54 protein-coding genes, 1 tRNA gene and 2 riboswitches are annotated in these 56,089 nt (G+C 65.9%); of the genes, 18 read left to right on the top strand and 37 right to left on the bottom strand.

All coding sequences use genetic code 11. The annotated features are described in order from the left end of the window. The 21 genes from R1L06_RS09285 to dtd form a co-directional block, all read right to left on the bottom strand. Positions 1-302: hypothetical protein (locus tag R1L06_RS09285; protein ID WP_317217533.1), on the bottom strand; the 302-nt coding region annotated here is incomplete at its 3' end. Positions 303-411: 109 nt separating this feature from the next. Continuing rightward, the gene (locus tag R1L06_RS09290; RefSeq protein WP_317217534.1) at positions 412-1,119 is read right to left on the bottom strand and encodes a hypothetical protein; all 708 of its coding nucleotides are present in this window, start codon (positions 1,117-1,119) and stop codon (positions 412-414) included. 1,001 nt (positions 1,120-2,120) lie between these two features. Further along, complete coding sequence (locus tag R1L06_RS09295) at positions 2,121-4,382, bottom strand: hypothetical protein (RefSeq protein ID WP_317217535.1); 2,262 nt, start codon at positions 4,380-4,382, stop codon at positions 2,121-2,123. Between the two features lie 3 nt (positions 4,383-4,385). Next, on the bottom strand, positions 4,386-6,056 hold the full coding sequence (locus R1L06_RS09300; RefSeq protein WP_317217536.1) for a D-Ala-D-Ala carboxypeptidase family metallohydrolase: 1,671 nt from the start codon (positions 6,054-6,056) through the stop codon (positions 4,386-4,388). A 3-nt stretch (positions 6,057-6,059) separates the two neighbouring features. After that, complete coding sequence (locus R1L06_RS09305) at positions 6,060-6,818, bottom strand: hypothetical protein (RefSeq protein WP_317217537.1); 759 nt, start codon at positions 6,816-6,818, stop codon at positions 6,060-6,062. Positions 6,819-6,820: 2 nt separating this feature from the next. Next, entirely contained in the window at positions 6,821-7,270 is a 450-nt protein-coding gene (locus R1L06_RS09310) for a GNAT family N-acetyltransferase (RefSeq protein ID WP_317217538.1), read from the bottom strand. Next, complete coding sequence (locus R1L06_RS09315; RefSeq protein ID WP_317217539.1) at positions 7,270-7,821, bottom strand: DUF6445 family protein; 552 nt, start codon at positions 7,819-7,821, stop codon at positions 7,270-7,272. The genes R1L06_RS09310 and R1L06_RS09315 overlap by 1 nt, the downstream gene beginning before the upstream one ends. 1,238 nt (positions 7,822-9,059) lie before the next feature. Further along, entirely contained in the window at positions 9,060-9,344 is a 285-nt protein-coding gene (locus tag R1L06_RS09320; RefSeq protein WP_317217540.1) for a hypothetical protein, read from the bottom strand. 220 nt (positions 9,345-9,564) lie between these two features. Continuing rightward, positions 9,565-10,098 carry an HNH endonuclease signature motif containing protein gene (locus R1L06_RS20485; RefSeq protein WP_373695419.1) on the bottom strand — a complete coding sequence of 178 codons (534 nt, stop codon included), beginning with the start codon at positions 10,096-10,098 and terminating at the stop codon, positions 9,565-9,567. Next, positions 10,088-10,783, bottom strand: a complete 696-nt coding sequence (locus tag R1L06_RS09325; RefSeq protein WP_317217541.1) for a phage antirepressor N-terminal domain-containing protein — start codon at positions 10,781-10,783, stop codon at positions 10,088-10,090. The genes R1L06_RS20485 and R1L06_RS09325 overlap by 11 nt, the downstream gene beginning before the upstream one ends. Next, positions 10,783-11,040: a helix-turn-helix transcriptional regulator gene (locus R1L06_RS20490; protein WP_373695420.1), complete on the bottom strand. Its 258-nt coding sequence runs from the start codon at positions 11,038-11,040 to the stop codon at positions 10,783-10,785. Before R1L06_RS20490 ends, R1L06_RS09325 begins: the two co-directional genes overlap by 1 nt. Continuing rightward, entirely contained in the window at positions 11,010-11,264 is a 255-nt protein-coding gene (locus tag R1L06_RS09330) for a hypothetical protein (RefSeq protein WP_317217542.1), read from the bottom strand. The genes R1L06_RS20490 and R1L06_RS09330 overlap by 31 nt, the downstream gene beginning before the upstream one ends. Then, positions 11,261-11,461, bottom strand: a complete 201-nt coding sequence (locus R1L06_RS20495; RefSeq protein WP_081352271.1) for a helix-turn-helix transcriptional regulator — start codon at positions 11,459-11,461, stop codon at positions 11,261-11,263. The genes R1L06_RS09330 and R1L06_RS20495 overlap by 4 nt, the downstream gene beginning before the upstream one ends. 159 nt (positions 11,462-11,620) lie before the next feature. Beyond that, a complete protein-coding gene (locus R1L06_RS09335; protein ID WP_317217543.1) occupies positions 11,621-12,532 on the bottom strand; it encodes a DUF6387 family protein in 912 nt (303 codons plus the stop codon). A gap of 567 nt (positions 12,533-13,099) precedes the next feature. After that, positions 13,100-13,789, bottom strand: a complete 690-nt coding sequence (locus tag R1L06_RS09340; protein ID WP_317217544.1) for a hypothetical protein — start codon at positions 13,787-13,789, stop codon at positions 13,100-13,102. Then, positions 13,789-14,019, bottom strand: coding sequence for a hypothetical protein (locus tag R1L06_RS09345; protein WP_317217545.1), 231 nt, complete (start codon positions 14,017-14,019; stop codon positions 13,789-13,791). The genes R1L06_RS09340 and R1L06_RS09345 overlap by 1 nt, the downstream gene beginning before the upstream one ends. 326 nt (positions 14,020-14,345) lie before the next feature. Further along, positions 14,346-15,560: a tyrosine-type recombinase/integrase gene (locus tag R1L06_RS09350; RefSeq protein WP_317217546.1), complete on the bottom strand. Its 1,215-nt coding sequence runs from the start codon at positions 15,558-15,560 to the stop codon at positions 14,346-14,348. A 176-nt stretch (positions 15,561-15,736) separates the two neighbouring features. Next, a tRNA-Ile gene (locus R1L06_RS09355) sits at positions 15,737-15,812 on the bottom strand. 124 nt (positions 15,813-15,936) lie between these two features. Continuing rightward, complete coding sequence (gene yjjJ, locus R1L06_RS09360; RefSeq protein WP_065428852.1) at positions 15,937-17,337, bottom strand: type II toxin-antitoxin system HipA family toxin YjjJ; 1,401 nt, start codon at positions 17,335-17,337, stop codon at positions 15,937-15,939. Between the two features lie 258 nt (positions 17,338-17,595). Beyond that, positions 17,596-19,449 (bottom strand): RNA polymerase sigma factor RpoD, encoded by a 1,854-nt coding sequence (gene rpoD, locus R1L06_RS09365; RefSeq protein WP_121504308.1) that lies wholly within the window; start codon positions 19,447-19,449, stop codon positions 17,596-17,598. A 90-nt stretch (positions 19,450-19,539) separates the two neighbouring features. Continuing rightward, positions 19,540-19,980, bottom strand: coding sequence for a D-aminoacyl-tRNA deacylase (gene dtd / locus R1L06_RS09370; protein ID WP_049401012.1), 441 nt, complete (start codon positions 19,978-19,980; stop codon positions 19,540-19,542). Positions 19,981-20,040: 60 nt separating this feature from the next. On the opposite strand from dtd, the gene R1L06_RS09375 reads away from it, so the two are divergent. The 4 genes from R1L06_RS09375 (at position 20,041) to R1L06_RS09390 (ending at position 24,302) form a co-directional block, all read left to right on the top strand. After that, complete coding sequence (locus R1L06_RS09375; RefSeq protein WP_317217547.1) at positions 20,041-20,961, top strand: lauroyl acyltransferase; 921 nt, start codon at positions 20,041-20,043, stop codon at positions 20,959-20,961. A gap of 87 nt (positions 20,962-21,048) precedes the next feature. Continuing rightward, positions 21,049-22,185, top strand: a complete 1,137-nt coding sequence (gene ribA / locus R1L06_RS09380; RefSeq protein WP_049401010.1) for a GTP cyclohydrolase II RibA — start codon at positions 21,049-21,051, stop codon at positions 22,183-22,185. Between the two features lie 75 nt (positions 22,186-22,260). Then, on the top strand, positions 22,261-22,761 hold the full coding sequence (locus R1L06_RS09385) for a PH domain-containing protein (protein WP_317217548.1): 501 nt from the start codon (positions 22,261-22,263) through the stop codon (positions 22,759-22,761). After that, on the top strand, positions 22,758-24,302 hold the full coding sequence (locus R1L06_RS09390) for a PH domain-containing protein (RefSeq protein ID WP_317217549.1): 1,545 nt from the start codon (positions 22,758-22,760) through the stop codon (positions 24,300-24,302). The genes R1L06_RS09385 and R1L06_RS09390 overlap by 4 nt, the downstream gene beginning before the upstream one ends. 97 nt (positions 24,303-24,399) lie before the next feature. On the opposite strand, the gene R1L06_RS09395 is transcribed toward R1L06_RS09390, so the two are convergent. Next, complete coding sequence (locus R1L06_RS09395) at positions 24,400-25,458, bottom strand: CDP-glycerol glycerophosphotransferase family protein (protein WP_154264552.1); 1,059 nt, start codon at positions 25,456-25,458, stop codon at positions 24,400-24,402. Between R1L06_RS09395 and R1L06_RS09400 the strand changes: the two genes are divergently transcribed. Both R1L06_RS09400 and R1L06_RS09405 read left to right on the top strand, forming a co-directional pair. Further along, positions 25,457-26,275: a glycosyltransferase family 2 protein gene (locus R1L06_RS09400; RefSeq protein ID WP_317217550.1), complete on the top strand. Its 819-nt coding sequence runs from the start codon at positions 25,457-25,459 to the stop codon at positions 26,273-26,275. The genes R1L06_RS09395 and R1L06_RS09400 overlap by 2 nt on opposite strands. 43 nt (positions 26,276-26,318) lie before the next feature. Continuing rightward, the gene (locus R1L06_RS09405) at positions 26,319-27,440 is read left to right on the top strand and encodes a glycosyltransferase family 4 protein (RefSeq protein WP_317217551.1); all 1,122 of its coding nucleotides are present in this window, start codon (positions 26,319-26,321) and stop codon (positions 27,438-27,440) included. A gap of 18 nt (positions 27,441-27,458) precedes the next feature. Here the strand turns inward: R1L06_RS09405 and R1L06_RS09410 are convergent, their stop codons facing one another. From R1L06_RS09410 to def, 4 genes are all read right to left on the bottom strand, one after another. Beyond that, the gene (locus R1L06_RS09410; protein ID WP_317217552.1) at positions 27,459-29,180 is read right to left on the bottom strand and encodes an ArnT family glycosyltransferase; all 1,722 of its coding nucleotides are present in this window, start codon (positions 29,178-29,180) and stop codon (positions 27,459-27,461) included. Between the two features lie 23 nt (positions 29,181-29,203). Then, positions 29,204-30,535 carry a 16S rRNA (cytosine(967)-C(5))-methyltransferase RsmB gene (gene rsmB, locus R1L06_RS09415; protein ID WP_010481181.1) on the bottom strand — a complete coding sequence of 444 codons (1,332 nt, stop codon included), beginning with the start codon at positions 30,533-30,535 and terminating at the stop codon, positions 29,204-29,206. A gap of 3 nt (positions 30,536-30,538) precedes the next feature. Continuing rightward, entirely contained in the window at positions 30,539-31,462 is a 924-nt protein-coding gene (gene fmt, locus R1L06_RS09420) for a methionyl-tRNA formyltransferase (RefSeq protein WP_317217553.1), read from the bottom strand. A 120-nt stretch (positions 31,463-31,582) separates the two neighbouring features. Continuing rightward, entirely contained in the window at positions 31,583-32,095 is a 513-nt protein-coding gene (gene def / locus R1L06_RS09425) for a peptide deformylase (protein WP_008267110.1), read from the bottom strand. Between the two features lie 126 nt (positions 32,096-32,221). Between def and R1L06_RS09430 the strand changes: the two genes are divergently transcribed. From R1L06_RS09430 to R1L06_RS09470, 9 genes are all read left to right on the top strand, one after another. After that, complete coding sequence (locus R1L06_RS09430; RefSeq protein WP_154264558.1) at positions 32,222-33,355, top strand: LysM peptidoglycan-binding domain-containing protein; 1,134 nt, start codon at positions 32,222-32,224, stop codon at positions 33,353-33,355. Positions 33,356-33,485: 130 nt separating this feature from the next. Further along, positions 33,486-34,613 carry a DNA-processing protein DprA gene (dprA, locus tag R1L06_RS09435; RefSeq protein WP_317217554.1) on the top strand — a complete coding sequence of 376 codons (1,128 nt, stop codon included), beginning with the start codon at positions 33,486-33,488 and terminating at the stop codon, positions 34,611-34,613. A 43-nt stretch (positions 34,614-34,656) separates the two neighbouring features. Further along, positions 34,657-35,130, top strand: coding sequence for a DUF494 family protein (locus R1L06_RS09440; protein ID WP_005411195.1), 474 nt, complete (start codon positions 34,657-34,659; stop codon positions 35,128-35,130). Between the two features lie 39 nt (positions 35,131-35,169). After that, positions 35,170-35,928, top strand: coding sequence for a pilin (locus R1L06_RS09445; RefSeq protein ID WP_049423390.1), 759 nt, complete (start codon positions 35,170-35,172; stop codon positions 35,926-35,928). 49 nt (positions 35,929-35,977) lie between these two features. Further along, positions 35,978-36,910, top strand: coding sequence for an RDD family protein (locus tag R1L06_RS09450; RefSeq protein ID WP_132810846.1), 933 nt, complete (start codon positions 35,978-35,980; stop codon positions 36,908-36,910). 193 nt (positions 36,911-37,103) lie between these two features. Further along, the gene (locus tag R1L06_RS09455) at positions 37,104-39,560 is read left to right on the top strand and encodes a DNA topoisomerase I (RefSeq protein WP_317217555.1); all 2,457 of its coding nucleotides are present in this window, start codon (positions 37,104-37,106) and stop codon (positions 39,558-39,560) included. A gap of 149 nt (positions 39,561-39,709) precedes the next feature. Continuing rightward, a complete protein-coding gene (tsaC, locus tag R1L06_RS09460; RefSeq protein ID WP_019338925.1) occupies positions 39,710-40,300 on the top strand; it encodes an L-threonylcarbamoyladenylate synthase type 1 TsaC in 591 nt (196 codons plus the stop codon). Between the two features lie 43 nt (positions 40,301-40,343). Then, positions 40,344-41,021 carry a DUF4124 domain-containing protein gene (locus tag R1L06_RS09465; protein ID WP_049401000.1) on the top strand — a complete coding sequence of 226 codons (678 nt, stop codon included), beginning with the start codon at positions 40,344-40,346 and terminating at the stop codon, positions 41,019-41,021. A 35-nt stretch (positions 41,022-41,056) separates the two neighbouring features. Next, the gene (locus R1L06_RS09470; RefSeq protein WP_125892186.1) at positions 41,057-41,803 is read left to right on the top strand and encodes a hypothetical protein; all 747 of its coding nucleotides are present in this window, start codon (positions 41,057-41,059) and stop codon (positions 41,801-41,803) included. Between the two features lie 93 nt (positions 41,804-41,896). On the opposite strand, the gene R1L06_RS09475 is transcribed toward R1L06_RS09470, so the two are convergent. Beyond that, entirely contained in the window at positions 41,897-42,673 is a 777-nt protein-coding gene (locus R1L06_RS09475) for an SDR family oxidoreductase (protein WP_010481164.1), read from the bottom strand. Positions 42,674-42,784: 111 nt separating this feature from the next. On the opposite strand from R1L06_RS09475, the gene R1L06_RS09480 reads away from it, so the two are divergent. Next, positions 42,785-42,997 (top strand): hypothetical protein, encoded by a 213-nt coding sequence (locus R1L06_RS09480; protein WP_189720103.1) that lies wholly within the window; start codon positions 42,785-42,787, stop codon positions 42,995-42,997. 73 nt (positions 42,998-43,070) lie between these two features. Here the strand turns inward: R1L06_RS09480 and sppA are convergent, their stop codons facing one another. The 4 genes from sppA to R1L06_RS09500 all read right to left on the bottom strand — a co-directional run bounded on the left by sppA (position 43,071) and on the right by R1L06_RS09500 (position 48,289). Continuing rightward, positions 43,071-44,993: a signal peptide peptidase SppA gene (gene sppA / locus R1L06_RS09485; protein ID WP_317217556.1), complete on the bottom strand. Its 1,923-nt coding sequence runs from the start codon at positions 44,991-44,993 to the stop codon at positions 43,071-43,073. A 116-nt stretch (positions 44,994-45,109) separates the two neighbouring features. Then, positions 45,110-46,474, bottom strand: coding sequence for an MATE family efflux transporter (locus R1L06_RS09490; protein WP_110713888.1), 1,365 nt, complete (start codon positions 46,472-46,474; stop codon positions 45,110-45,112). Positions 46,475-46,713: 239 nt separating this feature from the next. After that, positions 46,714-47,292 (bottom strand): DUF3106 domain-containing protein, encoded by a 579-nt coding sequence (locus R1L06_RS09495; RefSeq protein ID WP_049423404.1) that lies wholly within the window; start codon positions 47,290-47,292, stop codon positions 46,714-46,716. Further along, on the bottom strand, positions 47,285-48,289 hold the full coding sequence (locus R1L06_RS09500) for a hypothetical protein (protein WP_032129681.1): 1,005 nt from the start codon (positions 48,287-48,289) through the stop codon (positions 47,285-47,287). The genes R1L06_RS09495 and R1L06_RS09500 overlap by 8 nt, the downstream gene beginning before the upstream one ends. A 412-nt stretch (positions 48,290-48,701) precedes the next feature. Here R1L06_RS09500 and R1L06_RS09505 point away from each other — a divergent pair, with 412 nt between their 5' ends. Next, the gene (locus R1L06_RS09505) at positions 48,702-50,879 is read left to right on the top strand and encodes a primosomal protein N' (RefSeq protein ID WP_317217557.1); all 2,178 of its coding nucleotides are present in this window, start codon (positions 48,702-48,704) and stop codon (positions 50,877-50,879) included. 194 nt (positions 50,880-51,073) lie between these two features. Here R1L06_RS09505 and R1L06_RS09510 read toward each other — a convergent pair whose 3' ends face one another. Continuing rightward, complete coding sequence (locus R1L06_RS09510) at positions 51,074-51,694, bottom strand: glutathione S-transferase family protein (RefSeq protein ID WP_032129683.1); 621 nt, start codon at positions 51,692-51,694, stop codon at positions 51,074-51,076. A gap of 113 nt (positions 51,695-51,807) precedes the next feature. After that, the gene (locus R1L06_RS09515) at positions 51,808-52,587 is read right to left on the bottom strand and encodes an NYN domain-containing protein (RefSeq protein WP_010481148.1); all 780 of its coding nucleotides are present in this window, start codon (positions 52,585-52,587) and stop codon (positions 51,808-51,810) included. 123 nt (positions 52,588-52,710) lie between these two features. On the opposite strand from R1L06_RS09515, the gene R1L06_RS09520 reads away from it, so the two are divergent. Next, positions 52,711-53,991, top strand: a complete 1,281-nt coding sequence (locus R1L06_RS09520) for an NAD(P)/FAD-dependent oxidoreductase (protein WP_317217558.1) — start codon at positions 52,711-52,713, stop codon at positions 53,989-53,991. Between the two features lie 99 nt (positions 53,992-54,090). Here R1L06_RS09520 and R1L06_RS09525 read toward each other — a convergent pair whose 3' ends face one another. The 4 genes from R1L06_RS09525 to R1L06_RS09540 all read right to left on the bottom strand — a co-directional run bounded on the left by R1L06_RS09525 (position 54,091) and on the right by R1L06_RS09540 (position 55,786). After that, entirely contained in the window at positions 54,091-54,528 is a 438-nt protein-coding gene (locus R1L06_RS09525; RefSeq protein ID WP_317217559.1) for a hypothetical protein, read from the bottom strand. A 4-nt stretch (positions 54,529-54,532) separates the two neighbouring features. Then, positions 54,533-54,964: a nuclear transport factor 2 family protein gene (locus R1L06_RS09530; RefSeq protein WP_317217560.1), complete on the bottom strand. Its 432-nt coding sequence runs from the start codon at positions 54,962-54,964 to the stop codon at positions 54,533-54,535. 68 nt (positions 54,965-55,032) lie between these two features. Next, entirely contained in the window at positions 55,033-55,425 is a 393-nt protein-coding gene (locus R1L06_RS09535; RefSeq protein WP_317217561.1) for a hypothetical protein, read from the bottom strand. Positions 55,426-55,519: 94 nt separating this feature from the next. Beyond that, a complete protein-coding gene (locus R1L06_RS09540; protein ID WP_005419660.1) occupies positions 55,520-55,786 on the bottom strand; it encodes a GIY-YIG nuclease family protein in 267 nt (88 codons plus the stop codon). 40 nt (positions 55,787-55,826) lie between these two features. Beyond that, positions 55,827-55,916: riboswitch (glycine riboswitch) on the top strand. Between the two features lie 13 nt (positions 55,917-55,929). After that, a riboswitch (glycine riboswitch) is annotated at positions 55,930-56,035 on the top strand. Positions 56,036-56,089: the final 54 nt, after the last annotated feature.

Consider the following 56,089-nt stretch of genomic DNA (forward strand, 5'->3'; position numbering starts at 1 on the left):
TCATGGCCTGAATCGGCCTTCTTGTAAGTGTCCGTGAAAACGGGGTAGAACCCGTTGATGGGGTCAGTTCGGTAGGCGTAGTGACTGTCCACCATGGCCATCGCCGTGGGGCCTACAAAGGCGACTACCAGGCCGCAGGAACACGCCTCGCCAACCTCCCCGGGACACCCATCCTCATGGAGGAGATAGTGCCGATCAATCCTACGGATGAGGTCCTTGGCCAGCCCAGCGCGCGTAATCAGGTCAACGTAGTCCAGTTCGCCCTCTGCTGGAAGGACTTGGGCGACATCACATAGCAACATGGGACCGCTCCTTTAAGGGCTCCAGAAATGGACCGCTCACGATTCGATCCCTCTCAGGATCGCTGTCAGCAGGCGCAAAGCCGGACGCTCCCCTCCTTTCCAGGCGTTCCTACTCGTCACCGCCTTCCCTGCCTGGGTCCTTGGTCCTGTCGAGTGCTCCCACGGACGCCAAGTCCGGATTGCCTGCGCCTGGCGCTGTCGGCGTTCGGGGGTCCAACCATTCACCATTCGCTTTCTCCTCCAATAGTACGTTTTGCACGTTTTCTCTCCCGCGCGGCCGGGCCTCACCCGACCTTTCCGAGACTTGCCCCGGACTTTCCGGGCCGTTGTTTACCTGCTGGTGCCCATTGGCGATGTTGGCCTGCTTCACGAAGGCCACCGTTCTGGGGTTCCGGATCTCCGCCAGGGACTCGAGGGTCGAGCGACACTGGGACTGAGCCTTCAAGGCAAGCCGCATGTACGTCTCGGTGGCCCTAAGATGGCTGCCCATGTTGAGCGCTGCTCGCCGACTCATCTCCAGAAACACCGCGTTGAGAGCTATGGCCTGACTGGTGAGAAGTGAGTCGGCCTGCTCGGTTCCTCCCCGCTTAGCTCGCTCCACTGCCTGCTGAGTAGCCCCTACAAGCTCGCCAATCTCCGAACCCTTGGCAAAGCCAGAATGCTGAGCAAACAGAAGCGCCAGGAACGCGTTGCTGTTAACCCCATCTGCCAGTTGCTCGGCATGGAGCTCCTCGTCCGATTGGCCAGGGCGACGTGTGATCTTCAGCTCGGCGATGCTTGGGTCCATCGGGTACTTCCCCTCAGTTGTCTCGTTCAAACTGCTGGACCTATGTGGACGCCGCTGGACGGCCCAACGCGCGCGTACTGGTCTCAAAATCGGTGGTAGTCGGCCTAAGGTCCGCGCCAGCTCACTGGTGTACGATCCGCCCAAACAGGGGAGGACTCATGGACAGACTGTTCCCGCTTGCTTTCACCCTGATGGGCATCCTAGCGACAGCCCAAAGCGCATCGGCGGAAAGCTATCAAGGTAACGAAGGTGTTGTGTACGCCTGCGTCCGGGATGGGCGTCGGATGTACACCTCCAGACCGTTGCCAACTGACAGCGCCTGCCGGGCCATCAAATACAGCTGGGTAGATGATCACTCCGCACGATCCGACCCGCCTGGCACCTTCATGGGTTACAGGTGCTCCTCAGACTGCAGCGGGCACAAGGCAGGCTATGCATGGGCCGCAAAGCAAGGCACGTCCTCCGTACAGAACTGCCGAGGTCGCTCCAAGTCATTCGTGGAGGGCTGCATGGCGTATGTAGCTTCTAGGACTGGGCAGGGTGGAAGATGAAGCCGCAAGATGCGCGCCTATTTATGGCTTCCCTCCTAGCCGCTGCTTCCTTAGTGGCTCTGCCAGGGTGCCAAACGGACTCCTGTAAGGAATACTCCCAATTCACCTGCAAGCAACTTGAAACACAGGCCTTCAACGTCTACTACTACGAAGTCACGGATACCTCATCTGAGCCGAATGAGATCTTCCTTGGCACAGCCATTGGGCTTCAGCAGTGCGGGACCGTCGCCTGGAATGCCGCGCAGGCGAGGGAGAAGGACAGCGCAGACGACTGGTCTTATATCTGCTGCCTTCAGACTGACGAATCGTCATGCGCGGAGAAGCATCGATGAGCCAAAATTACCTATCCAATGGAGTGACCCGATGAGCAGTGACAAGGTAGACCTCTCCAACGTCGGCGGACAGCCGAAGGATTGGATGCAGCGGGAGCATGAGAAGGAAGTCGCATCAAACTCAATTGATGGATGGAAGGTATTCCTATCAGTTGGAGCGATCATTGCCTTGTTCGTCTTCGCTGCCTGGATGCTGATCTCTGTCATTTTTGGCCCGTTCCACTAGGTCTTTTGCGATCTCTTCCAGTTCTGGATCGTTCGCGGCAGCTGCCTGTTTCTGCAGGAGAATCGCCTGTGGCACTGCCGCCCCCCTCGGCATGTTGGTTTGTGAGGCAAGCCACCTCACGGCGATTGGGCTGGTAAGTGCGCGAGCAGTCGCATTTGCTCCAACCCCACCCGCTGCCACGCCGGCTGCAGTCCTGAAATGGCCACTGCCCAGAGCATTGAGAAGGCCAACCCAGTAAGCGATCGCGGTGACCTTGTCGCCGCTGCCGGATGGGTTCGCATAGACCTTTGCGCCCTCTTTGATGTTGTGCGCAACCCTAGCCACCTGGTTCATCGACTCCCTGAAGTTCTTGCCATAGCGACCGAACAGCACCGCCTTGGCCTCCTCGCTCAGGTCATTCCAGTTGCGCATGAAAGTGGACGAACTGAAAACGTCGCCTTCTACGTTCTGATTCCCCGGCGTGGCTAGCCCCAAGCGCTTGATCACAGCTGCGGAAACGGCCTTCTGCTCTTCCTGCGGCAGCGAGTACATCACGGCGCGGAGCGTGGTTGCACCATCCCTGGTGCCCGAAGTAGCTGCCTGGTAGACCTTCTCTGGGCCACCATGTTTGTTCAGAATGCGCTGAACCAGTTCATTCCTTTCAGCGACGTTCCGGGTGTAGTTGTTAGCACGTGCTGCGGCCCGCACTGCTGCCGGTCCACTGTTCTGCGCAGCTGCAAGCATGTCCTCCGACAGGGCCCCATAGACCTTCTGGAGCTCCTGCAGATCAGTGCTAGGGTTCAGGGGCGACGAGCGCCCGATCTGCTCACCGATGTCGGTGCGGATGCGCTTGAGCGCCTCATACGTCAGGTTTCCGCCATTCGCCTGGAGATCCGCTTCGAGGTTGTTCCGAAGCCTAGACATGCTGGGCTGGATCAAATCCCCGGTTGTTGCCCGTGCACCCGGGTTGGGAGTGGTGAGCCGCTGAAGAACGCGTTGCGTGTTGACCATGGGAGTCGGCGCGGTTCCAGGGATCTGCTGATCGACCGCCCAGTACAACGCGCGTTTCACCGCGTTTGTGTCGCCCTTAAAGGCATTCATGCCTCTCTCAATTGCGAGACCAGCGTTCTCCGAACCCGGATTTGGCGAAAGGTTGGAAGCCTTTGCTTTAAGCCCTGCGCCGATCCGATCAGCCTGGTCCTCGGCAAATCGGCCGAGTACTCCACCACTCGTAGGACCCTTGGATAGCAGGCCCTCCATCCCCTGAACCCATCCCGGCCCCGCAGCCTGTCCAACGGAAGGCGTCGCACCAAGTGCCTGGAAGTCAGCAAGCGTGTTCTGCATGCCTTGGCCGGAGCGGCCCCGAACCCCACCGCGCAATGTAGCCGCGCCGCCAGCCGTCGCAACACCTGGGGCGAGTCCACCCGCAAGCCCGGCAAGGAGCTGATTGCGTTCAGATGCTCCTGATTCGCGCGCTACAGAGGATGCTCCAGATCCGGTAATGGAAGACACAGTCTGCAGACCAGGCTGGGTGGTCAGGAGGTCGGCAAGGCGATTCCTGACGGGAGCCACATATCCCGGGGTTCGTATTGCAGCGCTCCTTCCAAGATTAGCAAGTGCGTTGATCCCGACGCCAGCACCCATGGTGAGGCTAGTGCCCGCCAGTGCTTCAGCAACATCGCCCAAAACACGATCAGCGCCAGTCTGTGCCTTGGGTAGGCCGAGCCGATCTGCCAGAGCTGCAGCCTCTTCTCGGTACGGGCGCGACTCCTGCAGGCCCACAGCACGCGCCACTGGATTGGCGACATAGTTGTTGAACGCGTCGCCGCCAACTGCCCCTAGCAGACCGCCAGCACTCTGCAACGCCGAGCGAACGCCGAATGCGAAGTCACGCCCCCTGCCCGGCATCCACCCATCGGCTTGGCGACCATCTGCAGTACTGGAAACACTGGAGGTCACATTCGAGAAATCAGCCCGCTCAGGTCTTCCGCCAACAACTTCGAGCTCCATTGGAGCCTGTCCAGGCCAATTCACAGTGCGCGAGGTGTCACTGTCGAACGCCTGACGAACCTGAGCATGCTCAGCAGCAGGCACATGCGGAGCAACAACTTCGTTCCAGTATTGATTGCGAGCCTCCTCCTGCTGCTCTGGCGCAAGGGCCTGGTAGGCAGGGGAAGCGGCCACGTCAACCCATTTCTTGGCCATTGGTCAGTTCCAGAGATTGCTGTAGTTGGAAGAAGATGGCGTTGATGAAGGAGCTGCGCCTCCGTAGTGCTGGCCCGCCCCTACAGCGGGCGCTGCGCTCTGAGCCCGCTCATCGTCCGCCAAGGACTGTTCCACCGCGGACCTCCACTTCTTGTAGTGTGTCTTTACACGCTCAATGTTGTCTCTGATCTGAGCCTCAGACTGATTGGGATCGAGGTTGGCAATCGTTGATTGCAGCGCAACCAGCTCCTGTACCGCGATGGCGCCGAGCGCACCGCCCGTAGGCGACGAATCGCGCATCTGCTGCAGCCTGTCGAAGCCGAGGTTGGCCTTGATGGTTTCCAATTCTGCAGCCAGGTTGTAGGAGGGGCTCCCCTCAACACCACGAGAGCGAGCGCCTACGAAGCCAGTCGAATATGGGCTTACTAGACCGAGCGCCTTGTCCAGCGACGTTTCCACGTTCCCGGCGGCAGTCAGAGCCTGCCTGTACTGCTGGATACGCTTCGGACGCTGTGCTGCGTCCTTAGCCTGTGCTTCCGCCGCTGCTGTTCCGGCTGCCTGAGTGATCGCCCCCTGAGTCTTCACATCCTGCAGCTGACGCTCCTGATTGAGCTTGTTCGGGAAGTTGGCGTTCTCCACATTCGTCGTAGCCTGCGCAGTGCGCGCAGCTTGATCTTCGGGGCTGCGGCCAACTGCAAGTGCAGGGTTGATGTTGTTGGAGGCTCCGCGAGGCAACTGCAGGTGGATGTGATCGCCTTCATCGATGGCCTGATAGCCTAGCTGGCGCGCACGGGAGATGAATGCAGGCTTCTGGTTGGCCGGAACCGCATAGTCTGCGGCGGTGCCGTTGAGATGCTGGCTGTTGGGCTGGCCTCCGACCTGGGCATTGCGTTCGGCAGAGCGCACACCGCTGGTCATCGTCACAGACGGGAACTCAGTCGCCAGCTGGCTGAATGCAGCGTAGTGGTTGCCGTTTGCCGGAGAAGCCACAGCCTGCGGTGCAGCCCCCATCCCAGCAGTGCCGCCCAAGGGCACAAACTCCCCGGTGGACTCGTCATATACCTCACGCGAGCCCGTACGCGGATTGTTTCGACCCATGCGCTTAAGACCATCCGCACCTTGGAATTCAAAGAATCCGTAACCGGCATTGGAGGCTCGCCCTTCAAGGCCCAGCTGGACACGGCGGGCGCGCTCCTTGTCTTCCGGTGACAGACCAGATGTCATCATCTGGAAGGACCGAACATCCGTCGGCATCTGGCCGCCGGTGCCAGCCATGTAGAGGTCATTGGCGCTTTTCATGATGACCGCCTCGGTTTCAGGAGACCACCGAGGGGCGCCAGACACCCCCATCTTCTGCAGCTCGGGGAGCATCCGGTTGTTGTACAGGCTCTCTCGGGCCTCTGGCGGCATGGCCGTAAGCAGCTTGGCCATGTTGACCATGGTGGTATTGCGGCGCTCGTCCGCGCTGGCAAACGCCTGCTCCTGCTGCTGCGCGGCACGGGGGCTGAGTGCAGCCATCTGGCCGAGAAGCGACTGTCGCTGCTCCTGTGGCGCTTCATAGGAAAGCTGGGCCAGACGGTTCAGCTGCTGCTGGTCACGCTGGGCCTTGATCTGCTGGCCGAACTGGTTGCCCGCAGAAAGCGAGGCCAAGAAATTCTGCTGGAAGTCTGCCATGTCTTAGTTCCCCCACCCGCCGAAGCTGGATTTGCGGCCATTACCCAAGGCCAGGAAATTCTGCATGTTGTTGCCAAAACCCTGATTGGATCCTGGCGACGCGGTGACTGACTGACCCCAAGCCGACGAAGGCTGCCAGCCGGACAGTGCGTTACCGCCGCCACCTGCCGCGCCAGCGTAAGTACTGGCTGCCGCTGCCAAGGCATTGCCATACCCCGCCTGCGTCATCGGCCCTGCAGACGCGATCTGGGCCAGTGCGTTGCCCTTGATGCCCATGGCATTCGCGAACTGGTTGCCGTAGTTCTGGCCGAGCTGGCCCAGGTACTGGCTCTGGTTCTGGCCCATGCTGGCCAGGCCCATCAGGGAGTTTCGGTAGTTGCCGAGATTCTGCGTGGCAAGCCCGGAGGCCAGCGCGATGCGGTCGGCATCCGCCCCGCCCGAATACAGCCCGCCGCGCGCCGCAGCGCTTCGGTCCAGCCCGGCCAGCCCGGACTGCTGGGCATAGAGGTAGTCTGGGCTGTTCTGGAAGGCGGAGTAATCGCCAGCCGCGAGCGCGTTCAGGCCAGTGAGGGCGTTGTTGCCTGCCTCCAAGTACGGCATGGCCTCCTGGCGCGACTGGTCGTAGATGCCCTGCTGGGTGTCCAGCGTCTGTTGAGCTGCGCTTGCTTGGGCGCGGCCCGCCTTCTTCTGTGCGGCGCCTTGGCGGTTGGCCGAGTAGGCCATGCCGGCGCCGACCACTGCTGCTGCGGTGATTGCGGCCATTGTCAGAGATCCTTCGTGTAGGAGATTTCGGAGCGCGCATAGCCCATCCGCTCATACAGAGCGGCGGCTTGGGGCGGGCTGTTGGGCATGTGCACCATCTGGATCCGGGCCGCGCCACGCTCGCGGCACGGAGCTTCGATCACTTCCAGAAGGCGGGCAGCGACCGAGGTGCCGCGCACCGCCGGGGCAACCCACCACACAATCTCGGTGGCGAACAGGTGGTCGCGGTTGAACAGGAACGGGACCAGCATCACGCCGACCATGCCGACCAGTGCCCCCTCCTGCTCGGCTACGAAGAACACGTCGTTCTCGATCAGGCCAGTGGCAAGGCCGGCGACGCTCGCCTCGTCCATCTCGCACCACTGCGCGTAGTGCGTGGTCGGGTAGAAAGCTGCAGACATGCGGACGATCTCCGGCACGTCGGCCAGAGTTGCTTTGCGAATGGTGGTCATCAGCCCCTCGGGGTAAAGAAGGCCACCGCAACCAGGCGGCCAGATTCGTAGTCAGTGCCGAAGGCGGCAAAGGGCCAGCGGCTGTGGAACATGGCCGATTCGTAGATCACCATCCGGCCGAGCTTCATTTCGGCTAGGCTGATCTGCTCCCAGCGATCGGCAGCATCCCAATCGCCCTTGATGGCCTCGAACAGCGCCACGTCACCTGGGTCGATACGCTTGGCGCGAGTGGCCTTGTGCTGCCAGAACGCAGTGCCGCCCTCGCCTTCGCTCAGATACAGTACAGCGGCGTGCGTGCCCCAGCCCATGTCGGAGTGGATCGCAGCGTTGGGCAGCTCGCCGTTGAAGTTGAGCCGGTATCCCATGCCCAGCATCTCCACCGGGCCCAGCCTCGCCTCGATGGCCTCTTGCAGGCCGGGAACCGGCGTCAGCGATACCCGCTTGTAGACCTCGCCGTCATGGCCGGGCCAGTCCACGTACTGAGCGCGCAGCCCCTGAGCGCGCACGCCCGGCGCATCGGAGATCGCATTGTCGACAATGATTGGTGGCATCAGATCTCCGTTGCCTAAGTGGCAGCCTGCATGCGTGCCGGATTCGGTTGCGCGCTTTGAGTCGAAAAAAAGAAGGCGGCAGCTCTCTGGGGGCTGCCGCCCGGACCCGCCCTTGGGGGGACGTGGGGCCCTACTAGGTAGGTCGGAATCCGGGTGGTTTTGACTCCCGCGTCCACTGCCGTCCATGTAGGTCTACTACTCGCAGGCAGAGCCCATTGCGACGGCAACTCTCCGGCTGGCGCGAGCCAGCCATTCAAGCAGGCGCCTCTCGGCCGACTGCACCTCGCGACGAAACCGCGCCTCTTGGCGGGCTTGCGCCTTCGCCGACTCCCGGTAGGACTGCTGCTGGCGTCCGGCTAGCAGTCTCCTAGCTGCTTCTAGTGAAGCCCAATCGGGGTGCCCGCAGGCGGTCATGTGGCGACAGACCACAGGCCACTCCCTTTGGTCGCCAAGCGCGTACAGCATCAGCCAGGCACCTAGAGGACCGTCCAGCTGCGCGTCCGCCAGTGCGTGCAACACCAACCGGCTCGGCCCCTTGGCAGGCGCAGCTGTTAGCGAGCCTTGCGCTTTCCAGCCCCTTAGCTGGCGAGTGCGATCAGCCGCGGCCGGGGAGCGCATCACCGCCATCTGGTCAAAGTCCAGCACCGCTTGGCGCTCCTTCGGGCTGAACGTCTCCAGCGCTTGTTTACGAGCCGCCGCCTGCGCCGGTAGGTACTTGGATGCGGCCTGCTCAATCGAGTGCACCCTATGGATGGGCAGGTACGCGCCGTCATCCGGGCAGCACTCCTCGCTGGGGCTCCGCCTCGTCGCATGCCGGATTGCGGGCCGTGTTGGCGCCCCGAAGCCAAACGCACGAGCGATGCTCCTCACAACCAAATCGACTGCCTCGTTCTCCAGCAGCACCATCTCCAAGTACCGCTCATGTTCTCGAGATGCCATGGTCGGCCTCCCAGCACGACCCGTCCTCCAGACGGACTACTCCGCCTCGCGAACCGGTTCGCGCTTCTCCTTGGAGGCGTCCAGAAACGACCGCCGTGGCTTGAAGCCCTAAAGCCAATGCTTTGAAGCAGGAAGAGCACGCTCCGCTTGGTATATATCTAGAAGGGTGTACACATAGCGACCTCGAATGGGTGTGGATAACCGCCTGACTGGCCTGCATTGCGACCTCGTAGGTCTCTATGCGGGCCAACTCATAGCGGGATTGGCCTGCATAGCGACCTAGTTGGCCTACATAGCGACTACCCATTTCGATTCCTCCACAGGTTCAGTGGAGTTACGGTCGGTGGCTCAAGGTGCTTTTCGGACTCATCGACGGCGTAATAGGTCAGCGCATACAGGCTGCACATGTTCTTGCCACCTTTGCGCGTCTCGATGATCCAGCCTGCGGCCAGGAGCTCCAGCTTGGAGCTGTGGACCGTCGCCTTGCTCTTCCATCCACGCGTGGACAGCATCGACCAAGGGATGCTCAGATCGCCGTTTTTCCCCGGGCGGTATTGCCGAGCCAGCTCCAGCAGCAGCTTCACCGCATTACCGGACAGTCTGCCGAACTCGGGCGAGTCGGAGATTCTGTGCTCGATCATGAGGAAGGGCGGCCCCTTAGAGCGCCCCTGAAGCCTCTGTCGCCGCCTGTCGATGTTCTTCTTGGGCTGTGCCGTGGCATAGCCGGCAGCGCCCTCTGCAGACCGCTGCACGCGGTCTTGGCCTGTACTGTGCATGTGCCCCCCAAGGGCGGTAGACGCAGCCTCAGCCACGCTTGGAACGTTTAGCCCTACGGTTCTTCCCTGCCTCGACGTGCTGCCAGGTCTTGCGTTGGCGGATGCGCCTGATGGTTGTAGCGTCGACACCGTATCGACGTGACCAAACCCTGGTGGGGACCGTCCCAACGGTACGTAGCACTGCTCGTACCTCTGCAATGCTCAGCTTGCAGGTGGAAGAAGGGCTGCCGTACTTAGCCATGCTCCGCGCACGCTGCAGGCGCCGATTCTCCGAACCAGTCACTAGCTGAAGGTTACCCAGCCGATTGTTCGACGGATTGCCATCGAGGTGATCGACCTGCATAGACTTTGGGACAGAGCCGTGCACGACCTCCCAGACGAGCCTGTGGGCGTACCAAGTCGCGCAGGAACCACCCGCCAGGCGGACAATGACCCGGATATATCCATCTCGGCTCTTGCGGCCCATCACACGACCGCAGGCGCTCCAGAGCTCTCCTGTCGCGGGTGAAACCAAGAGGCCGCTCGGCCCGTGCAGCAACCTTTGAGTCGCTCTAGTGGCCATTGGAAGCCTCCAAGCCAATGTGCTGAGTGCGGCACCAGGTTGCCGCGTGCTGTTCGAGAAGAGGCTTGCGATCTCGGTAGGCCATGCCCTGCCCGATCCAGACGGCGTTCTGCATCCGTAGCTCCTGCTGGAGCTTCAGTTGGTCAGTGGAGAGGGAGTCCTCGGACACGCCTTGGAACACACCAGTGATGCAGTGGTTTACCAGGCGATGCTCCGTCGCGTAGTCATAGCCCTTGGGGTCCTTGCCAAGGCCCACAAGCGTGTCGTGCAAGATCCGACACATGACAGTCCCTGCGACGCGCTTGGCCATTGCCGCATCCTGCCTCGCTCCATTCGAGAGGAATGCAGCTGCAAGGGCATCCGCCGCCTGCTCCTGGAACAGGATCACTCGTTCCCTGATCGCGGCCTTCACCTTGTTGGGATTGACCGTGGCCAGCCAAAACGGAAGCCTGGACAAGGGCAGCACCTGCATCTGGCGGCCCTTGCCATCGCCAGCAACCATCCCCCTTAAGGTAGACAGTTGGCGGGCCAGCACCGGGTGGGACTTCAGCTTGTCCAGCTGCTTGGACCAGTCCAAGCCCATGGCCTCCACAATGGGTCGCATCGCCACAAAGGGCTGTCCCTGATGGAGTCGGCCGATCAGTTCGGCCCCGTGGAACTCTACGTGGACGATTCCAGTAGCCATTAGGACGCCCTCCCTTCTTCGCAGCGGGAGTCGATCCAGCTCTGCACAGCTTCCGAATCCCAGGCAGACAGGCGGGCGGCTACTCGGATAGGCCCGGGGAACCGGCCTTCCTTGGCCATCTTGTAGATAAGGGAGCGGGAAATACCGCAGGCCGCGACTACCTCGGGTAGGCGCATCAAGGTCCGCCCCCTGGCTGCCACTCGGCCGGCTCGGATAGCATCGGAAGTCATGGGGTGACCTCCTTGTGCAGTGCCCATGCCCGGCGAGCGGTATCAGGCACCCGGTACTCGGTCAGGGAGTAGGAGCCGTACGTGTCACGCCTGCGGACGTTCACGGCAAGAAGAAGCCCGCGCTCAATCAGCCCCACAGCCTCCTTACGGGCCGGCTTGGTCTCGGTATGGGGGTGATCTGCGGTCCAGCCACCGAGATCCAGCAGACGTCGCTGATCTGCGCTCAGATCGGAGAAGTCGAATCCGCTCATCGCACGGCCCCCAGTCTAGAGGACAGCACACGCTGGAGATCGACCTCAGGGATCAGGGATCGAGCTCCAATTTTGACCGAGCGAATCTCGCCCGCCTTGATCAGTTCGTAGAGGGTCGTCCGGCTGACGCTGAGCCGGCGACACGCATCGGGAATGCGATGCAGCAGTGGATCGAGAGCGTTCGTTGAGTTGACCATTGTTCGTACCTGTTAGCTGGGTACGAACCGGCGTCCGCACCCGCCCGGCTGTGTCCGGACGGATGTAAAACTATGCACATAGACGTGCTACTTGAAGGGCCAAATGAGGCCCTCATTTTCAACCGGGGCAGGTTCAAATCCTTCTACTTCCGGAAATATCTAGCCGCCAGAATTTTCCGACTTTTCGTCCTCCCTAGCTGCCTGCGCGGCAAGAGCATCAATGGTCTCAAGCGATGCCCAGGCCTTAGCGTTTGGCAGGAAAGTCTTACGAACGTCATCTACTTCCACTCTTCTCATTGGTGGGAACGCCGCCTCACAGAGGTCACCGTAGGTGATCCTCGCACCGGTGAGTTCCTTCCACTTAGTCAGCACAAGCAGCGGGACGTACGCGTTGCGCACCCACCTTTTGAAATCAGTGTCCGTAAATGACTTCTTCGCAGCTTGATGCCCCTGAAGAGCGCGCATCGCCCGAAGCCACCGGTCGAAGTCCTTTCGGAGTATCTCGTCAGGAGCTCGCATGTTGACCGAGAGCGCTCTCCGCCTAGGAAGCCCAACCCCATAGCCTGAATTCTGCCTAGAGTCTCTCAGTGAAACAAAGAATGGCGTGCTGGAAAACTCCTCAAGATAGTCAATGGACTGGAATGCCTTCCTAGCTGCTTTGAACTCCTTCTTGGTTTCAAGTTCAACCGCCGTTCTCATGCCGACCAACAACTCAGGACCGTTCTCGATGTGATCAAGTGTTGCGCCCATATGCGCGACGGTCCAGTTGCTCAGTGACTGGACACTGCCGAAGTCAAAGACAGCCTCATCCACAACATATTCTTGCTTCTTCCAGTCGGCCCATCCTCTGCCTTCATCCTCCTGGAAGCCTACAAAGACCTCTTCAAGCTCTTCCAGGTCGAGGTCAGAATCATCATCTCCAGTCCGATAGAGATCGGGTATTTCGTCGAGCAGCATGCGAAGGCCGCTTACTACCCTCAACCAACCGTTGGCATCCAACTCGGATAAGTGGCTGTATGCATCCAGATTGAACCAGTCGGGAATTCGGCTGGCGGGTTTGGGACGAGCCATGTAGTTCTTCCTCAATTTCAAGCTGCCTCTTACTGAGGCTTTGCGTCCTGGGATGACAATTCGAAAGCAGGATGGTCGGACCTATCAGGGATTAGCGACTGGACCGGAACGTTGCGCCGCCCTGCGTACTCCTCAACGCTGGCAGAAGACAGGTCGGTGAGCGCTGCCTCCAGTTGGTCCATTGTGTAAACCTCTTCGACGCCCTTCTCAGCGCAGATACCGCGAAGCAAGGCCTCCACCAGCGGCGATCCGCACCCAAAAAAACCATCCAAGATTCCCTTCTGTACTTCCCCAACGCTACCGCCGTGAACCTCAGCCACGGAGCAGACAATATCGGCCAGATGGGCACTCCCGCTAGTGCGCGGGTCCGCTGCAGCCGCCCTGAGAGCTTGGAGGAAGGCGATGCAGCAGACCCTCCCCACCTCTCGGCCCATCAGATGCCCATGGGCTTCGGGCATTCGCCAGTAGTCCCCGACCTTGGCATGGCTCTGGCGGTAGAAGGGCAACCGCTGAATTGGGTTCGCGCGGGTCCGATTAAACCGAATCGGCCTCCGGAACCTGCTGCTGTTACCGGCCATCGTCACCACCCCTCTGGCCATCCGTGAACCGCTTCATGACTGTGGCAACATCCTTCTCCCATTGGTGCATCCATGCCTTTGCCCTTCGCCGAGCGGTCGAAACTGAAATAGGGCGTCCGGCCTGTGCAGCCTCCTGCAGCATCCGCTCTGAGATACGCGTCAAGTTGTCCAGATCAGCTTGGCGGTCTTTGGCAGCCAAGGCTCTGTCCCTCGCCTTCTGCTGGCGACGCAATCGGCTTTCAGCCCTCTTAGCCGCTGCTTCCGTGGCTAGTCTGTCTCTCTCCAGGACAGACTTAGGAAACCCGAGTGGGAGCATCCGGTCCGTATCCGAGATAGCGGTCGCGTACCAATGCACGCCTTGTCGGTAGTGATAAAGCGGTTCCTTGAAGAGGTCTGGCCATCCGAGCTCAAACGGTTCTTCATCCAGCGGATGCCAACCTAGCTCCCTGCCACGAGTGAGGAGCCTGGCTGCAGAAACGGACTCAACAATCACTTCACCGCGCTCGCCGGGATAGCAAAGCCGGAACTTGTGGTCGATTCGAGCGGCAAGCCAGTCTATGCTGCAGAGCTGATGTCCGATCAAAGTTCGGATCGGTACGCCAGCTTCAAGCAGCGCCTCAATACGGACTTCGAGTACATCCTTTTCCTGCGTAGCCCTCGCTACAGTCGAGCTGAGCATCACAGCACCTCCTGCATCGCGTTTCCTGCAGCAGAAGCCCGCTCGCGGATCATGCTGATGGCAGCAACTATCGGAGCCGGGAAATCTGCCTCGAACATCGATTGCTCGTTGAAGAGCAGTTGGCAGATCCCCTCAATGTCACCCATGGCAAGGCTTGCTGAGTTCAGCGCCTGGAAAAGGGCATCTTCCCTGCTCAGGGCCGCCGACTCGCCTTGATTGCGCTTAGCCATTGGCGCGCCCCCAGAATTCGAGGGCCAGTGCGGCGGTGAAAAGTGCGAGGCAGACTCGGTAGGTATTGAGGTCGTCGTTGGCGCTGAACCAGCTGTGGCAAGCGCGGAGTATCCTGATGGCCAGTACGGCCTGAGATGTGGGCCGGTTTTCGGCCGAGCGCGCCCGTTCAGGCGCAACAAGTACAATGCTGCAATCCATGATCGACTCTCCAATAGTCGGTTGTGGTAGGCCGAGCTAGGGGTTCCAGCCCCTTTCTCGGCCGCTTTGTTTATGCGGCTGTGCTACTTTGTCCGGCCCTCCTTAAAGGCCTGTCTATCTCCGGTGGTTAGGCGCGCTTGGCTTTGAAGACCAGCACGTTCGGTTCTGCAGCGCGCAGCTGGTCGAGATAGTCAGACCAGGCCTGCATCATCTTCCGGCGTTCCGGGAGGTGAGTTGCCCGGTTGTAGGCCCGCCCGAGCGGATCCTTTACGGCGTGCGCTAGCTGGTGTTCGATGTAGTCCGGACGGTAGCCAAGCACCTCATCCAGAACCGTTCTTGCCATCGCTCGGAAGCCATGGCCAACCATCGTGTCTGAGTCGAAGCCAAGGTTTCGGAGCGCCGCGTTCATCGTGTTCTCGCTCATTGGCTTCAGCGCGCTGCGGACGCCAGGGAAGACGAATTCGCTCCGCTTTGTATACGGGTACAGCTCCCGGAGAACCTCAACGGCCTGCTTGGACAGAGGGACAATGTGCGGCGTTTTGGTCTTGCTGGTGACATAGCGCCACTCTGCAGCATCGAGGTCGATGTCAGCCCACTTCGCCTGCCTAAGCTCCCCCGGGCGAACAAAAACCATTGGGGCCAGCTTTAGAGCGGCTTGCGTGACCAGTGCCCCTTGGTAGCCCCACAGCGCGCGCAGGAGGCCTCCTATAACGGCAGGATCAGTCACGCTGGCAAAGTGCTTGGTCTGAGGCTGTTCAAGCGCTCCTGTTAGGTCCTGAGCGGGATTTCGATCAGCACGACCCGTAGCAATGGCGTAGCGGAAGACCCGCCCAGCATGTGCCCGGGCGCGATGCGCGGTTTCTACAACACCGCGCTGTTCCAGCTTCCGCAGCGCCGCCAGCAGCACGGGGGCGGTGATGTCCGCAATAGGCAGATCAGCCAGCCCCGCCAGATCCTTCTCGATCAGCCGACGCTCGCGCACGACCGATCCAGGGGAAAGGCCCTCCTTCGTTCGCTTGGCGAGCAATTCCAAGCCGATGGCTCCGAAGGTGTTCGCGGCGCGTTCTCCTTGGACTGCCTTTTCGACCCTGGCCACTTGAGCGGGATTAGCCCCGCCACGCAGGAGCGAGCGCAGACGGTCGCGTTCGACGCGGGCAGCCTGCAGCGACATCGACGGGTACTCATCGAGCGTGACGATGCTGGCCTTTCCCAGATAGCGGTAGCGGTAGCGCCACACCTTGGCTCCCGAGGGGCGCACTTCAATGCACAAGCCGTTGGCATCAGCCACACGGAAGGGGTTGGCCTTCGGCTTGAGCGAGCGCAACTTGGTGTCGGTCAGCATGTGAGTCGAGCGCCTGTGAGTCGTCTAGGGGCGTCTAGCCCGCTGACACACAGCCTGACTCACTTTTTTTGTGGATGCAAGTGGATGCCGCTGGACGGCTATGGATGCGTTGCAGCGCTTAAATTAAGCAGATCAAGGGTTTCGTGGACGTCTCCGGACTTCTCTGGACGTCAATGTGGTGGGCCCACCAGGATTCGAACCTGGAACCAAGGGATTATGAGTCCCCTGCTCTAACCGTTGAGCTATAGGCCCTGCGCAGCGTCACAGTGTAGTGGAGCCTGCGCTCAACCGGCTACCCGCCGACGCCAAGACACACTGAAAAACCCTCAGCCATCGCTGCGTAACGCCACGCGCCCAGGCTTGCGCAACAGCTGGCTCACCCAAACCGCGCGCCCATCTCCCGCACCCGCTCGGCGTTCGCCCCCGCCAACGACCGCATTGCCGGCGACTGGATCCGCCCGTCAACAGCCACGCACTGCCAGAATGCTTCAGCCACCGGTGCCGCCCAGCGCAGATGCTGCAGATCACCACTGCCCAGCGGCGCGACCGGCGACAGCGGCTCGTCCGCGCGCAACACGCCCAGCTTTGACGGCGCCAGCGACATCGGCAGCATGTCGTAGACCGGCGCCAGCGGCAGCGGGCCGCGATCAATGAAGTGGAAGGCGATGTTGCCGTGGTGCATGTCGCTGTTGCCGATCAGCCGCCCGAACGCATGGCGTCGGCCCATCGCCTGCACGGTGTCGGCCGTCAGCCAGCCTTGATCACGCAGTTCGGCGCCTGCAACCGGCCACGCTGGGGTGACCTCGCCGGTGAACGCAGACGATAGCGACAGCAGCGAGACCAGGCCTCGCCGCCCCAGCAGATCGGGCGTGCGGTCGAAGCGCTCGATTTCCAGGAAGGTGTGCGTGGGCGACTGCAGCAGTTCGCTGGACGCCGCGGCTTGTCCGGACTCGCGCAGGGCCTCAAGCGCCAGATGTTCGCAGACCAGCAGATCGCTCCAGCGCTGGGCGGCGGCGCCTTCATCGGGCTGCGCGAACTTGACCAGGACCGAGCGGCGCCTGCCGTAGGCCTCTACGGTGGCGGTGAACTTGGGTTGCTCGCCACCCGGCGAGGAGCCCACGTCCTCTCCGTCCAGCGCAGCACGCGCACGCTCGCGATACTGTGCAAGACGATCGTCGGCCGCAACCCGATCGATCGGCACCTGCAACGTCTCCATCGCCGCCTCCACGGCGGCGGTACCGAGCAGCAGATCGCCCGCTTCAGTCCCGCCAGCGGTTACCAGGGCCATCAACACATCGTCCGGTTGCCAGCTCTTGAGGTCCTTCGGCAGGCCGAGCGCCTGCGCACGGCCATGGGCGAAGCTGCGACCAAGAAATCCCTGCGGTCGCAGGTCATCCAGGTACCACGGCAAGTCAGGAAAGAAGGCGGCAACGTCACCTTCGGGCGCGCGTCGCAGGTTCGGACAGTCAGGCCCGGCATCGACGTGGAAGCCGCCTCCTACCAGCGCAATTACCCGCCCCAGCTCCTCCAGCGTCGCATCTTCGCGCAGCCGGTACAGCGGCCATTCGCTGCCGGCCCGGGTGGGCCGCCGCAGTGCATAGGCGGTTGCCCGGGTGCTGCCCATGCGCACCACCTGCGGGCCACTGGCGGCCACCAGCCGGCTGAGCGCCATCCGGTCCACCCCCAGACGCTCGGCCAGCGCCGCGGCAGGTAACGGCTGGCCGGGGGCCAGCTGAGCGATCAGATCCAGTACCTGTGGGCGTTGAGCGCGTGGCATGTGCATTACGTAATACGAAATTTGTTACGTAATTAGCATCAAAAAAGCGGGACTGCAAGCGCGGCTGTGCACCTATGAGCTTGAAAATAATGGACATATTCACGAAGAGCCAGCTTCGACGCGGGCCTTCCGTTACATTACTTGTTACGTAATCATAAGCCTCAGTCGAGCAAAGGCTCGGCTTTACAGGGATATGGTGGGCAAAGAAAAACCCCGCCGAAGCGGGGTTTCTCTCAAGGCTTCAACAGCCGCTGGAAATCAATCGATATCCAGGAAGCTGCGCAGCTGCTCCGAGCGGCTCGGGTGACGCAGCTTGCGCAGGGCCTTCGCTTCGATCTGGCGGATGCGCTCGCGGGTCACGTCGAACTGCTTGCCGACTTCCTCAAGGGTGTGGTCGGTGTTCATGTCGATACCGAAGCGCATGCGCAGCACCTTGGCTTCCCTCGGGGTGAGGCCGGCCAGCACGTCGCGCACGGTTTCAGACAGATTGATGTTGGTGGTGTTCTCGATCGGGGACTCCACGTTGGTGTCCTCGATGAAGTCGCCCAGATGGGAATCCTCGTCGTCGCCGATCGGGGTTTCCATCGAGATCGGCTCCTTGGCGATCTTCATCACCTTGCGGATCTTGTCTTCCGGCATGTCCATTTCCTTGGCCAGCTCCTCCGGCGTAGCCTCGCGGCCGTACTGCTGGAGCATCTGGCGGGAAATGCGGTTCAACTTGTTGATCGTCTCGATCATGTGCACCGGAATACGGATGGTGCGCGCCTGGTCGGCGATCGAGCGCGTGATCGCCTGGCGGATCCACCAGGTGGCGTAGGTCGAGAACTTGTAACCGCGGCGGTACTCGAACTTGTCCACGGCCTTCATCAGGCCGATGTTGCCTTCCTGGATCAGGTCGAGGAACTGCAGGCCGCGGTTGGTGTACTTCTTGGCGATCGAGATCACCAGGCGCAGGTTGGCCTCGACCATTTCCTTCTTGGCCTTGCGCGCCTTGGCTTCACCGTAGGCCATGGCACGGCTGATTTCCTTCAGCTCTTCCAGGTCCAGCTGGGTCAGCTTCTCGATGTCGATCGTCGCCTGCTGTTCGGCGATGATCTGGTCCTTCACTTCGCGCAGGGCCGAAGACCACTTCTGCTTGCGCTTCAGTGCGTCTTCCACCCACTCCAGATTGGTCTGGTTGCCTTCCCAGGAACGGATGAAGTCCTTGCGCGGCATGCGGGCGGTGACGGTCGCCAGATTCAGCACGCGGCGCTCATGGGCCTTGATCGACGCCATGGTGTCGCGCAGCTGCTTGGTCAGCACGTCGGTCAGCGGCAGCGGCAGCTTCAGGGTGACGAACACCGCCGACATCTCTTCGCGCAGGCGCGGCAGGTTCTTCTTGTCGCCCTTGGTGGCGGCCTTCTTGAAGGCATTGAAGGCATCGTTCAGCGCCTGCATGCGCGCAGCGACTTCCTCCGGGTCCGGACCGGTCGGTGCGGCTTCTTCCTCGCCACCCTCGACATCATCGTCCTCGTCCTCGTCGCCTTCGGCGTCGGCATCATCGCTGTCGTCAGACGCGGCAGCGGCCGGCGCAGGCACTTCATCGGCCAGATCGTTGAAGCCGACGATCACTTCGGCCAGGCGCTTCTTGCCTTCCTTGTGGGCTTCGTAGTCGGTCAGCAGCGACTCGACCGAGACCGGGAACTGGCCCAGGGCGGCCTGGACCTGCGAAAGGCCTTCCTCGATGCGCTTGGCGATGGCGATTTCGCCTTCGCGGGTCAGCAGCTCGACGGTGCCCATTTCGCGCATGTACATGCGCACCGGGTCGGTGGTACGGCCACCTTCGGTGTCGAGCGCGCTCAGCGCGGCGGCAGCTTCTTCGGCCGCGGTGTCATCGACTTCGCGGTTACCGGTGTTGCCATCGTTGAGAAGCAGGGTTTCCACATCCGGCGCAACTTCATGGACATCGATGCCCATGCCGTTGATCATGCCGATGATGTCTTCGATCTGTTCCGGGTCGACCATGTCGTCCGGCAGATGGTCATTGACTTCGGCGTAGGTCAGGTAGCCCTGTTCCAGGCCCTTGCTGATCAGTTGCTTGATTTCGGATTGGGCAGGACGTTCGTTGGCCATGTAGTGCTCGCGCCACCGGCTAGGGAGAAATAGGGAACGTAGCATTATACCAGCCCGGGGCCCCGCCTGCCGGGCGGTGGTCCCGCAGGCTCAGGGCCTGAGAAGGAAGGTCACGGGACCGTCATTGACCAGGCTGACGACCATATGGGCACCAAATCGGCCCGTTTCCACCCCTGGTGCGTGATTTTCACGACAGATCTCGACAAATCGATTGAACCCGCGTTCAGCCTCGTCCGGCGGTGCGGCGCTGGTGAAGCTGGGCCGCATGCCCGAACGGGTATCGGCCGCCAGGGTGAACTGGCTGACCAGCAGCAGGCCGCCGCCGGTGTCGCGCAGCGAGCGGTTCATCTTCCCGGCCTCGTCGGCGAACACCCGGTAGCCCAGCAGGCGCTCGGCCATGCGCCGCAGCTGGGCCTCGGTATCGCCCGGTTCCATGCCCACCAGCGCCAGCAGGCCCGGACCAATCTGGCCGACCGCTTCGTCATCGACGTGGACGGCAGCCTGGCTGACACGCTGGATAAGGACGAGCATCGTGGGCTCCAATGAACGGGGCCGGCCACGATAGCAGCGCCCTTGGCTAAACTGGCGCAGATGAATCCGCAACGCAAAGCCCGGCTGGTCTACCGCGCCACCACCCTGTTCGCCCGCCTGCCCTGGCCGCTGCTGCGGGGAATCGCCCGTGCCCTGTCCTGGACCTGGATCAGTCTCAACGCCCGTGAGAGCCGCGTCACCCGACGCAACCTGGAGCTGGCCTACCCGGACCTGGACCGCGCCACGCGCGACCGCCTGCACCGGGAGCTGCTGCGCTCCACCGCCCTGCAGGCCATCGAGACCCTGTGCCTGTGGAGCCAGGCGCCGGCCGACAACCTGCGCCTGCATCTGAAGCAGCGTCACGGCGAGGCCCTGTACGACGCGGCCCTGGCCAGCGGCAAGGGCGTGATCGTGGCCGCACCGCACTTCGGCAACTGGGAGCTGCTGAACCAGTGGCTGGCCTCGCGCGGGCAGATCGCCATCGTCTACAAGCCACCGGAGGACGAGGCCAGCGATGCCTTCCTGCAGCTGGTGCGGGGCGGCCAGAACGTACAGCAGGTGCGCGCTGAAGGCCCGGCCGTGCGCCAGCTGTTCAAGGTGCTCAAGGACGGCGGTGCCACCGGCATCCTGCCCGACCAGCAGCCCAAGGCCGGCGATGGCGTGTTCGTGCCGTTCTTCGGCGTGCAGGCGCTGACCATGACCCTGGTCAACCGGCTGGCCGAGCGCACCGGCGCCACCGTGCTGTATGGCTGGTGCGAGCGCATCGGCCCGGACATGGAATTCGCCCTGCACATCGAACCGACCGACGCCGCCGTGGCCGACCCGGACCCGCAGGTGGCCGCCACCGCGCTCAATGCCGGCATCGAGCGCATTGCCCGCCGCGATCCGGCGCAGTACCAGTGGACCTACAAGCGCTATACGCTGCGGCCACCGGGCAGCGGCGAGGAAGACCCGTACGCGACCGAAGAGCATCCGCACTGACGGCCGCCGCACCCAGGCCCATCCGGCCCCTGCGACCGGCGGCCGCACCACGTTGAATACGACGCCGGCGCCCCCATAGAGACTGCGATGTCCGACTCCCCCGGTCCTGCCATGTCTGCTGCTTCTTCCCTGTTCGGCGATCCGGCCGCGATCCGCTGCGAGCGCGCTGTGGCCGAACTGCGTGCCGGTCGCCCGGTGCTGCTCCACGATGGCCAGGGCCAGCGCCTGGCGGTGATCGCGCTGGACAGCGCCACGGCCAGCAGCTTCGCTGCCTTCGCCAATGCCGCCCGCGAGCGCCATTACCTGTTCCTGACCGCCACCCGCGCCCGCGTGCTTGGCGTGGAGGCCCCGCAGGGTGCGCGCCTGCCGCTGGCCGGTGTTGCCTTCGATGCCCTGCCCTCGTTGGGCTACCTGCGTGAACCGGGCCCGATGCCGGACGGCTGGAGCGCCGGTGACGCCTTCGATGCAGGCGCGGTGGAACTGGCCCGCCTCGGCCTGTTGCTGCCGGCGATGGTGGCGGTGCGCCTGGACGCCGAAGACCGCACCTTCGATGGCGCGGCCGAGGTTGCGCTGTGCGACCTGGCCGAGGGCGCAGCACATGCCGCGCATGACTACGAACTGGTGGCGCGTTCGCCGGTACCGCTGCGCGATGTCGGCATGACCACGTTCGCGGTGTTCCGTGGTGGCGTCGCCCAGCGTGACCAGGTCGCGATCATCGTCGGCGAACCGGATCTGTCGGCGGTGGTACCGGTACGCGTGCACTCCTCGTGCCTGACCGGCGACCTGTTCGGTTCGCTCAAGTGCGACTGCGGCGACCAGCTGCGGCGCGGCCTGCGCAAGCTGAAGGAACTGGGCGGCGGCGTGCTGCTGTACCTGGACCAGGAAGGCCGCGGTACCGGCATCGCGGCCAAGATGCGTGCCTATGGCTACCAGCATGACGGCCTGGACACCATCGATGCCGATGCACAGCTCGGCTTCGGCGCCGACGAACGGCGCTACGGCAGCGCGGTGGCGATGCTGCGCGGCCTGGGCATTTCGCGCGTGGCCCTGCTCAGCAACAACCCGACCAAGGCGCAGCGCCTGCGCAACGCTGGCATCGAGGTGCTGGACTGCATTCCGGTCACCGGCGAGATCACCGCCGAGAACGAGCACTACCTGCGCACCAAGGCTGATCGTGCCGGCCACATGCTGGATGTGGACGCGCTGATCCAGGCTGCCCAGTAACGCAGCCGACCTGCTACCGTCTGCGCGGTGCGGCCACGGCCGCCACCGCCCGCCCTGCCACCTGACGGAGCCCGCGTGACCGACGTTCCCCTTACTGCTCCGACCACCGATGCCTGGCAGTCGCTGCCGCGCCGCGCCGCGCGGCTGGCCGCACTGGAAGGTGCCTTCGGCGGCCTGTTTGTGCCGGGCCTGCCGCTGGCCGCTGCATGGTGGTTCTTCGACCTGCCCGGCGGCCTGTGGACGGCCGCCCTTGGGCTGCTGATCGGCATCGTCTTCGGCGCCTGGCTCGGCCGCCGGCGCCTGGTCCGCACCCGCTGGCGGCTGGATGCCCAAGGGCTGGGCCTGCGCCGCGATCTGATGTGGCAGCTGGAAACGCGCATCCCCATTTCGCGCGTGCAGCACCTGGACCTGCGCCGCGGCCCACTGGAACGCCGTGCCGGCCTGGCCACGCTGATCGTGCACACCGCCGGAACCCGCATGAGCGCAGTGACCGTCAGCGGCCTGGACGAGGCGGATGCCGAGCGCCTGCGCGATACCCTGTCCCACCAGCTCGACCAGGACGCCGACGCCCTGTGAGCCTGCCACCGCCCCTGCCCGCATCGCTGCCTGCCGGTGGCGAGGACCATCGCCTGCACCCGTGGTCGTGGTTGTTCGTGCTGCTGATGCAGCTGCGCCATTACTTCCTGCCGCTGGTCGCACTGCTGGTGTTCGGCCAGCGCGGCGACCGCGACCCGATGTGGGCGCAGCTGATTCCGCTGACGGCAATTGCCGCACTGGTACTGGTGTCGGTGCTGCAGTACCTCAGCTACCGCTACCGTATCGGCAGCGATGCGATCACCGTGCGCAGCGGCCTGCTCGCGCGCAACCGGCGCGAGATTCCGTTCGCGCGCATCCACAACGTGGAGGTGCGGCAGAACCCGCTGCACCGTCTGTTTGGTGTGGCCGAGCTGCGCCTGGAATCGGCCGGTGGCGTGCGCCCGGAAGCGGAGATGCGGGTGCTGAAGCTGGACCAGGCGCTGGCGCTGGAACGGCTGGTCCGCCAGCGCGGGCAGGCGCCGCAGGCCGCCGGCATCACCGAGCCCGACCCGGTTGCCAGCACCGCGACTGAGAACGAGCAGGTACTGCTGCGCCTGTCGAGTTGGGACGTGGTACGCATGGGCCTGCTCTCCAACCGCGGCTGGGCGCTGGCGATCGCCGCGTTCGGCGTGCTGTTCCAGACCGTGCCACGGCCGGTGATGGACGATGCCCTCCAGCGCGGTGGACGCGAAGCCTTTGGCTACGCCAGCCATCTGCACCCCGGCGTGACCGGCGCGTTTCTGCTGCTGGCTGCCGCGCTGCTGCTGGGCTGGCTGGCGCTGCGCGTGCTGTCGGTGGTGCTGACGCTGCTGCGCTACCACGGCTTCACCCTCAGCGAGCAGGACCGACGCCTGACCGTATCGGCCGGTCTGCTCAGCCGCACCCGCAGCAGCGTGGCGCGCCGGCGCATCCAGGCCTGGACGCTGCGCGAAGGTACTTTGCAGCGCTGGTTCGGGCTGCGTCAGCTGCGCATCGACAGTGCCGCCGGTGGCCCCGCGCGCGATGAGGACCGCGCCCTGCGCGAACTCGCGCCGCTGGCGTCCAGTACACGTTGTGAGCAGCTGGTGCAGCACCTGCTGCCGCAGCTGCAGTGGCCTCCGCTGCAATGGCAGTCCATTCCGCAGCGCGGCTGGTGGCGGCTGTGCCTCGGCGCACTGGTGCTGGTGCCGCTGCTGGCTGCGGCCGCGTACTGGCGCTGGGGCCCATGGGGCCTGCTGGTGCTGGCGTGGCTACCGGTGGCGCTGCTGGTCGCGCACCGGCAGATGGCACGCATGGGCTGGTACCTGGACGAACACTATGTGGCGGTGCGCGGCGGCTGGTGGAAGCGCTGGTGGCGCTGGGCCGAGCTGGACAAGGTGCAGGGCCTGCGCCTGCAACGCTCGCCGCTGGACAAACTGCTGGGCACCAGCAGCCTGCAGCTGGATACCGCCGGCGCGCATGGTGATGTGGCGCTGACGCTGCATCATCTGCCGCAGGCACAGGCCCAACAGGTGTTGCATCAACTGGCCGCGGCGCTGGCGCGGCGCAAGCTGCGCTGGTAAGCACTACAGGTCGTGCCGATCGCCGGCCGGCAACTGCCGCCATTCCCGAGGTTGCCGGCCAGCGGCCGGCACTACCGCGAGCGGGGTCAGCGAGGCATCAGCGCTGCGACGGGCCCCAATAACCCAGGTCCTTGCGGATCTGCAGATCGCGCACCCAGCTGCCGAATGGCTTGCGCCGCAACGCACCCATTTCACCGGACAGGAAATCCTCGGTGGCGGTGATCACGCGCTCGCTGGACAGGCCATCGCGGTAAGGGTGGATGGCATCGGCGTAGCGCACGATTTCCGCCTGCAGCGCGGCGTCCGGGTGCAGCGCGCGCTGCAGCATCGCCTGCAGCTGCGCAGGATCATCGAAGTCGATCATGTGCGGCTTCGGCACGCGGTTGCGGAAGGTCACCACCGGCTTGTGCTGCACGATGAACTCCGAAACGATCGATGAGGTGTCCGACACCAGCACATCGGCGGCACGCTGCGCGGCCATCACCTGCTCCGGCTCGATGAAGCGGGCATTGGCACCGGCCAGCGCGCGGTAGCGTTCGAACAGTTCCGGTGGGCACTTCGGGTGCAGAGTCAGCAGCCAGTAGTGGTCACCGGCGGCGATATCAGCGGCGATCTGCGCATGCAGGTGCGGAGCCGCGCTGAGCCGCTCGGTGAAGGTGGAACCGAACAGGATCACCGGGCGGTCACCGGCCGGTGCGCGCAGCGCGGAACTCTCGCCTCCGTCATCGCGGAACAGCGGGTCCAGCTTCGGCCAGCCAGTCTCGGCCACGGCGAAGTGGCCCTGCAGGCTGGCGATCTCGCGGAACGGTGCGGTCGTGGCCGGCCCCTGCGTGCAGTACAGGTCGAACATGCCGCGCACCCGGAAGTGGCCGCGCGCACTGTCCCGCTTCTCCACGTTGAAGCCATGGAACAGCTGCACCTTGGCCCCCGAAAGGAAGGTCGGCACCCAGTTGGCCGCGCTGAACACCGCCCGCGGACGCATTGCCAGGGCCTGCTTCAGGCCCACGTTGGGCACCCCCGGCAGGCTGCTGCCGGCCGCGCCGTCCTCGAACCAGGCCGCCACCTCCTGCCCGGACGCGTGCAAGGCCTGCGCCAACGGGGCGAGAATAGGCAGCGCATAGCGCTCCGTCGCAAACAACAGGTACCCGGCCATCATGTCCTCCACGACCGCTCCCATCGAACGGCCTCGCATCTCGGCGTGCATTATCGCGTTCAACGAGGCCGGGCGCATCGGCGACTGCCTGGCCTCGCTGGCCTTCTGCGATGAGATCGTGGTGGTGGACTCGCAGTCCACCGATGCCACCGTAGCCATCGCCGAGTCCGCCGGTGCCCGCGTGCTGCAGCGCCGGTTCGAGGGCTTCCGCAGCCAGAAGGCGTTCTGCGTCGAGCAGGCCAGCCACGACTGGGTGCTGTGCCTGGACGCCGACGAGCGCATCAGCCCCGAGCTGCGCACGGCCATCGAGCAGGCCCGCGACGGTGGCTTCGCCGGCCAGGCCGGCTACCGCTTCGCCCGCCTCTCGGAGTACTTCGGGAAGTTCCTGCGCCATGGCAATGCCTACCCGGACCGGGTGATGCGCCTGTTCGACCGCCGCCGCGGCGGCTGGCGCGGCAAGCGCGAGATCCACGAGGCGGCCAGTGTCGACGGCAGTGTGGGCACCCTACGCGGCGACCTGATCCACTATCCGTACCGGTCATTGCAGCAGCAGCTGGCCAAGACCGAGAAGTACGCGCGGATGATGGCCGAGCACGAGTTCGCGCGCGGCAAGCGGGCCACGCTGGGCAAGCTGGTGCTGGCGCCGGCCTGGCGGTTCTGGCGCGGCTTCCTGTTCCGTGGCGGCTTCCGCGACGGCTGGCACGGCCTGGTCTACGCCTACGTCCGCGCCAACTACGTGCGGCAGAAGACCATCATGCTGTGGATGCTGGGCAATAGACAGGCGGTGGCCGACCCGGCGCCTTCCGCGGACCGGCCTTGACCACGCTGTGTCACACTGCGTGGGCGTTGCCTGAAGACCCCCCATGAAAATCCTGTACACCAACTTCCACTACGGCGACGGTGGCGGCCACACCACGTACATCGTCTCGCTGGCGCGTGCGCTGCACGGCCAGCACACGCTCCACGTCGCCGCGCCGGCCGACAGCCGCCTGCTGCGGACCATGGCCGCTGAAGGCATTGCCCGCACACTGCCGATTGCGTTCGGCAGCGGCCTGCCAACGCTGCCCCGGCAGCTGGCCGAACAGCGCGCGCTGCGCAGGCTGGTCCACGATGAAGGCATCGACCTGATCCATGTCAACGGTGCACGCGACCACCGCTTCGTGATGCAGGGGCTGCTGGGCATGCGCCGCCCGCCGATCGTGCTGACCAAGCACAACAGCAAACCCACCAATACCTTTGGCAATGCGCTGCGCGCACGCTGGGCCACCGATCGGCTGATCGCGGTCTCGGCCGACACCAAGCGCCTGCTGGAACAGGGCCCGTACCGTCGCTGCCCGATCGACGTGGTCCGCAATGGCGTTGACTTGGAGCGCTACTCACCGCAGCCGGCCGGCACCGGCAGCGCGCTGCGCCAGCAGTGGACGCAGGATCCACAGGCGCTGGTGCTGGTCAGCAATGCCGGCACCGATGATTACAAGGGCTGGATCGACCTGGCCCGGGCCATCGCACGGCTGCCCGATGCGGTGCGTCCGCATGTGCACATGGCCGTGGCCGGCCACCTGCCCAGCGCGCAGCAGCGCGAACAGGTGCAGGCGCTGGGCGAGGTGGCCGCGCAGGTGCACTTCACCGGCCTGCTGGCCGATACCCGTGTCCTGATCGCGGCCGGCGATGCTGGCTTCGTACTGTCCCATGACGTCGAGACGATCTCCTTCGCCTGCCGCGAGATGATGGCCAGCGCCAAGCCGATGCTGGTCAGCGACTACGCGGGCCTGCCGGAGAACATCGAACAAGGCGTCGATGGCTGGGTGGTTGCCACACGCGACATCGACGCCATCGCCGCCCAGGTAAAGGCGCTGTACGCACAGCGCGATGCGCTGCCGGAACAGGGCCGCGCAGCACGCCGCCATGCACAGCGGGAGTTCGGCCTGCAGACATTTGCCGACGCCACGCTGGCCAGCTATCACGCCGCCCTGGCCAGCACCTGAGCCACGCTCCCCGAACGCTCAATCGGTGATGCCGGGGCCCTGCAGGCGGCGCTCGTGCTCGAGTTCCGCCACTGACGGCCGGCAGTCGCCGGCGACCGCATCGGCAGGCACCAGCCACCAGCGGCGACGATTGGAAATGCCCGCCATCTCGGCCCGCGCACGATCAATGCAGGCCTGCATCGCATCCTCGTTCACCAGCAGCCAGCGTTGCTGCGGAACCAGCCGCTGCCAGCGCACGGCCGCCTGCAGCTGTTGATGCCAACGTGCTTCGAATCCAAAGGTGGCCGCCGGGCGATCGGCCATCAGCAGGTTCTGCTCTTTCCATGCCACCAGTCCCAGCTCGGCCTGCGGACCGATGCGTGCACTCACTTCACGCATCAGGCCACGGGCCGAGCTGGAGTCGTTCAACACCGGATAGCCGACCAGGCTGTACAGCACCCAGACTCCTGCCAGGCTAGAGGCCAGGGCAACGTGCCGACGCTGGCGCCCGCACACCCACAGGCTCAAGGCCGACCAGACCGCCATCGCCAGCGCCGCCCAGGCCAGCGCATCGGTGGCACCGGGAAGCAACCCGCGGCCATGAGTAAGGCGCACTTCGAAACCCGGATCACCCAGCAGCGCCAGCGCACCGACCAGCCCCAGCGCCAGTGCCAGCAACGCGGTGAATGCGCCCAGCACACGCTGCACATCACGTCGCCTCAGCAGCCCGGGCAGCAACGGCGCCAACGCCAGGCAGAACATCGGCAATGCCGGCAGGATGTAGACGTCGCGCTTGCCGTGCGGAAGGGAGAAGAACAGCACGACCAGCAGCCACCAGGCCAACGGCAGCAGGTAGCGCGCATCGCGCCGGCGCAGCCGCCGGAACCAGGCCGGAAGCGCCCAGGGCAGGAGCAGGAACGCGGGAACCCACATCGACGGCATGATCGCCAGGAAGTACCACCACGGCTGGTGATGGTCCCAGGACTGCGTATAGCGCCGCGCGGTCTGCCGGAACAGGATGTCGTCCATGTAGGCGCGGTACGGCTCCGAACCGGTCGCGAAGCCTGCCAGCAGCATCGGCGCCAGCCACAACGACACCGCCAGCAGGAAGGCCAACGGTGCCAGCCAGAAACGCAGGTCGCGCACGTGCAGGCGTACCCGCGGCCAGTGCAGCACGGATGCGACTGCCGCCGGCGCGATCATCATCAGCGCCAGCACGCCTACGCCCTTGGTGATCACACCGATGCCGGCAAAGAACCAGCCCAGCCACCACCAGCGCCAGGCCGGACCCAACAGCAGATGGCGCAGCAGGCCGTAGTTGGCCAGGGTGATGAACAGCACCACCAGCGGATCGATCTGCGCCTTCTTCGCCTGGAAGGTGAAGTGCAGCGCGAACAGCAGTGCCCAGCCCGCGTACAGCCCCACCTGCCGCGTCCACAGGCGGCGGCCGAGATCGACCACGCACCACAGCGTGCCCAGCGCGGCCAGCAGCGAGGGCAGCAGGAACGCCACCCGCCAGTGGCCGACCAGGCTGTACATCGCCGCCTGCAACCACATCAGCATCGGCGGCTTGTCCGAATACAGCTCGGGGCCGCGATGCGGGAACAACCAGTAGCCACTGTCGACCATCTGCTTGGCCACCAGCGCGAAACGTGGCTCATCCGAGGGCCACGGATCACGGAGGCCCAGGCCGGCCCCCAGCACCAGCAGGGCCATCACCACCAACAACCACGTCTGGCGCGACGCGTGGGCTTTCAGCATGGGACTCGAAACGGCAGCGGGGGTCAGGCTGCTTTTAACAGACGCGCGTAGAAGAAACCGTCAGCATCGTTTTCACCCGGCAGCCGCTGGCGCGCCACCCCTTCGCAATCCACGCCGAATGCATCGCCCAGCGGCTGCGCCACGGCATCCGGATGCCACTTCAGGAACGCGCGCACCTGATCGATGTTCTCGGCGCGCAGGATCGAACAGGTGGCATACAACAGCACGCCGCCCGGGCGCAGCATCGACCAGCAGGCTTCCAGCAGGCGCGCCTGCACGCCGACCAGTGCATCGATGTCTTCGGCGCGACGGTGGAACATCACATCCGGCTGGCGGCGGATCACGCCGGTCGCCGAGCACGGCGCATCAAGCAGGATCGCGTCGAACGGCACGCCATCCCACCAGGCGCCCGGATCACTGGCATCTGCCGCCAGGGTCTGCGCATGCTCGCCCACGCCGGTACGGGTGTAGGTATCGCGTGCACGGGCCAGGCGGCGCGCGTCGATATCCAGCGCCAGCAGGCGCAGGCTGGGGTCGCGCTCGAGCAGGTGCGCCGACTTGCCGCCGGGTGCCGCACAAGCGTCCAGCACGCGGGCACCGGCCACCGGGGCCAGCGCATCGGCGGCACACTGCGCCGACAGGTCCTGCACCGAGATCGCGCCCTCGGCGAAGCCGGGCAGCTGATTCACGGCAACCGGAGAGGCCAGGCGCAACGCGTCGGCACTGAGCGGACTGGCTTCTGCGGCAATGCCGGCTTCGGCCAGCGCGGCCAGTGCCTTGTCACGACCGCCCTGCTGGCGGTTGGCGCGCAGCCACAGGGGCGCCGGTTGCAGGCTGGCGCTGAAGATCGCGTCGGCCTGTGCCGGCCAATCGCGTTCCACCGCATCGGCCAGCCATTCCGGGAAGGCATCGCGCGCTGGCTGCTCCGGGAAACCTTCGCGCTGCGCGCGGCGCAGGATCGCATTGACCAGGCCCGCCTGGCGCTCACGGCCCAGTGCACGCGCGGCATCGACGGTGGCCGACAGCGCCGCGTGCGCCGGCAGCTCCAGCACGTCCAGCTGGGCGAACCCGACCATCAGCAGCGTGCGCAGATCGGCATCACGCGCCGACAGCGGCTTCTGCATCCACGACTGCAGCGCCGCGTCATAGGTGCTGCGGCGGCGCAGGACGGCGAAACACAGGGCTTCCAGCAGCGCGCGGTCGCGGCTGTCGGCCAGCTTCGGCAGCGCCCAGGCCAGTTCGGCCTTCAGCGAACGGCCACGGGTGAACACCTGTGCCAGCACACGTGCAGCCAGCATGCGCGTGGCCGCGCCCGGCGCCGCCTTGGCGACGGAGAAATCGTTCTGCTTCGACACCGCTTATGCCCCCACGCGCAGATCGCGGCGGGCGTTGAGGTAGTCGGCCGCAGTAATCGCCTTGCCACCTTCCCGCTGCAGCACACGCAGGCGCAGTGCGCCCTGGCCACAGGCGATGTCGATGCCATCGCGGCTGGCCGCCAGCACCGTGCCCGGCGCCTGGCCGTGGGCGAGGTCAAGGGCGACCGCGCCGTGGATGCGCACGCGCTCGCCGGCCAGCGTGGCCTCGGCGATCGGCCACGGATTGAAGGCGCGCACGGTGCGCGCCAGTGCATCGGCGTTCTGCGCCCAGTCCAGGCGGGCCTCGGCCTTGTCCAGCTTGTGCGCGTAGGTCACGCCCTGCTCCGGCTGCGGCCGCGCGATCGGCTTGATGCCGGCCCGCAGCAGGCCCAGGCCGTCGGACAGCACCTGCGCGCCCAGATCCGCCAGCTTGTCATGCAGCTGGCCACCGGTATCGGTGGCGGCGATCGGCAGCTCCTGGTGCAGCAGCACCGGGCCGGTATCCAGGCCGGCCTCCATCTGCATCAGGCAGACGCCGGTCTTCGCATCGCCGGCCTGGATCGCGCGCTGGATCGGCGCGGCGCCGCGCCAGCGCGGCAGCAGCGAGGCATGCACGTTCCAGCAGCCATGGGTCGGAATGGCCAGCACCGCCTTCGGCAGGATCAGGCCGTACGCTACCACCACCATCAGGTCCGGCTGCAGGTCGCGCAGCTGCTGCTGGGCGGCTTCATCCTTCAGCGATTCGGGCTGGTAGACCGGAATGCCACGGGCCACGGCTTCAAGCTTGACCGGCGACGGCGCCAGGCCACGGCCACGGCCGGCCGGACGATCAGGCTGGGTGTAGACGGCCACGACCTCATGGTGGCGCGCAGCCGCGCGCAGCGACGACACCGCGAATTCCGGCGTACCGGCAAAGACAATCCTCATGGCTACCCCACTTGCAGGATGGATTCGTGCAGGAAAGAAAACGGCGCCGTCGGCCGGCGCCGTACAGCCCGCGCGCGTCGCGCAGGCACGGGCCACCCGATGGGCGGCCCGGATTGGCGATCACGCCACGTGCTTGCGCTGCTTGGCCAGCTTCTTGCGCACCATCTCGCGCTTGAGCGGCGACAGATAGTCGATGAACAGCTTGCCGTCCAGGTGATCCATCTCGTGCTGGATGCAGGTGGCCAGCACTTCGCCGGCTTCCAGCTGCTGTTCCTGGCCGTTGCGGTCCAGGTACTTCACGGTGATGGTATCGGCGCGGGTCACGTCGGCGAAGATGCCCGGAACCGACAGGCAGCCCTCCTGATACACCCGGCCTCCGTCCTTGGCGACGATTTCCGGGTTGATGAACACATGCGGTTCATTCTTTTCTTCGCTGACGTCGATGACCATGAAGCGCTTGTGCACGTCCACCTGGGTGGCGGCCAGGCCAATGCCCGGGGCGTCGTACATGGTCAGGAACATGTTGTCGATCAGTTCCTGGAAGGCCGGCGTGGTGACTTCGGCGGCTTCGATCAACGCAGCCTTGGTACGCAGGCGCGGATCGGGGAACTCGAGAATGGGGAGAAGGGCCATGGCTGTTTCCGGATAGGGGGCCGGCACGCCGGCATACGTCGCAGATTCTAGCTCCAACGCTTGCCTTGCGCCCCGGTTTCTGGACTATAGTGCGCGGACCTGTTGGGGAATCAGGGCTTCACACCTATGTTGCTTCGTTTTCGTACGGTCGTCGCCGCGGCGATGCTGACCGTGGCTGCCTATGCTACCGCCGTGGAAGTGAATGGCGGGCACCCGGACACCTATGTGGTCCGAAAAGGGGATACGTTGTGGGATATCGCCGCACGTTTCCTGCAGAAGCCGTGGCTGTGGCCGGAGATCTGGCAGGCCAATCCGCAGATCGCCAATCCGCACCTGATCTATCCCGGTGACGTGCTCAGCCTGGCCTATCTGGACCGGGTGACCGTCGCTGCCAAGCCCGGCCCGCGCCAGGAAGCCCCGATCGATGCCATTCCGCTGGCCCAGGTCGAGCCGTTCCTGAAGCAGCTGAGCGTGGTCGACAGCATCGAGCAGCTACCCTACGTGGCCGGCCTGGAAGAAGAACGCCTGCGCGTCACCAGCGGCAGTGCGGTCTACGTGCGCCTGGCCGACGCCCAGCTGGGCCAGCGCTGGGCCGTGGTCCGCCCGACCGTGCGCTACGCCCAGCCCAAGCCGACCGAGGACCTGACCGCCAACGGCGACGTCACCCCCGGCAGCGGCAACCTGTGGCGGGCCTACAACGCCCCCAACCACCGCCGCGGCGTACTCGGCTATGAGCTGGCCCAGGTCGCCACCGGCACCATCACCCATGTCGCCGGCGGCAAGGTCGAGGCGTCCACCCTGGTGCTGGACAAGAACGAAGGCGGCCGCGAGGTGCGTGCCGGCGACCGCCTGGTCCCGGTCGAGGCCAAGCCGTACGACCTGCAGTTCGTCCCCCATGTCCCGGCCGCCGGTGTCGAGGGCGTCGATGTGCGCGTGCTGGCCGTCACCGACATGTTCACCGCCGCTGGCCCGCGCGATGTGATCGCGATTTCCGCAGGTCGCGCACAGGGCGTGGACAACGGCACCGTGTTCTCGCTGTGGCGCCCGGGCCGCCACGTGGCGCACCGCATGAAGTACCCCACCTCGTCGCGCATGGACGATTCGCTCAGCACCGGCGCCGGCCGGGTTTCGCTGCCGGACGAATACGCCGCGCACGCCATGGTGTTCCGTACCTTCGACAACGTCAGCTACGCGCTGGTGATGCAGGGCGTGAAGCCGGTACGCGTGGGGTTCAACGCACTGCACCCGGACGCGAAGTAACCAGTCCCGTGTTGCCCGGCCACTGCAGGTAGTGCCGGCCGCTGGCCGGCAGGCACCTCCGGCAAAACCTGACAGCCACATGCGAAGGCGCCCTAGGGCGCCTTTGTTGTATGCGCTCGATAGTGGGGGGATGACCAACCAAGCTGACGAGGCGCTGCTGCGCCTGTTGATGGCAGGCGGCGCGCTGGCGCCACGGCGGGCCCTGCTGCAGGCCGCAGGCAGCGCGGAGATTGCGATCGCGCAGGGCGCCGCGAACTGGCGCGCGCACGGCTGCACGCCCGAGCAGTGCGCCGCGCTGGAATGCCCGGACACCCGGGCCTGGGCCGTGGCACGGCGCTGGCTGGAAGACGACAACCAGCACCTGCTGGCCTTCACCGATCCGGCATTCCCCCCGCCCCTGCTGGATGTCCCGAACCCACCCCTGGCGCTGTTCATCGCCGGCGACCCCAGCCTGGCCTGGCGCCCGTCGGTGGCGCTGGTCGGCAGCCGCTCGCCGACGCCGGGCGGACGCGCCCTGGCCGCCCGGTTTGCTGGCTGCTTCGTCGAAGCGGGCCTGGCGGTGACCAGCGGACTGGCGGCAGGCATCGACGCGGCCGCTCACCAGGCCACGTTGGACGCCGGGGGCTGCACCGTGGCGGTGATCGGCACCGGCCCGGACCGGACCTACCCGGACAACCATGCCCGGCTGCAGGCCCGGATCGCCGCCGAAGGCGCGGTGCTCAGCGAGTACCTGCCGGGCACACCGGCACGCCCCGGTCACTTTCCAGCCCGCAACCGCCTGGTGGCCGGGCTGGCGCTGGCGACGGTGGTGGTCGAGGCCGCCCAGCGCTCCGGCGCATTGATCACCGCACGCCTGGCCGCCGAGGCCGGCCGCGAGGTCTGTGCCCTGCCCGGTTCGGTACTCAACCCACGCGCCGCGGGCTGCCACCGGTTGATCCGCGAGGGTGCCGCACTGGTCGAGCGCCCGGAGGAGGTCCTTGAACTGCTGGCGCCCGCCCTTCGCCAGCAGCTGCCGGGCTTGCAATCACGGCTCGCCACCCCCACTGAACAGGCACCGCCGGCACTCCTGCCGGCGCGCTGGGCCGACGACCCTGACTACCAGAGCTTGTGGCGGGCCCTGGACCACAACCCAAGCGGTATGGATTCACTGATCACGCGCTGTGGATTGACGGCGCCCCAGGTGTCCTCCATGCTGCTGGCCATGGAACTGGCGGGAATCGTGGTGTGCGTACACGGCCGCTACTGTCGAACTCCCTAGTTTCTTCACCTCCACAGCGTCGCGCGACGCAGGCCGAGGGGCAATGAAAGAGAGCATCCTGGACGTACTGCTGTACCTGTTTGAACACTATTTCAGCGAAGATGCGGACCTGATCCGTGACCGCGATTCGCTCCAGAACGGCCTGATCCAGGCCGGTTTCAGCCCAACCGAGATCAACAAGGCATTCGACTGGCTCGATGCCCTGGCCGCGCAGCGGCCGAGCGTGGCCCAGGCACGGGTCGATGGCCCCGTGCGCGTCTACCACGGCCCCGAACTGGACAAGCTGGACGTGGAATGCCGTGGTTTCCTGCTGTACCTGGAACAGCACGGCATCCTCGACGCCGACCAGCGCGAGCTGGTGCTGGACCGGGCCATGGCCCTGGACCAGGACGAACTGGACCTGGACGACCTGAAGTGGGTCGTGCTGATGGTGCTGTTCAACCAGCCCGGCTCCGAGGCGGCGTACGCCTGGATGGAGACGCAGATGTTCATGGACGAGCCAGAACCCCTGCACTGACCGTACACTTGGGGGCATAGCGCATTCAGGAGCGTCCCCGTGAGCGAGTGGTTCCATGCAGAAGGCAACCGGCAGCAGGGTCCGCTGCCGGCGGAACAGTTGGTCGAGTTGTTCCGCAACAACCAGATCTCCCTGGACACCCTGGTCTGGCGCGACGGCCTGCCGCAATGGCAGCCGTTGCGCACCGTGGTCGACGAACTCGGCCTGATCGTGCCGGCGCTGGACGCTGCCGCACCGCCGGTGGAACCCGAGCCCGATCCGGAACCGGTGGCACCGCCTCCGCCGCAGCCGCCGGTACTGCCGCCGTCCACGCCCTACACCACCAGTGCATCGGCCACCGCCCTGCCGGCGCCGAAGAAGAAGCTGTCCGGCTGCGCCCTGACCGCCATCATCGGCGGCGGCCTGCTGCTGGTGCTGGTCCCGATCGTGGCCATCCTGGCTGCCATCGCGCTGCCCGCCTACAACGACTACACCGTGCGCGCCAAGGTCGCCGGCGCAGTGACCGCGCTGCAGCCGTTGAAGGACCAGGTGCAGCATTTCGCCGATGACGAAGGCCGTTGCCCCGGTGCCAACGACGCCGGCTTCCCGGCCCCGGGTGACTTCGCCCATGCAGGGCTGTCAGCGGTGAACATCGGTCGCTTCAACAATGGCCACTGCGGCATCGAAGCCACCCTGGCGTTGCCCGGCAAGAGCCTTGATGGCGACCTGCTGTGGCTGGAATACGATCGCGACAGCGGCCGCTGGGAATGCAGTGGCGAAAGCAACGACAAGTACCTGCCGCCGACGTGCCGCGGCTGAGCCACGCGCACGCCAGCACCTCCAAGGATGATTCAACAGGGAACATGCAATGACTGAGTGGTACTACGCCGAAGGACAGCAACGCCAGGGCCCGCTGCCGGTCCAGGAGATCCGCCAGCGCTTCCAGCGCGGCCAGCTGAACCTGGACACCCTGGTCTGGCGCGAAGGCATGGCGCAGTGGGCTGCGCTGCGCCAGGTGGTCGACGAACTGGGACTGCAGACACTGGCCGACGCCAGCACGGCCACCGGCAGTGGCGGCTTCGACCTGCGTGGCGACTATGCCGCGATCGACAACGGTACGGCGCCACTGCCTGGCACCGGCGCCCTCAGCAGTTCGCCCTACAGCGCCCCTGCGGCGCTCGGCGGCGGCGGCCATGCCCAGCCGGTGATGGGCGGCGAAGTGGTCTACGCGGGCTTCTGGAAGCGCGTGGCGGCCTACATGATCGACTACTTCGTGCTGGCCATCCCCGGCGGCATCATCGGCGCCATCCTCGGTGTGGTGCTTGGTGCCAGCATGGGTGCGGTGGGCAGCGGCGAATCGGCCATCGAAATCGTGGCCCAGCTGGCCAGTGCCCTGATCAACCTGGCCATCGGCATGGCGTACTACACCTGGTTCCATGCCTCGCAGGGCGGTGCCACGCTGGGCAAGATGGCGGTCGGCATCAAGGTCGTGCGCAGCAATGGCGAGCGCCTGACCAAGGCCCGCGCATTTGGTCGCTACTGGGCCGCGGTGCTCAGCACCTTCACCCTCGGTATCGGTTTCCTGATGGCCGCCTTCACCGAGCGCAAGCAGGGCCTGCACGACATGATCTGCGACACCCTGGTGGTCGACCGCTGGGCCTACACCGACCAGCCGCAGCTGCAGCGCCGGGAGCTGGGCACGGTGACCGTGCTGGTGCTCGTACTGACCGGCCTGCTGTCGCTGGTGGGCCTGGCGCTCATGGTGTTCGCGGTTGGCTTCATCGCCAAGATGGCCTCATGAACGGCCATCCTCACGCCTGGCTGCTTGACATGGGCTGGCCGGGCGTGATTCCTCTAATAAGGTGAAACCTGAACGCCCGGCACATTACCGGGCGTTCAGTTTATGGATTTGCCCGTGGCCGCTTCACTAATGCGGCCGTTTGCTCCACCCTAGCGGCCCCTCTCCCCCGGTCCGCCCACAGACCTTTCCTGACATGCCCAAGCACCTGCTCATCGTCGAATCGCCGGCCAAGGCCAAGACGATCAACAAATACCTCGGCAAGGACTACACGGTCCTGGCCTCGTATGGGCACGTGCGCGACCTGATCCCGAAGGAAGGCGCAGTCGACCCGGACAACGGGTTCGCCATGCACTACGACGTGATCGACAAGAACGAAAAGCATGTCGATGCGATCGCCAAGGCCGCCAAGGGCGCCGACGACATCCTGCTGGCGACCGACCCGGATCGCGAGGGTGAAGCGATCAGCTGGCACATCGCCGAGATCCTGAAGGAACGCGGGCTGGTCAAGGACAAGCCGATGCAGCGCGTGGTGTTCACCGAGATCACCCCGCGCGCCATCAAGGAAGCGATCAGCCAGCCGCGCGCGATCGCCAGCGACCTGGTCGACGCCCAGCAGGCGCGCCGCGCGCTGGATTACCTGGTCGGTTTCAACCTGTCGCCGGTGCTGTGGCGCAAGGTCCAGCGCGGCCTGTCCGCCGGCCGCGTGCAGAGCCCGGCGCTGCGCATGATCGTTGAGCGCGAGGAAGAGATCGAAGCCTTCATCGCCCGCGAATACTGGTCGATCGCCGCCGAGTGCGCGCACCCGTCGCAGCACTTCAACGCCAAGCTGATCAAGCTGGACGGGCAGAAGTTCGAACAGTTCACCATCACCGACGGCGACACCGCCGAGGCCGCCCGCCTGCGCATCCAGCAGGCCGCGCAGGGCTCGCTGCATGTCACCGATGTGGCCAGCAAGGAGCGCAAGCGCCGCCCGGCGCCGCCGTTCACCACCTCCACCCTGCAGCAGGAAGCCTCGCGCAAGCTCGGCTTCACCACCCGCAAGACCATGCAGGTGGCGCAGAAGCTGTATGAAGGCGTGGCGATCGGTGACGAAGGCACCGTCGGCCTGATCTCGTACATGCGTACCGACTCGGTGAACCTGTCGCAGGACGCGCTGGCCGAGATCCGCGACGTGATCGCCCGCGACTACGGCATCGCCTCGCTGCCGGACCAGCCGAACACCTACCAGACCAAGTCGAAGAACGCCCAGGAAGCGCACGAAGCGGTGCGCCCGACCTCGGCGCTGCGCACGCCTGCGCAGGTGGCGCGCTACCTGACCGATGACGAGCGCAAGCTGTACGAGCTGATCTGGAAGCGTGCGGTGGCCTGCCAGATGATTCCGGCCACCCTCAACACCGTCAGCGTCGATCTGTCCGCCGGCAGCGAACACGTGTTCCGTGCCAGCGGCACCACTGTGGTGGTGCCCGGCTTCCTGGCCGTGTACGAAGAAGGCAAGGACAACAAGAGCGCCGAGGACGAGGACGAAGGCCGCAAGCTGCCGGCGATGAAGCCCGGCGACCGCGTGCCGCTGGAACGCATCCAGGCCGAACAGCATTTCACCCAGCCGCCGCCGCGCTACACCGAAGCGGCGCTGGTGAAGGCGCTGGAAGAGTACGGCATCGGCCGTCCCTCGACCTACGCCTCGATCATCCAGACCCTGCTGTTCCGCAAGTACGTGGAAATGGAAGGCCGCAGCTTCCGCCCATCCGATGTGGGCCGCGCGGTGTCCAAGTTCCTGTCCAGCCATTTCACCCGGTACGTGGACTACGACTTCACCGCCAAGCTGGAAGACGAGCTCGACGCCGTCTCGCGTGGCGAAGAAGAGTGGATCCCGCTGATGGCCCGCTTCTGGGAGCCGTTCAAGGAGCTGGTGGAAGACAAGAAGGAATCGGTCGACCGTGCCGAGGCCAGTGGCGCGCGCGAGCTCGGCACCGACCCGAAGACCGGCAAGCCGGTCAGCGTGCGCCTGGGCCGCTTCGGGCCCTATGCGGCCATCGGCAGCACCGCCGAGGACGCCGAGGAGAAGCCGAAGTTCGCCTCGCTGCGCCCCGGCCAGTCGATGCACACCATCTCCCTGGAAGACGCGCTGGAACTGTTCCTGATGCCGCGCGCGCTGGGTGAGGACAAGGGCGAACCGGTCAGCGTCGGCATCGGTCGCTTCGGTCCGTTCGCCAAGCGCGGCAGCACCTATGCCTCGCTGAAGAAGGAAGACGACCCGTACACCATCGACCTGGCCCGCGCCGTGTTCCTGATCGAAGAGAAGGAAGAGATCGCGCGCAACCGGATCATCAAGGAGTTCGAGGGCAGCGACATCCAGGTGCTGAACGGCCGTTTCGGCCCGTATATCAGCGACGGCAAGATGAACGGCAAGATCCCCAAGGATCGCGAACCGGCCTCGCTGACCCTGGCCGAAGTGCAGCAGCTGATGGAAGAAACCGGCAAGCCGGTGCGCAAGGGCTTCGGCGCCAAGAAGGCTGCCGCGAAGAAGGCCCCGGCAAAGAAGGCGGCGGTGAAGAAGGAAGCGGCGCCGAAGAAGGCCGCTGCAAAGAAAGCGGTGAAGAAGGCTGCTGCGAAGAAAGCCCCGGCGAAGAAGGCCGCTGCAAAGAAGTAGATCCACGCCATGCGTGGATGAGGGTCAAGGTGTGCGGACCAACGGTCCGCACCCACCATAAGCAGTCTGTACCTACCGCTGATGCCGGCCAGCGGCCGGCACTACCCCAGGTGCCTAGGTCCACCCCTTCTGCACGCGGCAGGGGGATAATGAAGGCCCACGCCGGGCCGGTCGCCGCCATGAAAGAACTCACCCTGGACTCTGCTGTCGCCACGCTCCGCGCGGGCGGCGTGATCGCCTACCCGACCGAAGCGGTCTGGGGCCTGGGCTGTGATCCCTCGCACGAAGCTGCGGTGCACATGGTGCTGCGGCTGAAGCAGCGCCCGATCGAGAAAGGCATGATCCTGGTCGCGGCCGAACTGGCGCAGCTGGAAGGCTGGGTGCGGCTGCAGGCGCTGCCCGACGCCCGCCAGCGCGCGGTGCTGGCCAGCTGGCCCGGTGCCAACACCTGGATCCTGCCTGCCGGCCCGCGCGCGCAGCCCTGGGTCACCGGCGAACACAGCGGTATCGCGGTGCGCATCAGCGCGCACCCGCTGGTGGCCGAACTCTGCCGCGCCTGGGGCGGCCCGCTGGTCTCCACCAGCGCCAACCTGGCCGGCGAACCACCGGCACGCAGCCGCGAAGAACTGGACCCGCGCCTGCTGCGCCTGCTCGACGGCATCCTCGATGGGCAGACCGGCGGCCTGGCCCAGCCCACCCCGATCCGCGACGCGCTCAGCGGCAACGTGCTGCGCTCCTGAGCCGGCGATTGCGCTGCTGCGGACAATCACGCACCCTGCCGCCATGACCCTGCTGCGCGCCACCTTGAGCCTGTGTCTGCTGCTGCCGTGGACGGCACCCGCGGCCGAGGACGTGCGTGTCTACCGCTGCGTTGCCAGCAACGGTGCCGTCGCCCTGCAGGACAGGCCGTGCAACAGCGGCCGCCAGCAGGTGCGCGACCTGCAGCGCCCGCGCGATCCCGCTCCACGGGTGGTGCGCAGTGATGCCACGCCTCCGCCGCCCAGCGAAACCCCGGTCATCCGCGAGCGCGAAGTCCGCCACGTCTACATCCAGCCGCCGCAGCCGATGTACGAGTGCGTGAGCGAGGACGGACGGCGCTATACCAGCGACAACAACGAAGGCAATCCGCGCTGGGTGCCGCTGTGGACCAGTGTCTGGCTGCCGCACGGCCATCGTGGTCCAGCCTATCCCGGACCACGCCCGGCCATCGGCACGCCGATCGGCGAAGGCACGGGTTATCGCCGCCCCTCGATCGGCATGGACGTGCAGGTGCCGGCCGGCAGCGTGCTGGTCCGCGACAGCTGCCATGCGTTGCCACCACAGGAAGTCTGCGCACGGCTGAGTGACCGCCGCTGGGAGCTGGATCGCCGTTACAACAGCGCGCTGCAGAGTGAACGCACCGCCATCAGCAACGAACAGCGCGGTATCGATGCGCGCCTGTCGCGCGATTGCGAACGCTGAGCGCAGCACGCCGTCGCAGCCTGTACGCTGTGCGCATGAACCGAGTGATCTGGCTGCTCCTGGTCTTGCTGCCCGGAAGCGCGTTGGCCGAAGAGGGCGTGATCTACCGCTGTACCTCCAGCAGCAGTGACGTCCCTACCCTGCAGCGCACGCCATGCGCCACCGGCAGCAAGCAGCAGGTGCTGCGCATCCCCGACCCGGCCAACTCGCAGCCGGCCGCCGCTGCGCCTGTAGCCGCCGAACCTGCATCCGCGCCCGTTGAAACACCCGCGCCGGTGCCGTCCGGACCGGCCGTTGCCCCTGCGGCCCCAGCAAAACCACGACGCGCGGACGAAGGACGCACGATCATGGAAGCAGGCATGGTCGAACACGCAGGAGACGACCAGATCCTCGACAGCGCGACGCTGCGCCGCGATGCCGAGGCCCGCGCCGCCGCAGGTGACGGTCCACCGAAGCCGCCGCTTCCTCCGATCTTCCAGTGCACCGACAGCCAGGGCGGCGGCTACCTGTACGAGTACGAAGCCGCGCCCGGCCGCTGCGAGCTGATGACGGTACAGGGCCTTGGCGGAGTGACGCCGGTGAATGCCGCCAGCTGTGAAGTGGTGCGCGACCACTGCGAAGCGCTTCCCGAAGCGCAGCGCTGCGGTGGTTGGCAGCAGCGCTTCCGCGATGCCCGCGGCCGTGAGCGCTTCGCCGCGCCGGAGAACCGCGATACCGCGCGCGGTGAACGCGAGCGGCTGCAGGGTGTGCTGGAGGCCAGCAACTGCCCGGTACCGGGGTGACAGCTACCGGTAGTGCCGGCCGCTGGCCGGCAACCACAGGATCTTCAGATGGTTGCAGTTGCCGGCCAGCGGCCGGCACTACCTGCTGAAAGATCAGAACCCGTAGCGCAGGAAACCGCCGTCCACCGCGATGCACTCGCCGGTCACATAGCTGGCCGCAGGCAGGCACAGGAAGCCCACGGCTGCGGCCACTTCCTCCGGCTCGCCGATACGACGCATCGGCGTGCGGTTGATCACTTCCTCGTAGTAGTCCGGGTCCGCCAACGGACCGGACGTGCGCCGCGTGCGGATGTACCACGGCGCCACCGCGTTGACCCGGATGCCATCCTCTGCCCACTCGACGGCCAGGTTGCGGGTCATCTGGTGCATCGCCGCCTTGGTCATGCCGTAGACCACGCCGCTGCGCACATGGGTCAGGCCGGACACGCTGCCGACGTTGACGATGGATGACGACGCGTGGCGTGCCAGCAACGGATGTGCATAGCGCGACAGCTCGAAGGCCGAGAACAGGTTGGTCTCGAAGATCTTCCGCCATTCGTCCTCGGAATACTCCGTGGCCGCCTTGGTGACGTTGCCGCCGGCGTTGTTGACCAGGATGTGCAGGCCATCGCTATGGTCCTCCACCCAGTCCAGGATCTGGCGGCGGTCCTCGTCGTCTGAGACATCGGCGGCCAGCGCATGCACCTGCATCTGCGGATACACGTCCAGCAGTTCGTCGCGCGCGGTCTCCAGCATGTCGATATCACGGCCGACGATCATCAGATCGGCGCCGAAGCCAGCCAGTTCATGCGCGATGGCCAGGCCGATGCCGGCGCTGGCGCCGGTGATCAGGGCGGTCTGGCCGTCCAGGCGCCACCGTTGCTGGGTCATGTGTTCTCCCGGGCCGCGCCCGCTGTGTTTCGATGCGGCAAGGATACGCGCTCACGGCCGCCCCCTGCCGAGGATGCGACACTGCGCGCACGCCCATCACGGAGTGCCGCCATGCGCATCCTGATCCTGTCCACGTCCCTGCTGACCACCGCGCTGCTGGCGGGCTGCCAGCGCCCACCGGCGCCGAACCCGGAAAAGCCACCGGTGCCCCGGGCGATGTCGCGCGCAATCAACGAACCGCTGGACCGCGCCAAAGGCGTGCAGAAGACCGTGGACGATGCCGCCGCGCGTGAGCGCAAGGCCGAGGCCGACGCAACGCAGTAACCCCGCAGACGAAAACGCCCGGCCGAGGCCGGGCGTTTTCAGTAGATCCACGCCGTGCGTGGATGGCTTCCGATCAGAACCCGCAGAAGCAGTACGCCAGCGCCTTCACCGGCGTGCCGTTGCCTTTCTCGCGGGCCGCGTTCTCGACAAAGCGCAGCTGCGTATCCACTTCGGGCATCGTGCGCGCCAGCACCATCCGCGCCATGCCCGAGTCGGACAGCATCCAGGCACCTGCACGGCTGCCGGCGAAACCGCTGACGAACTGCGCGAACGGCGTTGCCGCCTTCTCGATGTAACGCACGCGGTAGGCATCAGCCTTGCCCAGCTTGGCGCGGCTGGCGGCATCGGCCACCGCATCCTTCAGGCCACCGAAGGCATCGACCAGGCCACGTTCCTTGGCCTGCGCACCGCTCCACACGCGTCCACGGGCCACTTCGTCGACGGCCTCGACCGGCTTCTTGCGGGCGTCGGCGACGCGACCGGTGAAGTCAGCGTAACCCTTGTTGATCACCGACTGGATGACCTGGCCCACGGCCGGATCCATCGGGCGGGTGACATCGAACGCACCGGCGAAACGGGTGGTGCCGACACCGTCGGTGTGCACGCCGATCTTGTCCAGCGCGCGGCTGAAGTTCGGCACCATGCCGAAGATGCCGATCGAACCGGTGATGGTCGACGGATCGGCATAGATGCGATCGGCATTCATGCTGATCCAGTAGCCACCGGAGGCGGCCAGGTCGCCCATCGACACCACCACCGGCTTGCCGGCGGCCTGCAGGGCCACCACTTCGCGGCGGATCTGCTCGGAGGCGAACACTTCACCACCCGGCGAATCCACGCGCAGCACCACGGCCTTCACGTTCTCGTCGTCACGCGCGGCACGCAGCAGCGCCGAGGTCGATTCGCCACCGATGCGGCCGGCCGGCAGGTCGCCACCGCTGATTTCGCCGGCGGCCACCACCACCGCCACCTGCGGACGCGAGTCCACCGGGTTGCGGCGCGCATCGAGCTGGCCCAGGTAGCTGCCGAAGTCGACGTTGCGGAAACCACCGTCGGCATCTTCGTCGGCCACGCCGCGCTCGATCATCAGATCCTCGAATTCCTCGCGGGTCTTCAGCGACGTCACCAGCTTCTGCTGCAGGGCGAACTTGGCCAGGTCACCACCGGCAGCGGCGATGCCTTCCGGCAGCGTGTCGATGCCGGCAGCCAGCTGTGCCGGATCCAGGCGGCGGGCCTTGGCGATGTCGCCCAGGTAGCGCTGCCACACGTCGTTCATCCAGAACAGGTCGGCTTCCTTGGATGCCGGCGAAGCGGCGTCGAGCACGTACGGCTCGGCGGCGGACTTGTACTCGCCCACCTTGAACAGGTGCACGTCCACGCCCAGCTTGTCCTGCAGGCCGGTGCGGAAGTACTGGCGGTAGCGGCCCAGGCCCTCGAGCACCACCGACCCCATCGGGTCCAGGAAGACCTCGTCGGCCTGCGCGGCCAGCAGATACTGCGACTGGCCCATGCTCTCGCTGTAGGCCACCAGCTGCTTGCCGGACGCACGCAGGTCCTGCAGCGCAGCGGCCACTTCACGCAGCGACGCGAAGCCCGACGGCTGCAGCTTGTCCAGCTCCAGCACCACGCGCTCGATCTTCTTGTCTTCCTTGGCCGACTCGATCACCCGCAGCAGGTCACGCAGCTGGATCTCTTCGGCACCGTTGTCGCCCACCGCTTTGGCCAGTGCGCGGCTGACCGGGTCAGCGCTGAACTGCTCGACCAGGCGGCCTTCCGGCGCGATCACCAGGGTGGTGCGGTCCTGCAGCGATTTGCTGGCACCGGCGCCCATGCCGGCGGCGATGACGAACATCACCAGCAGCAGGAACAGCAGGCCGAAGAACACCAGGTTGAGGATCAACCGGCGGGTGAAGTTCATGACGTCCCACAGCCCGATGAAGAAACTGGCGACGGGGTTGCGACGCGCCGGGGGCAGCGGGGGCACGGGTTGATTCATGGAACGCTCCGGATGGCTTCTTGCCGTGGTGCCAGCATAGCCGGTGCCGTGTGATGCGGCATCGGACACAAGTCAGGGGATCGCCCGCCACGGGTCATCGCGGCGGGCGGGGCGGATCAGGACAGTGCCGACTGGCCGATGCGCAGGCTGCTGCGACGCAGGCGCCAGCCCATCAGGATGGCGGCGGCGGTCAGGCCGACGATCAGGCCGATCCACATGCCCTGCGGGCCCATGCCCAGGCCCAGGCCGAGCCCGGCGCCGAGCGGCATGCCCAGGCCCCAGTACGCGAACATGGCAATGAACATCGGCACGCGGGTGTCCTTCAGGCCGCGCAGCGCGCCCGCCGACAGCACCTGGATGCCATCCGGGAACTGGAAGGTGGCCGCGTACAGCAGCAGGGTGGAGGCCAGGCCGGCCACTGCCAGGTCGTTGGTGTAGACACCCACGATGGCGTCATGGCCGAACAGCAGCACCGCTGCCGACAACGTCTGCGTACCCATGATGATCGCGTAGCCGGCCCAGGCCGCGCGCCGCACGCCGAAGCCATCGCCACGACCGACCGCATGGCCGACGCGCACGGTGGTGGCCTCGGCCACGCCCATCGGGATCATGAAGCACAGCTGGGCGACGTTGATCGCGATCTGGTGCGCGGCCGCTTCATTGGCACCTAGGCGGCCGATCAGCAGCGCGGTGACGATGAACAGGCCGCCCTCCATCAGCACGGTGATGCCGATCGGCAGGCCGGTGCGCAGCAGGTCCCAGATCGCCTTCCAGCGCGGTCCTTCGAAGTGCGAGAACAGCTGCAGGTGGGCGAAGCGCTTGGTGAACCACAGGTAGGTGGCGAAGGCGATCGCCTGCAGCCACATCATCACCGCCGAGGCGATGCCCAGGCCCTCGGCGCCCATTTCCGGGAAGCCGAGCTTGCCGTTGGCCAGCACGTAGCCCATCGGTGCCAGCACCAGCAGGCCACCGAAGCCGAGCAGCATGGTCGGCAGCGTCCAGTGCATGCCCTCGCTGAGATAGCGCATGCAGAAGTACAGGGTCAGTGCAGGTCCGCCCCAGCGCACCGCGTGCAGGAACGCGGTGGCCCCCGGCACGATGTCCGGTGCGATGCCGAACGCAGGCAGCAGCGGCGGCACCACGGTGAGGAAGGTGAACATGATCAGGCCCAGGCCCAGCGCCAGCCACAGTGCCTGGCGGAACAGCGGGCCGATCTCGCGCTCGCGGCCAGCGCCATGCAGCTGCGACACCGAGGCGGTGAGTGAGATCAGGGTGCCGATCGGGATCAGCATCGGCAGCCACAGCAGGGCGGTGCCGATGGTCACCGCGGCCAGGGTCGCCGTGGCGTGGTGGCCGGCAATGACATTGTCGACGAAGGAGATCAGACCGGTGGACACATGCCCGAGCACAAGCGGCAGGGCGAGCAGACCGGTAGCGCCGACTTCCTTGCTGAAGCGCGGCGTGGAGGTTGCAGTAGACATAAGGTGCTTGACGCGAACTACGGTTGCGCGCGAAGGGCACAGGCACCGGGTTGCGGGCCGCCATCTTACGCGTGCAGCGCGCGCATTCCCATGACATGGCGTGAATGCTGGGTTCCGGCAGGCCCCGGCATCACGCGTTGCGATCACGTTACGAACAGAAAAAGGGGACGGAGGGGATTAAGTCGTTTCAAGCCCGACTGTGCCGAATACGACTTAATCCCCTCCGTCCCCTTTTCTTTCTACTGCCCGGCCTGGCGCTTGAGCCAGGTATCGCGCTCGGCCGGCGGCACCGCGAGGAACGCGCCGCGGACCTTGTCGCGCTCCTGCGGTGGCGTGCGCTGTGCCACCAGGGTCAGTTGGGCCAGCTGCGCCGGGCTGAGCTGGCGCAGCACGGCCAGCGCGGCCTCGCGCTGTTCCGGCGGCACGAAGCCGAACAGGCCGTGCAGCTTGGGGAACTCCAGGCCCAGCTGCGGGCCCAGCCGCCAGCCTTCGCGGAAGGCCTGGTCCTGCGCCTGGAACTGCTGGCGCAGGCGCTGCTGCTGGTCGGCCGGCAACGCATTGAATCGCGCAGCGGCCTGACGGATCCGCTCACGCTCGCCCTCCGGCAATGCCCGCCATGCGGCGTAGTCGGCGCGGCGCTGGCGCTGCTGCTGGGCATCGAGCTGGGCGAACGCAGCGGGCGTCGTACCTGTGGTGGCCGGGGCCGCCGGTGAACTGCCCGGCACTGGCGGCGGCAGCGGCACGTTCAAGGTCTGCGGCGCGGCGGACAGCGACAACGGCAGGGCCAGCAGCAGGCTGGCGAATACGGTCTTATTCATCGGCAGCAGCGGTTTCCAGCGTGGCGCTGGCCGGCTCCGGCCGGCTCGGCTTGGATTGCGACTCGTCCACCGGCAGCGGGCCGCCCGCGGCGGTCCACGCATACAGATCGGCATCGGCCACCAGCGGATAGTCGCGGTCGGCCAGCATCGTGGCATCGTCCGTAGCCTGCGCAGGGGTCGCGTCCGGCGTGGCATTGACCTTGCTCGGCGGCAGTGCTTCCACCGTGACGGGACCCGCCTCACCAACCACGCCTTCCGGCAGCGGTGCGTCGCTGCCGAACGAATGTCCCTGCCAATGGCGCCAGCCCAGCGCGGCGGCCAGCAGTACCACCACGGTTATCAGCAGGATCAACGGACCGCGCCAGCGCGGCTTGGCATTGGCGCGGCGGCGCTTGCCAGTGGCTGCAGCCCGCTCGTCGCGCTGCGGGGTGCGCCAGCTGGAGGTCGGCGCTTCACTGCTGTTCGTCGGTGCGGCCGGCTGTTGCAGCTGCTGCAGGCGTTTGACGGGCAGATCGCGGATGCGCAGCTGCACCTGTTCGGCCAGCTGGCGCCAGGCCGAGGCGTCGGGCTGGCCGTGCGCGTCACGCGGGCAGGCATCGGCCAGCAGCTGCTGGTAGCCGGCTTCGTCCTGGTCGAGCACGCGCGTGGCGATACCTTCATCCAGGCTGCCGCCCACCCGCAGCAACAGCGCCAGGCGCGGCAACGGTCCCATCTGGCCCAAGGCGGCAAGCGGCGGCTCCCACTGGCCGCCCACCGGCTCACGCAGCGCCTGGCGCTGGCCCAGCAGGGTCCAGAAGCGGGTTGGCCACTGCGCCATCGGCAGGTCACTGGCGACCGCCGCAAACGCGCGCATCACCGCCACCAGGGTCTGTTCGGCCCGGGCAGCATCGCCGCACTGCAGTTCAGCCACCACCAGGGCGCGGCGTTCAACACCTCGCAGGAACGCCGACAGCGCGCCGGCCGCGGTCGAGGAAACAGGGGCGGGCACAGCCGTCATCGATCACTCCAAAGGTCTGCCCGCATGATAGCGGCAGGCCATCGGCGCCCGTAGGACTTGCGCCCACAGGCACTTCGTGCTGCAGGTTGTGCACAGCACCACGCTGCCTGCGCAGGAAACTGTGGCATCCAGCTGAATTCACTCTGTTTCAGCATTGTTTCACACTTAAGTGTTTGATTTTGATGTATTTTAAAGTATGGCGATTTTTTGACCAACCCGAGCGTGAGGCCGTCGCCATCGGCCTCCTGCGCGCCCGCCGACCGGTAACGCACAGCGTTATCCACAGAACATGTGGATAAGACTGAATCTCCAATGGACACCGATATTTAGGTGACATTTATGATTCAACGGGCGCCGTCCCGCCGCCGCCCACCCCGCCATTCGCGCGCGCATGGCCCGGTACACTGGCCCGATGCTTTCACCGATTCCGACCCTGCAGGTCGCCCTGCCCGTCCCCCTGCCCCGCCTGTTCGACTACCTGTCGCCGGAGGGCGTGGCCCCCACGGTTGCGGTCGGCTGCCGCCTGAAGGTGCCGTTCGGCAACCGTGAGCTGGTCGGTGTGGTGGTGGGACACGGCCAGACCGACGACGGCCAGGGACTCCGCCAGGCGTTGGCCTGGTGCGACCCGCAGCCGCTGCTGCGGGGTGAGCTGTGGCAGAGCCTGCAGTGGCTGGCGCGCTACACCCACGCGCCGTTGGGCGAAGTACTCAGCACCGCCCTGCCCGGCCCGCTGCGCCACGGCGAGGCCCTGCCCGACACCCATCACTGGGGCTGGCAACTGACACCCGAAGGCCATGCCCAGCGCGGGAAGCTGCGCGCCGGCAGCCGCCCGCGGCAATTGGCCGAACTGCTGGCCGAGGCCGTGGTGGATGAAGACGTACTGGGCGAACGCATGGAGGACTGGCGCACCGCCGCACGCAGTCTGTCCAAGCGTGCACTGGCCGAGCGCGTGGCGATGACGGTGGCACCGCAGCATGCGCAGCCGTTGCCCGGGCCCACGCTCAACCCGGACCAGGCCGAGGCCGTGACTGCCATCAACGCCGCCGACGGCTTCCAGCCTTTCCTGCTGGATGGCGTGACCGGCAGCGGCAAGACCGAGGTCTACCTGCAGGCGATCATCCATTGCCTGGCACAGGGCAGGCAGGCGCTGGTGCTGGTGCCGGAAATCGGCCTGACTCCGCAGACCCTGGCACGCTTCCGCGGCCGCCTCGGCATCGCCGTGCATGCGCTGCATTCGGGCTTGAACGATAACGAGCGCGCTCGCGTCTGGGCAGCCGCCTCACGTGGTGAAGCACGCGTCATTGTCGGCACCCGCTCGGCAGTGTTCACGCCGCTGCCGCAGGCCGGTCTGCTGATCATCGACGAGGAACATGACGGCAGCTACAAGCAGCAGGACGGCATCCGCTACCACGCGCGCGATTTCGCCCTGGTGCGCGCCAAGGCGCTCGGCATTCCCGTGCTGCTCGGCAGTGCCACGCCCTCGCTGGAAACCCTGCACAACGCCTATGCCGGGCGCTACACCCACCTGCGCCTGAAGCAGCGCGCCGGCGATGCACGACCGCCGCGCGTGCGCATCCTCGATGTACGCAAGCGCCCGCTGCATGACGGCCTCTCCGCCGATGTGCTGGCCGGCATCGGCGAGCACCTGCAGCGCGGCCAGCAGGTACTGGTGTTCAAGAACCGCCGCGGCTACGCACCGGTGCTGCTGTGCCACGACTGCGGCTGGACCGCGCCATGCCAGCGCTGCGATGCGCCGATGACCGTGCATGGCGGCGGCCGTCGCCTGCAATGCCACCACTGCGGTGCGCGGCAACCGGCGCCGCTGGCATGCCCGGCCTGCGGCAGCCTGGCGCTGCAGCCGCAGGGCATCGGTACCGAACGCCTGGAAGAGCACCTCACCGCCGCCTTCGCCGATTTCCCGGTGGTGCGCATCGACCGCGGCACCACCTCGCGACGCGACGCGCTGGAACAGCAGCTGGCGAGGCTGGGCGACCAGCCCGGCATCCTGGTCGGCACCCAGATCCTGGCCAAGGGCCACGACCTGCCCAAGCTCACCCTGGTGGTGGTGGTGGGCATCGACGAAGGCTTGTTCTCCGCGGACTTCCGCGCCAGCGAGAAACTGGCGCAGCAGCTGATTCAGGTCGCAGGACGCGCGGGACGTGCACGTGATCCTGGTGAGGTCTGGCTGCAGACCCATCACCCCGGGCATCCGCTGCTGGAAACCCTGGTGAGCGGTGGCTACCACCCGTTCGCGCAGGCCGAGTTGAACCAGCGCCAGGCCGCCGGATTCCCGCCGTTCGCGCATCTGGCACTGATGCGCGCCGAGGCACAGCAGGTCGAGCATGCCAATGCGTTCCTGCTGGCGGCGCGGCAGTTGCTGGGCGAACAGAACGTGGTCGAGGCCTATGGGCCCATGCCGGCGCCGATGCCGCGGCGTGCCGGTTACCAGCGCACGCAGCTGCTGCTGTCCGCGCTGCAGCGGCCACCGCTGCATGGCGTGCTGGCCCAGCTGGTGCCGCAGCTGTATGCGCTGCCTGAGGCACGCAAGGTGCGCTGGTCGCTGGATGTGGATCCGACGGATCTGTATTGAGGGCGCTGCCCAATGCTGCGTAGAGTCGAGCTTGCTCGACTGCCGTGCGCCAGAAACAGTCGAGCAAGCTCGACTCTACCGTCGGTCCGTATGGACCCGACGGATCTGTATTGAGGCAGACGAACGCTAGCGCCGGGCCATGCCCGGCGGTCCTCCGCATACCACGCTCGCCGGGCATGGCCCGGCGCTACCCCTCAGGTCAGCGGCGACATCACGCCGCGCTGATAGGCCGGGCGTTCGCGCAGGCGGGCGTACCAGTCGGCCAGGTGCGGCAGTTCCGGGCGCTGGATGGGCAGTTCGAACCAGGCATAGATCAGCGAGCCCAGCGGGATGTCACCCATCGCGAACGTCTCGCCCGACAGCCACGGCTGTCTGGCCAACGTGGCATCGGCCATCGCCAGGTAGTCACCGGCACGCACGATGGCGGCATTGATGCGCGCTTCGTCACGGTCAGCTGGGGCGGTGCGCATGATGCCCCAGATCAGGTCGGTGTACAGCGGCGCCATGCGCGAGGTGCTCCAGTCCATCCACTTCTCGGCCTGGGCGCGTTCCATCGGGTCTTCGGCGTACAGCGTGCCCAGCGCGTAGCGCGCACTCAGATAGCGCACGATGGCATTCGATTCCCACAGCGGCAGGCCATGGTCTTCGATCACCGGCACCAGGCTGTTGGGATTCATCGCCAGGTACTCCGGCGTCTGCGTGCCGCCATGGCTGCCACCAACCTCGATGGATTCATACGGCAGGCCGATCTCCTCGGCGCACCACAGCACCTTGCGGACGTTACTGGAATTGCGGCGGCCCCAGATCTTCAACATGCGGGTTTTTCCTTGCTGGCAATGCGAGCGGCAACGATACGCCTGATCGGAGTGGAGATGTGCGTGGCGGATGCGGGATCTGGCATCTGGGGCTTGCCGGCCAGCGGCCGGCACTACCGGTTTTTCTTCGGCAGCGCGCGCACGTAGGAGGACTTGCCGTCCTTCTTCAGCTCGAACAGTCCGATCGCTGCCAGCAGGTCACTGAGCTTGCCGTAACCGTAGTTGCGCGGATCGAACGAGGCCTGGTTGCCGATCTGGCTGCCGACCGGGCCAAGGTGCGACCAGCCATCCTCGCCCTCCGCCGAGGACACCGCACGGCGCAGCATCTTCACCAGCCGCGTATCGCTGCGCATTTCCGCACCGCTCTTGCGTGGCCGGGCATCGTCGTTGGCAACAGGCTCGTTCGATGCCTGTTCGCTGGACGCCTGTTCGGTATCCGGCACGCTGGCATGGGTCTGGCCCAGCGCTTCCAGATAGGTGAACTTCGAGCAGGCGTTGACGAACGGCTCCGGGGTTTTCTTCTCGCCGAAGCCATACACCTTCACGCCATCGGTCAGCAGGCGCATCACCATCGGGGTGAAATCGGCATCGCTGGACACGATGGCGAAGCCATCGAGATTGCGCGCGTACAGCAGGTCCATGGCATCGATCACCATCGCCATGTCCGAGGCATTCTTGCCCTTGCTGTAGGCGAACTGCTGGATCGGGCGGATCGCATATTCGTGCAGCACGGCCTCCCAACCCTTCAACCGCGGGCTCTTCCAGTTGCCATAGGCGCGGCGCACGTTGGCCACACCGTAGCGGGCGACTTCGGCCAGGACCTCGTCGATCTTCGAGGCCGGCGCATTGTCGGCGTCGATCAACAGGGCGATGCGCTTTTCCGGTTCGCTCATGGGCTCCTCACGGGCGGTTGCCTGAACCCGAGTATCGCCGATCCATGCGGGCGCTGACGTGACAGGGCGCCATCGTGCGAAGATGCCAGGCGCTTCCCCCAATGCCCCCACTGGAGTGAGTCGATGAGTCGCGAGCGCGTTCCCCACCTGGTTGTTGTCGGCGGCGGTTTTGCCGGTCTCTGGGCCACCCGTGCCCTGGCCCGCGAGCGCATACGCATCACCCTGGTCGACCGCCGCAACCACCATCTGTTCCAGCCACTGCTGTACCAGGTAGCCACCGCCGGCCTGTCCGCCCCGGATATCGCCGCACCGCTGCGCCACATCCTCGGCCACCAGCGCAATGTGGAAGTGCGCCTTGGCGAAGTGGTCACCATCGACAAGCAGGCCCGGCAGATCCGCATGGCCGATGGCAGCACGCTGGACTACGACAGCCTGCTGCTGGCCACGGGTGCCACCCACGCCTACTTCGGCAACGACCAGTGGGCCGATGATGCCCCCGGCCTGAAGACGCTGGACGATGCCATCGCGCTGCGCCGCAAGCTGCTGCTGGCGTTCGAGCGCGCCGAGGCCGAACCGGACCCGGCGAAGAAAGCGGCGTGGTTGAGCTTTGCCGTGGTCGGCGGCGGTCCCACCGGTGTTGAGCTGGCCGGCACACTGGCAGAAATCGCGCGGCATACGCTGCGCAACGAGTTCCGCCATATCGATCCGGCCAGCGCCAAGGTGCGGCTGGTCGAAGCCGGCCCGCGCGTGCTGTCTTCGTTCCCGGAAGTGCTTTCGCTGAAGGCACGGCGGCAACTGGAAAAACTGGGCGTGGAAGTATTGACCGGTACCCCGGTGAGCGACATCGACAGCCAGGGCTTCAAGCTCGGCGATCAGTTCGTGCCGGCCCGCACCGTGGTCTGGGCCGCCGGTGTGGCCGCTTCACCGCTGGCGCGCACCCTGGATGTGCCGCTGGACCGCGCCGGCCGCGTGCAGGTGCAGCCCGACCTCACCCTGCCTGACCACCCGGAACTGTTCGTGGCCGGCGATCTCGCCGCGCTGAACCAGGCCAACGGCAAGCCGGTGCCTGGCGTGGCACCCGCCGCCAAGCAGATGGGCAAGTACGTGGCCGAGGTGATCCGCGCGCGCCTGCACGACAAGCCGGCACCAGGTCCCTTCAAGTACGCCGACTTCGGCAACCTGGCCACCATCGGCCGCATGGCCGCGATCGTGCACCTGGGCAGGCTGCAACTCTCGGGCGTCCTCGCCTGGTGGTTCTGGCTGGCCGCACACGTGTTCTTCCTGATCGGTTTCCGCAACCGCGTCGTGGTGCTGCTGAACTGGGCGGTGGCGTACTGGAGCTACCAGCGCAGCGCGCGCATCATCTTCGGTGATGACCAGGAAGACCGGCGACCCCGACGGTAGTGCCGGCCGCTGGCCGGCTGCTGCGCGGTCGGATCCCTTTCCGCAGGAAAGGGCTCTGACTCCGTCAACATCATCCACGCATAGCGTGGATCTACCGGTTCATCGGGCCACCCGCCGTTTCGACCAGGTGCGGCAGAAATCCTCCTTCCTCGCGGCATCGGCAATCTGCGCGGTACTCCAATGCCGGGTGATCCAGATTGTCAGTGCGGTACTGCTGAGATGCCAGCGCAGCATGTCGTGCCTTGGCTGCCGCATCAGGTGGCGGCGTGCAACCCAGAACGCTTCGCGCTCGACATCAGTCGCCTTCTTCAATGCTTCAGGATCGAAGAACCGCGTCGTGAAGCTCCATGGATTCATCGGCTGGAATCCCACCCGTTGTTCACTGCTGCACGCAGCCACACCACTGGGCGCGCGGTCCGCCGGCTTCGGCCGGCCTTCCACCAGCGCCAGCCCGAGCAGGTACAGCAGGCCAGGCAGCAGTGCGATGCCCGCGGCCAGCATGACGACGGAGATCCATGCTTTGCCGGCAGCACGCATCGCTCTACGGCGCCTTCGGTTTCGGGTACCACAGTGCATTGACGATGACCCAGCGCTGGTCGAAGCGGCCCATGTGGAAGTAGTCGACGAACCACGGGGTTTCCAGCCGCACCGAGGCGGCGTTGCCGGTCACGTCCAGCACCGTGCAGCGGCGGTCCCATTGATCCTTCGGGGTCTTCAACGCGCCCTGCTTCGTCAACGAGACCAGCTCTTCCTTCGACATGCGGCGCTGGCCCAAGCGTTCGTCGGGTGTATCGCCGAGGACCGCACGCTTGGCCAGGTCCGGGTGCAGGGAGCGGGCGACGCGTTGCGGGTCGGCCTCCAGCTGGCCGTCGACGTAATCGTGGCAGGTGGCTTCGATGGCCGCGATCGTGGCCGGGTCGGCAGCGGGGCTTGTTGATGCGGAGAGAGCGAACAGCAGGGCGATCGTGGACATTCCGGTCTCCAGCTCTGGGCGCGGGGCGATCATCGCATGGGCAAGCCGCATCCACGCATGGCGTGGATCTACTGCATCAGGCCCATTTCGTCGACGCTCAGCTGCATGTACATGAACGCGGCCGCTTCGTCGGTCATCGGCTGGCCCTGCGGGAAACTGTCGAGCCAGGCGGAGATGCGCGCATGCCGATGCTTCAGCGCATCAGCTATCGCGCGCTTTTCCGCGTCGGTGGCATGTTCCTGCATCTCATCGCGCAGCAGGTCATCGCCGATGCCCCATTTTTCGGCCAGCGGAATCAGGTCGACCAGATCGGGCGGCACCTGGTCGCGGCGCAGGTGGATGGGCTCGGGCGTGTCCGGGCCGCGCTGTGCGGCCAGTTCGGCGGCGCTGCCGATCTGCCCGTGCTGCAGCGGTGGCAGAGTCTGGGCGCAGGCCGACAGGGGGATACAGAACGTCAACATCAGCATCCAGCAGGATTTCATCGGACCGCTTCCTGTGTCGATGGATGTGGCGATGATGGCATGGCCCAGCACACCATCCACGCATGGCGTGGATCTACAGGACCGGCGCCTGCAGCCAGGCCAGCTTGCGTTCGCGCGGCTGCTGCTTGAGCTGCCACTCGGCGCGCGAGGCGGCGGCCCGGTCCGGGTACTCGCGCACGGCCAGCACGCGCAGCGGCGGCCGGGCCCGGGTGTAGCGTGCGCCCTTGCCGGCCTGGTGGGCAGCAAAACGCGCGTCCACGTCGGTGCTGATGCCGGCGTAATAGCTGCCATCGCGGCATTCGAGCAGGTACAGGAACCACGGGCGGAGGGACGGGGCCATGCGCGGATTATGCCGTGCTGCACTGCAGCGGATATACTGGCGGCCGAATGCAGGAGAGAGGCGCCGCGCTGGCGCCCGCCGAAGGCGCAGGCTCCCATGATCGCTCAGGCCGGTGGGCTGGAATCCCACCAACCATGCATTCGACTCGCCGAGCTGGAGAGAGGTCACCGGGCATGCCCGGCACGATCCGCCGAAGGGGCACGCGGCCCATGCCGCTGAACTCTCAGGCAAAAGGACAGCGGGAGCGGCACCGGTCATCGTCATCCCGTCATTGCGCAGGCAGTGGCGATAGTGGCGCATGGC

It is taken from the genome of Stenotrophomonas mexicanensis, from assembly GCF_032911605.1.
Classification (GTDB): Bacteria; Pseudomonadota; Gammaproteobacteria; order Xanthomonadales; family Xanthomonadaceae; genus Stenotrophomonas; species Stenotrophomonas maltophilia_A.

Bases quoted from the DNA above. Each gene is read 5' to 3' on its own strand.
- R1L06_RS09295 (WP_317217535.1), bottom strand. From the start codon at position 4,382: ATGGCCAAGAAATGGGTTGACGTGGCCGCTTCCCCTGCCTACCAGGCC.
- R1L06_RS09300 (WP_317217536.1), bottom strand. From the start codon at position 6,056: ATGGCAGACTTCCAGCAGAATTTCTTGGCCTCGCTTTCTGCGGGCAAC.
- R1L06_RS09305 (WP_317217537.1), bottom strand. From the start codon at position 6,818: ATGGCCGCAATCACCGCAGCAGCAGTGGTCGGCGCCGGCATGGCCTAC.
- R1L06_RS09310 (WP_317217538.1), bottom strand. From the start codon at position 7,270: ATGACCACCATTCGCAAAGCAACTCTGGCCGACGTGCCGGAGATCGTC.
- R1L06_RS09315 (WP_317217539.1), bottom strand. From the start codon at position 7,821: ATGCCACCAATCATTGTCGACAATGCGATCTCCGATGCGCCGGGCGTG.
- R1L06_RS20485 (WP_373695419.1), bottom strand. From the start codon at position 10,098: ATGGCCACTAGAGCGACTCAAAGGTTGCTGCACGGGCCGAGCGGCCTC.
- R1L06_RS09325 (WP_317217541.1), bottom strand. From the start codon at position 10,783: ATGGCTACTGGAATCGTCCACGTAGAGTTCCACGGGGCCGAACTGATC.
- R1L06_RS20490 (WP_373695420.1), bottom strand. From the start codon at position 11,040: ATGGGCACTGCACAAGGAGGTCACCCCATGACTTCCGATGCTATCCGA.
- R1L06_RS09330 (WP_317217542.1), bottom strand. From the start codon at position 11,264: ATGAGCGGATTCGACTTCTCCGATCTGAGCGCAGATCAGCGACGTCTG.
- R1L06_RS20495 (WP_081352271.1), bottom strand. From the start codon at position 11,461: ATGGTCAACTCAACGAACGCTCTCGATCCACTGCTGCATCGCATTCCC.
- R1L06_RS09335 (WP_317217543.1), bottom strand. From the start codon at position 12,532: ATGGCTCGTCCCAAACCCGCCAGCCGAATTCCCGACTGGTTCAATCTG.
- R1L06_RS09340 (WP_317217544.1), bottom strand. From the start codon at position 13,789: ATGCTCAGCTCGACTGTAGCGAGGGCTACGCAGGAAAAGGATGTACTC.
- R1L06_RS09345 (WP_317217545.1), bottom strand. From the start codon at position 14,019: ATGGCTAAGCGCAATCAAGGCGAGTCGGCGGCCCTGAGCAGGGAAGAT.
- R1L06_RS09350 (WP_317217546.1), bottom strand. From the start codon at position 15,560: ATGCTGACCGACACCAAGTTGCGCTCGCTCAAGCCGAAGGCCAACCCC.
- yjjJ (WP_065428852.1), bottom strand. From the start codon at position 17,337: ATGCCACGCGCTCAACGCCCACAGGTACTGGATCTGATCGCTCAGCTG.
- rpoD (WP_121504308.1), bottom strand. From the start codon at position 19,449: ATGGCCAACGAACGTCCTGCCCAATCCGAAATCAAGCAACTGATCAGC.
- dtd (WP_049401012.1), bottom strand. From the start codon at position 19,980: ATGCTCGTCCTTATCCAGCGTGTCAGCCAGGCTGCCGTCCACGTCGAT.
- R1L06_RS09375 (WP_317217547.1), top strand. From the start codon at position 20,041: ATGAATCCGCAACGCAAAGCCCGGCTGGTCTACCGCGCCACCACCCTG.
- ribA (WP_049401010.1), top strand. From the start codon at position 21,049: ATGTCCGACTCCCCCGGTCCTGCCATGTCTGCTGCTTCTTCCCTGTTC.
- R1L06_RS09400 (WP_317217550.1), top strand. From the start codon at position 25,457: ATGTCCTCCACGACCGCTCCCATCGAACGGCCTCGCATCTCGGCGTGC.
- R1L06_RS09395 (WP_154264552.1), bottom strand. From the start codon at position 25,458: ATGATGGCCGGGTACCTGTTGTTTGCGACGGAGCGCTATGCGCTGCCT.
- R1L06_RS09405 (WP_317217551.1), top strand. From the start codon at position 26,319: ATGAAAATCCTGTACACCAACTTCCACTACGGCGACGGTGGCGGCCAC.
- R1L06_RS09410 (WP_317217552.1), bottom strand. From the start codon at position 29,180: ATGCTGAAAGCCCACGCGTCGCGCCAGACGTGGTTGTTGGTGGTGATG.
- fmt (WP_317217553.1), bottom strand. From the start codon at position 31,462: ATGAGGATTGTCTTTGCCGGTACGCCGGAATTCGCGGTGTCGTCGCTG.
- def (WP_008267110.1), bottom strand. From the start codon at position 32,095: ATGGCCCTTCTCCCCATTCTCGAGTTCCCCGATCCGCGCCTGCGTACC.
- R1L06_RS09430 (WP_154264558.1), top strand. From the start codon at position 32,222: ATGTTGCTTCGTTTTCGTACGGTCGTCGCCGCGGCGATGCTGACCGTG.
- dprA (WP_317217554.1), top strand. From the start codon at position 33,486: ATGACCAACCAAGCTGACGAGGCGCTGCTGCGCCTGTTGATGGCAGGC.
- R1L06_RS09440 (WP_005411195.1), top strand. From the start codon at position 34,657: ATGAAAGAGAGCATCCTGGACGTACTGCTGTACCTGTTTGAACACTAT.
- R1L06_RS09450 (WP_132810846.1), top strand. From the start codon at position 35,978: ATGACTGAGTGGTACTACGCCGAAGGACAGCAACGCCAGGGCCCGCTG.
- R1L06_RS09455 (WP_317217555.1), top strand. From the start codon at position 37,104: ATGCCCAAGCACCTGCTCATCGTCGAATCGCCGGCCAAGGCCAAGACG.
- tsaC (WP_019338925.1), top strand. From the start codon at position 39,710: ATGAAGGCCCACGCCGGGCCGGTCGCCGCCATGAAAGAACTCACCCTG.
- R1L06_RS09465 (WP_049401000.1), top strand. From the start codon at position 40,344: ATGACCCTGCTGCGCGCCACCTTGAGCCTGTGTCTGCTGCTGCCGTGG.
- R1L06_RS09470 (WP_125892186.1), top strand. From the start codon at position 41,057: ATGAACCGAGTGATCTGGCTGCTCCTGGTCTTGCTGCCCGGAAGCGCG.
- R1L06_RS09475 (WP_010481164.1), bottom strand. From the start codon at position 42,673: ATGACCCAGCAACGGTGGCGCCTGGACGGCCAGACCGCCCTGATCACC.
- R1L06_RS09480 (WP_189720103.1), top strand. From the start codon at position 42,785: ATGCGCATCCTGATCCTGTCCACGTCCCTGCTGACCACCGCGCTGCTG.
- sppA (WP_317217556.1), bottom strand. From the start codon at position 44,993: ATGAATCAACCCGTGCCCCCGCTGCCCCCGGCGCGTCGCAACCCCGTC.
- R1L06_RS09490 (WP_110713888.1), bottom strand. From the start codon at position 46,474: ATGTCTACTGCAACCTCCACGCCGCGCTTCAGCAAGGAAGTCGGCGCT.
- R1L06_RS09495 (WP_049423404.1), bottom strand. From the start codon at position 47,292: ATGAATAAGACCGTATTCGCCAGCCTGCTGCTGGCCCTGCCGTTGTCG.
- R1L06_RS09500 (WP_032129681.1), bottom strand. From the start codon at position 48,289: ATGACGGCTGTGCCCGCCCCTGTTTCCTCGACCGCGGCCGGCGCGCTG.
- R1L06_RS09505 (WP_317217557.1), top strand. From the start codon at position 48,702: ATGCTTTCACCGATTCCGACCCTGCAGGTCGCCCTGCCCGTCCCCCTG.
- R1L06_RS09510 (WP_032129683.1), bottom strand. From the start codon at position 51,694: ATGTTGAAGATCTGGGGCCGCCGCAATTCCAGTAACGTCCGCAAGGTG.
- R1L06_RS09515 (WP_010481148.1), bottom strand. From the start codon at position 52,587: ATGAGCGAACCGGAAAAGCGCATCGCCCTGTTGATCGACGCCGACAAT.
- R1L06_RS09520 (WP_317217558.1), top strand. From the start codon at position 52,711: ATGAGTCGCGAGCGCGTTCCCCACCTGGTTGTTGTCGGCGGCGGTTTT.
- R1L06_RS09525 (WP_317217559.1), bottom strand. From the start codon at position 54,528: ATGCGTGCTGCCGGCAAAGCATGGATCTCCGTCGTCATGCTGGCCGCG.
- R1L06_RS09530 (WP_317217560.1), bottom strand. From the start codon at position 54,964: ATGTCCACGATCGCCCTGCTGTTCGCTCTCTCCGCATCAACAAGCCCC.
- R1L06_RS09535 (WP_317217561.1), bottom strand. From the start codon at position 55,425: ATGTTGACGTTCTGTATCCCCCTGTCGGCCTGCGCCCAGACTCTGCCA.
- R1L06_RS09540 (WP_005419660.1), bottom strand. From the start codon at position 55,786: ATGGCCCCGTCCCTCCGCCCGTGGTTCCTGTACCTGCTCGAATGCCGC.